Source organism: Vicingus serpentipes (assembly GCF_007993035.1).
GTDB classification, from domain to species: domain Bacteria; phylum Bacteroidota; class Bacteroidia; order Flavobacteriales_E; family Vicingaceae; genus Vicingus; species Vicingus serpentipes.
Genome location: NZ_VOOS01000001.1, coordinates 519,041 through 576,711, shown reverse-complemented (window position 1 = coordinate 576,711; position 57,671 = coordinate 519,041). Strand labels below are relative to the sequence as shown.

The 57,671-nt window shown below is 31.7% G+C and carries 45 protein-coding genes (1 of these 45 cut by a window edge); 19 read left to right on the top strand and 26 right to left on the bottom strand.

The window, feature by feature from the left end:
- Window positions 1–20 precede the first annotated feature (20 nt).
- The 5 genes from FRY74_RS02555 to FRY74_RS02535 all read right to left on the bottom strand — a co-directional run bounded on the left by FRY74_RS02555 (window position 21) and on the right by FRY74_RS02535 (window position 4,808).
- A complete protein-coding gene (locus tag FRY74_RS02555; protein WP_147098304.1) occupies window positions 21–599 on the bottom strand; it encodes a PhnA domain-containing protein in 579 nt (192 codons plus the stop codon).
- A gap of 49 nt (window positions 600–648) precedes the next feature.
- Window positions 649–1,863, bottom strand: a complete 1,215-nt coding sequence (locus FRY74_RS02550) for a class I SAM-dependent rRNA methyltransferase (protein WP_147098303.1) — start codon at window positions 1,861–1,863, stop codon at window positions 649–651.
- 75 nt (window positions 1,864–1,938) lie between these two features.
- Window positions 1,939–2,571 carry a hypothetical protein gene (locus tag FRY74_RS02545; RefSeq protein WP_147098302.1) on the bottom strand — a complete coding sequence of 211 codons (633 nt, stop codon included), beginning with the start codon at window positions 2,569–2,571 and terminating at the stop codon, window positions 1,939–1,941.
- Between the two features lie 68 nt (window positions 2,572–2,639).
- Window positions 2,640–4,313: a PKD domain-containing protein gene (locus tag FRY74_RS02540; protein WP_147098301.1), complete on the bottom strand. Its 1,674-nt coding sequence runs from the start codon at window positions 4,311–4,313 to the stop codon at window positions 2,640–2,642.
- A gap of 51 nt (window positions 4,314–4,364) precedes the next feature.
- Window positions 4,365–4,808, bottom strand: coding sequence for a methionine-R-sulfoxide reductase (locus tag FRY74_RS02535; RefSeq protein ID WP_170227924.1), 444 nt, complete (start codon window positions 4,806–4,808; stop codon window positions 4,365–4,367).
- A gap of 107 nt (window positions 4,809–4,915) precedes the next feature.
- Here FRY74_RS02535 and FRY74_RS02530 point away from each other — a divergent pair, with 107 nt between their 5' ends.
- Window positions 4,916–5,434: a DUF4920 domain-containing protein gene (locus FRY74_RS02530; RefSeq protein WP_147098299.1), complete on the top strand. Its 519-nt coding sequence runs from the start codon at window positions 4,916–4,918 to the stop codon at window positions 5,432–5,434.
- The gene (locus tag FRY74_RS02525) at window positions 5,421–5,888 is read left to right on the top strand and encodes a hypothetical protein (RefSeq protein WP_147098297.1); all 468 of its coding nucleotides are present in this window, start codon (window positions 5,421–5,423) and stop codon (window positions 5,886–5,888) included. The genes FRY74_RS02530 and FRY74_RS02525 overlap by 14 nt, the downstream gene beginning before the upstream one ends.
- A gap of 64 nt (window positions 5,889–5,952) precedes the next feature.
- On the opposite strand, the gene FRY74_RS02520 is transcribed toward FRY74_RS02525, so the two are convergent.
- Window positions 5,953–6,405, bottom strand: coding sequence for a GNAT family N-acetyltransferase (locus tag FRY74_RS02520; protein ID WP_223265801.1), 453 nt, complete (start codon window positions 6,403–6,405; stop codon window positions 5,953–5,955).
- Window positions 6,393–8,297 carry a RecQ family ATP-dependent DNA helicase gene (locus FRY74_RS02515; protein WP_147098295.1) on the bottom strand — a complete coding sequence of 635 codons (1,905 nt, stop codon included), beginning with the start codon at window positions 8,295–8,297 and terminating at the stop codon, window positions 6,393–6,395. Before FRY74_RS02515 ends, FRY74_RS02520 begins: the two co-directional genes overlap by 13 nt.
- A 96-nt stretch (window positions 8,298–8,393) precedes the next feature.
- Here FRY74_RS02515 and FRY74_RS02510 point away from each other — a divergent pair, with 96 nt between their 5' ends.
- From FRY74_RS02510 to FRY74_RS02495, 4 genes are all read left to right on the top strand, one after another.
- Complete coding sequence (locus FRY74_RS02510; protein ID WP_147098293.1) at window positions 8,394–9,407, top strand: geranylgeranylglycerol-phosphate geranylgeranyltransferase; 1,014 nt, start codon at window positions 8,394–8,396, stop codon at window positions 9,405–9,407.
- Entirely contained in the window at window positions 9,407–9,988 is a 582-nt protein-coding gene (locus FRY74_RS02505) for a Maf family nucleotide pyrophosphatase (RefSeq protein ID WP_147098291.1), read from the top strand. Before FRY74_RS02510 ends, FRY74_RS02505 begins: the two co-directional genes overlap by 1 nt.
- 84 nt (window positions 9,989–10,072) lie before the next feature.
- A complete protein-coding gene (locus FRY74_RS02500) occupies window positions 10,073–10,810 on the top strand; it encodes an energy transducer TonB (RefSeq protein WP_147098289.1) in 738 nt (245 codons plus the stop codon).
- 52 nt (window positions 10,811–10,862) lie between these two features.
- Window positions 10,863–11,753: a winged helix-turn-helix domain-containing protein gene (locus FRY74_RS02495; protein ID WP_223265800.1), complete on the top strand. Its 891-nt coding sequence runs from the start codon at window positions 10,863–10,865 to the stop codon at window positions 11,751–11,753.
- A gap of 10 nt (window positions 11,754–11,763) precedes the next feature.
- Here the strand turns inward: FRY74_RS02495 and FRY74_RS02490 are convergent, their stop codons facing one another.
- From FRY74_RS02490 to FRY74_RS02480, 3 genes are read right to left on the bottom strand one after another with little or no spacing between them, the layout of a single operon-like run.
- Window positions 11,764–12,099: a n-acetylglutamate synthase gene (locus tag FRY74_RS02490; protein ID WP_147098286.1), complete on the bottom strand. Its 336-nt coding sequence runs from the start codon at window positions 12,097–12,099 to the stop codon at window positions 11,764–11,766.
- A 42-nt stretch (window positions 12,100–12,141) separates the two neighbouring features.
- A complete protein-coding gene (gene lysA / locus FRY74_RS02485; RefSeq protein WP_147098284.1) occupies window positions 12,142–13,287 on the bottom strand; it encodes a diaminopimelate decarboxylase in 1,146 nt (381 codons plus the stop codon).
- Between the two features lie 2 nt (window positions 13,288–13,289).
- The gene (locus FRY74_RS02480) at window positions 13,290–14,600 is read right to left on the bottom strand and encodes an aspartate kinase (RefSeq protein ID WP_147098282.1); all 1,311 of its coding nucleotides are present in this window, start codon (window positions 14,598–14,600) and stop codon (window positions 13,290–13,292) included.
- A gap of 218 nt (window positions 14,601–14,818) precedes the next feature.
- Here FRY74_RS02480 and gldF point away from each other — a divergent pair, with 218 nt between their 5' ends.
- The 4 genes from gldF to FRY74_RS02460 all read left to right on the top strand — a co-directional run bounded on the left by gldF (window position 14,819) and on the right by FRY74_RS02460 (window position 24,820).
- Window positions 14,819–15,550 carry a gliding motility-associated ABC transporter permease subunit GldF gene (gene gldF / locus FRY74_RS02475; protein WP_147098281.1) on the top strand — a complete coding sequence of 244 codons (732 nt, stop codon included), beginning with the start codon at window positions 14,819–14,821 and terminating at the stop codon, window positions 15,548–15,550.
- Window positions 15,544–17,286 (top strand): gliding motility-associated ABC transporter substrate-binding protein GldG, encoded by a 1,743-nt coding sequence (gene gldG, locus FRY74_RS02470; RefSeq protein ID WP_147098279.1) that lies wholly within the window; start codon window positions 15,544–15,546, stop codon window positions 17,284–17,286. The genes gldF and gldG overlap by 7 nt, the downstream gene beginning before the upstream one ends.
- 7 nt (window positions 17,287–17,293) lie before the next feature.
- Window positions 17,294–18,319 carry a DUF4340 domain-containing protein gene (locus FRY74_RS02465; RefSeq protein ID WP_147098277.1) on the top strand — a complete coding sequence of 342 codons (1,026 nt, stop codon included), beginning with the start codon at window positions 17,294–17,296 and terminating at the stop codon, window positions 18,317–18,319.
- 168 nt (window positions 18,320–18,487) lie between these two features.
- The gene (locus FRY74_RS02460) at window positions 18,488–24,820 is read left to right on the top strand and encodes a PKD domain-containing protein (protein WP_147098275.1); all 6,333 of its coding nucleotides are present in this window, start codon (window positions 18,488–18,490) and stop codon (window positions 24,818–24,820) included.
- Window positions 24,821–24,888: 68 nt separating this feature from the next.
- On the opposite strand, the gene FRY74_RS02455 is transcribed toward FRY74_RS02460, so the two are convergent.
- From FRY74_RS02455 to FRY74_RS02440, 4 genes are all read right to left on the bottom strand, one after another.
- Window positions 24,889–25,527 carry a LolA family protein gene (locus FRY74_RS02455; RefSeq protein WP_147098273.1) on the bottom strand — a complete coding sequence of 213 codons (639 nt, stop codon included), beginning with the start codon at window positions 25,525–25,527 and terminating at the stop codon, window positions 24,889–24,891.
- Between the two features lie 14 nt (window positions 25,528–25,541).
- Entirely contained in the window at window positions 25,542–28,046 is a 2,505-nt protein-coding gene (locus FRY74_RS02450; RefSeq protein WP_147098271.1) for an FtsK/SpoIIIE family DNA translocase, read from the bottom strand.
- A 123-nt stretch (window positions 28,047–28,169) separates the two neighbouring features.
- Entirely contained in the window at window positions 28,170–28,862 is a 693-nt protein-coding gene (locus tag FRY74_RS02445) for a hypothetical protein (RefSeq protein WP_147098269.1), read from the bottom strand.
- A gap of 98 nt (window positions 28,863–28,960) precedes the next feature.
- The gene (locus FRY74_RS02440; protein WP_147098267.1) at window positions 28,961–30,361 is read right to left on the bottom strand and encodes a type III PLP-dependent enzyme domain-containing protein; all 1,401 of its coding nucleotides are present in this window, start codon (window positions 30,359–30,361) and stop codon (window positions 28,961–28,963) included.
- An 81-nt stretch (window positions 30,362–30,442) separates the two neighbouring features.
- Between FRY74_RS02440 and rocF the strand changes: the two genes are divergently transcribed.
- Together rocF and argS are read left to right on the top strand one after the other, a co-directional pair.
- The gene (rocF, locus tag FRY74_RS02435; RefSeq protein ID WP_147098265.1) at window positions 30,443–31,405 is read left to right on the top strand and encodes an arginase; all 963 of its coding nucleotides are present in this window, start codon (window positions 30,443–30,445) and stop codon (window positions 31,403–31,405) included.
- A 3-nt stretch (window positions 31,406–31,408) separates the two neighbouring features.
- Window positions 31,409–33,184 carry an arginine--tRNA ligase gene (gene argS / locus FRY74_RS02430; RefSeq protein ID WP_147098263.1) on the top strand — a complete coding sequence of 592 codons (1,776 nt, stop codon included), beginning with the start codon at window positions 31,409–31,411 and terminating at the stop codon, window positions 33,182–33,184.
- A gap of 227 nt (window positions 33,185–33,411) precedes the next feature.
- Here the strand turns inward: argS and FRY74_RS02425 are convergent, their stop codons facing one another.
- Both FRY74_RS02425 and xerA read right to left on the bottom strand, forming a co-directional pair.
- Window positions 33,412–34,266, bottom strand: a complete 855-nt coding sequence (locus FRY74_RS02425; protein ID WP_147098261.1) for a CPBP family intramembrane glutamic endopeptidase — start codon at window positions 34,264–34,266, stop codon at window positions 33,412–33,414.
- Window positions 34,267–34,374: 108 nt separating this feature from the next.
- Complete coding sequence (gene xerA, locus FRY74_RS02420; RefSeq protein WP_147098259.1) at window positions 34,375–35,523, bottom strand: site-specific tyrosine recombinase/integron integrase; 1,149 nt, start codon at window positions 35,521–35,523, stop codon at window positions 34,375–34,377.
- 85 nt (window positions 35,524–35,608) lie between these two features.
- Between xerA and FRY74_RS02415 the strand changes: the two genes are divergently transcribed.
- Window positions 35,609–35,977, top strand: a complete 369-nt coding sequence (locus FRY74_RS02415) for a hypothetical protein (RefSeq protein ID WP_147098257.1) — start codon at window positions 35,609–35,611, stop codon at window positions 35,975–35,977.
- A gap of 13 nt (window positions 35,978–35,990) precedes the next feature.
- Entirely contained in the window at window positions 35,991–36,830 is an 840-nt protein-coding gene (locus FRY74_RS02410) for an alpha/beta hydrolase family protein (RefSeq protein WP_147098255.1), read from the top strand.
- Window positions 36,831–36,832: 2 nt separating this feature from the next.
- Here the strand turns inward: FRY74_RS02410 and FRY74_RS02405 are convergent, their stop codons facing one another.
- The 4 genes from FRY74_RS02405 to FRY74_RS02390 are packed head-to-tail and all read right to left on the bottom strand — an operon-like array spanning window position 36,833 to window position 40,239.
- Window positions 36,833–38,266: a hypothetical protein gene (locus FRY74_RS02405; protein WP_147098253.1), complete on the bottom strand. Its 1,434-nt coding sequence runs from the start codon at window positions 38,264–38,266 to the stop codon at window positions 36,833–36,835.
- A gap of 14 nt (window positions 38,267–38,280) precedes the next feature.
- Window positions 38,281–38,730 carry an SsrA-binding protein SmpB gene (gene smpB, locus FRY74_RS02400; RefSeq protein WP_147098251.1) on the bottom strand — a complete coding sequence of 150 codons (450 nt, stop codon included), beginning with the start codon at window positions 38,728–38,730 and terminating at the stop codon, window positions 38,281–38,283.
- 20 nt (window positions 38,731–38,750) lie between these two features.
- Window positions 38,751–39,578 carry a ZIP family metal transporter gene (locus tag FRY74_RS02395; RefSeq protein ID WP_147098248.1) on the bottom strand — a complete coding sequence of 276 codons (828 nt, stop codon included), beginning with the start codon at window positions 39,576–39,578 and terminating at the stop codon, window positions 38,751–38,753.
- A 1-nt stretch (window position 39,579) separates the two neighbouring features.
- Window positions 39,580–40,239, bottom strand: coding sequence for a metal-dependent transcriptional regulator (locus FRY74_RS02390; protein WP_147098246.1), 660 nt, complete (start codon window positions 40,237–40,239; stop codon window positions 39,580–39,582).
- Between the two features lie 102 nt (window positions 40,240–40,341).
- On the opposite strand from FRY74_RS02390, the gene FRY74_RS02385 reads away from it, so the two are divergent.
- Window positions 40,342–42,603: a TonB-dependent receptor gene (locus FRY74_RS02385; protein WP_147098244.1), complete on the top strand. Its 2,262-nt coding sequence runs from the start codon at window positions 40,342–40,344 to the stop codon at window positions 42,601–42,603.
- Window positions 42,604–42,678: 75 nt separating this feature from the next.
- Here the strand turns inward: FRY74_RS02385 and FRY74_RS02380 are convergent, their stop codons facing one another.
- The 6 genes from FRY74_RS02380 to lpxK all read right to left on the bottom strand — a co-directional run bounded on the left by FRY74_RS02380 (window position 42,679) and on the right by lpxK (window position 49,494).
- Window positions 42,679–43,065, bottom strand: coding sequence for a DUF7793 family protein (locus FRY74_RS02380; protein ID WP_147098242.1), 387 nt, complete (start codon window positions 43,063–43,065; stop codon window positions 42,679–42,681).
- 116 nt (window positions 43,066–43,181) lie between these two features.
- A complete protein-coding gene (locus tag FRY74_RS02375) occupies window positions 43,182–43,931 on the bottom strand; it encodes a UDP-2,3-diacylglucosamine diphosphatase (RefSeq protein ID WP_147098239.1) in 750 nt (249 codons plus the stop codon).
- Between the two features lie 41 nt (window positions 43,932–43,972).
- Window positions 43,973–47,011 carry a M1 family metallopeptidase gene (locus FRY74_RS02370; protein WP_147098238.1) on the bottom strand — a complete coding sequence of 1,013 codons (3,039 nt, stop codon included), beginning with the start codon at window positions 47,009–47,011 and terminating at the stop codon, window positions 43,973–43,975.
- 7 nt (window positions 47,012–47,018) lie between these two features.
- A complete protein-coding gene (gene udk, locus FRY74_RS02365; RefSeq protein ID WP_147098236.1) occupies window positions 47,019–47,630 on the bottom strand; it encodes a uridine kinase in 612 nt (203 codons plus the stop codon).
- 6 nt (window positions 47,631–47,636) lie between these two features.
- Window positions 47,637–48,473: a purine-nucleoside phosphorylase gene (locus FRY74_RS02360; RefSeq protein WP_147098234.1), complete on the bottom strand. Its 837-nt coding sequence runs from the start codon at window positions 48,471–48,473 to the stop codon at window positions 47,637–47,639.
- Window positions 48,448–49,494 carry a tetraacyldisaccharide 4'-kinase gene (lpxK, locus tag FRY74_RS02355; RefSeq protein ID WP_170227923.1) on the bottom strand — a complete coding sequence of 349 codons (1,047 nt, stop codon included), beginning with the start codon at window positions 49,492–49,494 and terminating at the stop codon, window positions 48,448–48,450. The genes FRY74_RS02360 and lpxK overlap by 26 nt, the downstream gene beginning before the upstream one ends.
- A 93-nt stretch (window positions 49,495–49,587) precedes the next feature.
- Here lpxK and FRY74_RS02350 point away from each other — a divergent pair, with 93 nt between their 5' ends.
- The 4 genes from FRY74_RS02350 to FRY74_RS02335 form a co-directional block, all read left to right on the top strand.
- Window positions 49,588–49,836: a hypothetical protein gene (locus FRY74_RS02350; protein ID WP_147098230.1), complete on the top strand. Its 249-nt coding sequence runs from the start codon at window positions 49,588–49,590 to the stop codon at window positions 49,834–49,836.
- Window positions 49,837–50,045: 209 nt separating this feature from the next.
- Window positions 50,046–53,783, top strand: a complete 3,738-nt coding sequence (locus FRY74_RS02345; RefSeq protein ID WP_147098228.1) for a TonB-dependent receptor — start codon at window positions 50,046–50,048, stop codon at window positions 53,781–53,783.
- A 28-nt stretch (window positions 53,784–53,811) separates the two neighbouring features.
- Window positions 53,812–55,974, top strand: coding sequence for a hypothetical protein (locus FRY74_RS02340; protein WP_147098226.1), 2,163 nt, complete (start codon window positions 53,812–53,814; stop codon window positions 55,972–55,974).
- Window positions 55,887–57,671: the 5' portion of a hypothetical protein gene (locus tag FRY74_RS02335; RefSeq protein WP_147098224.1), read on the top strand. The gene runs 351 nt beyond the window's last position; 1,785 of the gene's 2,136 nt are visible here — the first part of the coding sequence; it begins with the start codon at window positions 55,887–55,889; the stop codon falls past the right edge of the window. The genes FRY74_RS02340 and FRY74_RS02335 overlap by 88 nt, the downstream gene beginning before the upstream one ends.

Sequence of the window (57,671 nt, the reverse complement as noted above, 5' to 3'; positions counted from 1 at the left end):
GTAGTCTTAATTTATTATCATTAAGACTTCTTTACATATTGTGTTAAAATCACTATTTGCTGTCCTTCAACTCTTCCTTCAATGTGTTCTGCATTATCATGTACTAATGAAATGTTTCTAACTGCAGTACCACGTTTTGCAGTAAACCCACCACCTTTTACATTTAAATCTTTTATTAAAACAACAGTGTCGCCAGAGTTCAAAGTTGCTCCATTGCTATCTTTATGCACCACTGCATCACTACCATCATTTCCTTCGCCTGTTTCTCTTGCCCAGGCCAACACATCATCTTCAAGGTACATCATTTCTAACAAATCTACTGGCCAACCTTCACCTTTAAGTCTGTTAAGCATACGCCAAGAAAGTACTTTAACTGCTGGTACTTCGCTCCACATACTATCGTTTAAACAACGCCAGTGGTTAGCATCCATATTATCAGGATTTTCTATTTGGTCTTTGCAAGTAGCACAAATGTTTACGCTTTCATCAGCATTTTTACTTTGTATTATTGCAACATTGTAAACAGTTAAATTATCATTTGAAGCACACAATTCACATTGGTTTCCGCTACGTTCTAGTACTTCTTGTATTAAACTCATGGTGTTTTTTATTTTTTGAAATTCAAACTTAGTACTTTAAAATGAGTTATTATTTAATTTGAATATAGATGCATTTTAAATAAGCCCCTTCTTTAAAACCTATAGGATGATCAATATCGTGCAAGGTTTTTTCTAACACTTTATAGTTTGCATTTTCAGTTTGCAAGGTTGTTTCTACCAATTCAAAAAACTCATCAGCTGAAACTCTTGAGCTACAAGATGCTAAAACTAAAGTACCTCCTTTTTTTACAAGTTTTAATCCTAAAAGAGCTAGTTTTCGATAGCTCTTTATCGCCCCATCTACTTCTAATTTGCTTTTTGCAAACGAAGGTGGGTCAATCACCACAATATCAAATTTTTTATCTTGGTAGGCCAATTCCTCTAATTTGTCAAAGGCATCACCAACTATGGTTAGGTGTTTTCCTGAGTGAGGGTTAAGTTGAGCGTTTTCTTTGGCTATATTTAATGCAGGAGCACTTATATCTAAACTAGTTACTTCTTTTGCTCCTCCAGCTAGAGCATGTACAGAAAATCCTCCAGCATAAGAAAATACATCTAATACGGTTTTATTTTTTGATAATTCTCCAACTTTTTTTCTATTATTTCTGTGGTCTAAAAAATAACCCGTTTTATGCCCATGAATTACATTGGCAGAAAATTTTACGCCATGCTCTGTAAAAATTATCACTTCATTTTCTAATTCTCCGTGAACTACTTGACCATCTTTTAAACTGTATTCATTCCCTTCTTTTTGCACATTTCTACTCATTCGCAAAACCAAGGTTTTAGTATTAGAAATTTCTAGTAGTGTAGGAAAAATATCGTTTAAATAAGGAAACCAAATTTGCGAATAGAGTTTCACTACTAATACATTATCGTAAACATCAGCAATTAAAGAAGGTAATCCGTCATTTTCGCCATATAGTAAACGATAACTATTGGTCTCGGTATCTAATAAGGGTAATCTTTTGTTGTAAGCAGCTTCAATTCTTCCTTTTAGCCATTCCTTGTTAAAAGTAAATGGTTGGTTGGCTTGTAATATTTTTATTCTAATAGGGGAGTTAGGGTCGTACAAACCAGCAGCTAAAAATTTATTTTTTCGGTTGTCAAATACAATTGCTAAATCTCCAGCTTTACCTTCATTGTTTTGTTTTGTAATACTTTCGTCAAAAACCCAAGGGTGCCCTTTTTTAACTAAAACCTCTGCGTTTGGTTTTAGTTTTATGGCAATTTTATGAGTTTCGATTTGAGGTAAATTAATCATTTGGGTTAGCTAGTCTTTTCGTGTAACAAACTTACAAAATGAATCAGTATAAATTTAAGCTTTAAGGGTGTCTAATTACTCTCCTAGTTTTTGACTGATAAACATCATAAGAATAATTACTATCGATAATAAGATGAAAAATATCCGACCTACAACGACAGCAAATGTTGCAGCTCCTTTTTCTATATAGTTTTCAGGGTTTAGTTTTCCAGCTTCCAATGATTTTATACCTTCAAAATAACCAATAATTATAAAGATAAGACCTAAACCTAATAACCAAATTGTAAGGATGCCAAGAATAGACATTCCAAAAGCATTTCTCCCTTTCTTATTTGCATATTCACTATTGGGTTTGTCCTGTTCTTGTTGGTTAAGAATATTTTTTTCTTTAACTATTTTAGATAATTCTGAAATTGTATACTTTCTATTTTTAGTTTCTAAAACTTGAGAATCAATTTTATTCTCTTTTAAAAATAGAGTTCTGTTATCATTTTCATCAATTAATAGTATATTTTGATAATCATTATTTACATTACCTGCTATTAAAATAGGTTGAAAAACTTCAGGAGTTTTTTTCTCAACCACGACTTTTGGGGGCTTGAATTTTCCTAGATATTTTCTTTTGCTAAAAGATAAATTAGTGTTATTGCAGCCAATTAATACTAAACAAAGTAAAACATTTAAAAGTAAAACGACATTGTTTTTCATAGCCTATCTTTTGAGTAAAGCTAGGTTATTAAAAACATAAAAATATGATAATAATCTTGTTTTTAAGATTATTCAATAATCAGTTTTTGGAAAATATTATGGGTTTCATTAAAAACTCTAACGAAATAAATTCCTGATACAAAAGTTGTAACTTCAATCTGGTTATTTTGAGTGTTTAATTTTTGATTCAATATAATTTTGCCTGTTACATCGCTAATTGTAAGGTTAAAAATTTCTTTTTGTGGCGTAGTTATATTTAATATCTCTTTTGCAGGATTTGGGTAAATCTCAATTCCAGAATTAGTAATATTTTCTTCAATGCTAGTTGGATTATCACACATACCTACTGTAAAAGTGGTGTCGTCAGAACATAAATTAATATCAAAGTCACTATTAGTAGAATTTATATCTATAGTTCCTGAAATATTCATGGAATATCCATGCATATCAGCATAAACCACGTAAGCGCCTTCAGGTAGATTATCAAAATAAAAATATCCAGCAGTATCTGTTGTTGTTGCTCCCATAATTGCACCTCCTGGAGATTGCTCTACAGTAATGTCTATATCTCCAATTGGGTCTCCTGGGGCTTTGTTAAAAACTCCACCACCACTTTCAACTAATTGTCCATTTATAGAACCAGAACCGCTTAGTGTAGGAATTTCAATAAGGCTAATATATACAGATTGAGAGTCGTTGCTGCAGTTTGAAGTGATATCCCATTCCATAGCTAAATTCCATTGAATTGTTCCTAACCCACCATCAGAATAAGTGGGGGCAGAATTATAAAGATTAGTATCTCCGTAAGCTTTTATAATGTATAAACCTGCTTCAACATTAGGAAAATTAAAAGTACCACCAGTAGTTATTGTATATGAGTCAATTAAAGTTAAATCAGCAGGTGTAGAACCATCTTTACGAATTAACTCTACACTACCTGAGTTAATTGGGCTTCCTTGGTAATTAATTTCTCCAGCTATAGTACCATTAGGGAGTGGTTCTGAAATTGAAGCATTATCAGTTGATGCACATCCATTTGCATCAGTAGTTGTTAAAGAGTAACTTCCAGGTGTTAAACTGTTTGCATTAGCTGTAGTTTGAAGTAGAGGGTCATCCCATTGATAAATATAAGGTGGTGTTCCTCCTGTAGGTGTTGAGTTAATAGATCCATCATTTGCACCGAAGCAAGAAACATTATTTGGAGTTAAAGAAACAACTATAGGTGAAGGTTCAGAAATAGTTGCGTTGCCATTGTATATGCAGCCATTCATATCAGTTACAGTGTAACTATATGTTCCCGCACATAGATTTATAACATTTTGAGTTGTCATTCCGCCTGGTGTCCAATTGTAAACATAAGGAAGGTTACCACCTGATGGACTTAAGTTAACACTTCCGTCACAAAGTCCACCACAATATACATCAGTTATTTCATGAGAAGCTAAAACTTCATAAATATTTACAGCATTATTAATACTATCACTACCAAAAGTGTTACTAACAACTAAAGTTACAAAGTACGAACCTGCTGCAGTATATACATGACTTGGATTTTGAAGATTACTAGTTGTGCCATCTCCAAAGTCCCATGCCCATGTGGTTGGACTATTAGTAGAGTTATCAGTAAAAGATAATAAGTCTCCTATACAACCATCAGCCCATGTGAAATTAGCTATTGGAGCTTGAGCAAATATTATTGTAGTTAAAGAAAGTAATAAAGTTAAGAGAGTAATTTTTTTCATAAATTAAGCTATTTTGAATTTAATAAGTAAATATAGCTTTTTTTTTAAGAATTAATCTTCTAAAGCCTTAAATTTTAAAGAGATAGAATTTACACAATGACGAGTATTTTTTGAAGTAAAGTGTTCGCCTTCAAAAACATGCCCTAAATGCCCTTTGCATTTTGTGCAAACAATTTCTACTCTTCTTCCATCTGCATCTGGAACACGAGTTACACTTCCTTCAATTTCATCATCAAAACTTGGCCAGCCACAGTGCGATTCAAATTTATCTTTAGAGTTGTATAGTGGTGCATCACATTGTTTGCATAAATAAACTCCTTTCGCCTTATAGTTAGTATATTCTCCTGTAAAAGGGCGTTCAGTACCTTTATTTATAATAACGTATTGTTCCAACTCGTTGAGTTTATTTTTTTTAACTGCGTCTTGTCCCATAATTGTGCTTGTTATTAATAATTCAAAAATAAGGATAGCTAAGATTTTTATAAGGTGTTTCATGTTATATAATTTATAATCATTCTAATTGACGTTCAAAATTGATAAAACTTACATAATCTTTAAATTAAAAATTAAATTTGTGTTTTTAAAACTAAAACAAACTATAAATGAAGAAATATTTAATTATTGCAAGTTCTGTATTGCTTTTTGCATGTGGATCAAAAGAAGAAGCAAAAACAGAAGAAATTATTGAAACAGTAGAAGTGAATATTACTAAGCATGGCGCTGATATTACTGAAGAAGGAGCAATTACTGCTGCTGAATTTTTAGCAAAATTTGATGGTAACCCAATGGAAGTAAAATTAGCTGCTAACATTATGGAAGTCTGTGCTAAAAAAGGTTGTTGGATGATGGTTAACCTTGGTGATGATAAAGAAATGAGAGTAACGTTTAAAGATTACGAATTTTTTGTACCTAAAGATGCTGGTGAAAAACTAGCAATTATTGAAGGTGTTGCAACAATGGATACAACTTCTGTAGAAGAATTGAAACATTACTTGACTGACGCAGAAGCTTCGCAAGAAGAAATTGATGCAGTTACAGAACCAGAATACAATTATGCTTTTGAAGCAACAGGAGTTATAATTAAAGAAGAAAAAATTACTACAAGTAATGAAACTCACTAATTTCATAATCCCGATTTTTATCGGGATTTTTTCTTTCCTTTTTGTTGCTTGCGAAAGTGAGGTAAAACAAAAAGAAGTTATTATAGACGCTAGTCAAGTTGAAGTTTCTGAAACAAATCCAAATGGCGATAGTGAGTTAGCTTTGCTAATGCGAAAAATGTTTGAAGAAGGTGAAGACATTAAAAAATTAATAACCAATAACGAAGGCAATATTACGGAAGAATATATTGCTGAATTGGAAAGAATACATACTGCAACTCCTACAGATGCTGATGTTAAAACACCTGAATTTGAAGCTTACACTAAGTTGATGATTGATGAGGCTAACTTATTGTTTAGCAATGATAGTAATCGAGTACAAGGGTTTAATAATTTAGTAAATCGTTGTATTAATTGTCACCAAAGTTTTTGTCCAGGACCAATTAAGAGAATTAAGAAGTTAACTATAAATTGACGTCATTACGGGCTTGCCCATAGTCTAAAAAAAAGATGGAGGATTAAGTCCGTCATGACGAGTTTTATTCTTTCAGCATTTCAATGTGAGGAATGTTATCTTCTAAATACATCTCACTTACTTGCTTAAAGCCATGTCGACTATAGAAGTTTAATAAGTATTGCTGAGCTGAAATTCTAATTGGTTGTTTGCCAAATTGGGTTTCAACAAAAGCAAAGCAAGTATTCATTAATTCATCTGCAATTCCAGTTCCTCTGTTGTTTTTATCTACAGCAATTCTTCCAATTGAAATTTCTGGATAAGAAATATTTTGAGGTAAAACTCTTGCCACAGCAATTGTTTCATTTTTGCTGTTTGTTCCAAAAACATGGTATGCTACCTTGTCTTTATTGTCAACATCTTGGTAAGGACAGTCTTGTTCAATTACAAAAACTTCTATTCTTAAAAACAATAAATCATGGTACTCAGGAACAGTAAGTTCGTTAAAGTGTTTTACTTGCCAATTTATTTCCGCCATTCCAATAAGTTTTTGTCGTTTGTTATTATTTTATGGTTTTCCATTAGCCATTGAATTACCTTAATAGTTTTATCTTCTTTTACTTTTTTTATACTATTTACTAAGTCGGTAATGCTAAGAGGTTGTTCTTTTAATAGTTTTTTTAGTTGATCAGATACCGAAGAAAACTCGATGTCGCTCAATTCTAATTTATTTCTTTCCAAACACACATCGCAAATTCCACAACGGTAACTTTCTTTCTCACCATAATAACTCAATAAAATTTGGCTTCTACATTTGTGTTTAGAAAAGGCGTAATAAATTACACTCTCCATTTTCTTAACTGCAATTTCTTTTCGGTCGTGGTAATGTTGTTTTGAAATGTAAAGCGATTTACTTTCTAATCGAGGAGTTAAATAGGTAAGCTGAGGTAAATTGGTTTGTTCGATGTAGCTTATTACTTCTAGTTTGGCTAAGTAGTGTAAACCATCCACAACTTTATCTTTGGTTGTTTTTAATCGTTTGGCAATTTCAAACTCATTAATTTTTGTAAAGTTTTCGAATAGCCCAGCATACGAACGTAAAATGGTTTTGATAAATGAGTCGTATTTCGGGTTTTTAACCTGAAACTCATATAGGTCAGCTTTATTTAATTCAAATTTAATTCGAGAAGGATTGTGATTGGCTTCAGATAAATAGAGATAACCTTCTTTTTCGAGAAATTTTAAACAGTGAAAAACTGTAAATGCTTTAAAGTTGTATTGTTGGCTAAAATCAGCAATATCAAAAAAGTAACTTTCGTTTAATGCTGAACCAATTGGTATTTGAAAATAGTTTGCTAAAGCTTGATAGGTATTTTTTATTGTTTCTAAATCAGGAAAACTATTAGTGATGTTTGCTTCTAAATTTAATCGGTCGTTTTCTTCTAGCAATAAAATTCCGTAGGCTTTTTGTTCATCTCTTCCGGCTCTTCCAGCTTCCTGAAAATAAGCTTCTAGCGATGAAGGTAAATCCATGTGAACGACAGTTCTCACATCGGGTTTATCTATTCCCATTCCAAAAGCATTGGTAGAAACAATTACACGAGTGTTATTATTTATCCAGTTGTTTTGTTTAGTGTTTCGCTCTTCGTTTGTTAATCCTGCATGGTAAAAATCGGCAGAAATACCATTTTGATATAAATGGTAGGCTACATCTTTTGTTCTCTTTCTGTTGTTTACATAAACCACAGATGTTCCTTTTATGCTGTTTAATATTTTAACTAATCGTGTTAATTTATCTTCTTCGTGAACCACAACATAGGCGATATTTTTTCGCTCAAAGCTTTTTTGTAAAACGTTGGCTTGTTTAAATTTTAGCTGTTTTTGAATGTCTTCAACTACCTCAGGAGTAGCTGTTGCAGTTAGCGCTAAAAACGGAATATCTGGTTTTAGTTCTCTTAAGTGGCTAATATTTAAATACGAAGGTCTAAAATCGTAACCCCATTGAGAAATACAATGCGATTCATCAATGGCAAACAAATTAACATTCATTTTCTTTAACCGTTCTTTAAAAATCTCGGTTTCAATTCGTTCAGGCGAAACATATAAAAACTTAACATCGCCATAAGCACAATTATCGAGAGTAATATCTATTTCTCGACTTGTCATTCCAGAATAAATGGCAACAGCTTTAATTCCTCGTTTGGTTAAATTTTCAACCTGGTCTTTCATTAAGGCAATTAATGGAGAAATAACTACACAAATCCCTTCTTTTGATAATGCTGGAACTTGAAAACAAATTGATTTCCCACCTCCGGTTGGTAATAACGCTAACGTATCTTTTCCTTCTAAAGCACTATTAATAATATCTTCTTGCAATGGTCTAAAACCATTGTAACCCCAATATTTTAATAAGATTTGATGAATGTCCATTATTAGCTTACACGTTAATACTTTAAAATTACAATTTTACGTTTACTTAATAGTATCGTCTTTCAATTACTCAATTACTTTTTCTATTTTTACGATATGAATCAATTTATAGCTTTTATAAAATTAATTCGTTTACCGAATTTGCTGATAATAGCTTTCACTCAATATGCTATTCGATTTGCTGTAGTTGGTTCTTTCTTGGGTATAAGTGGCTTTGAGTTACAAATGAGTGAGCTCGATTTCTTTTTGCTGTCGCTTTCTACTGTTATGATTGCTGCTGGCGGCTATATTATTAATGATTATTTTGACACAAAGGTTGATCGTGTAAACCGACCAACTAAAATTATTGTTGGTAAATATATAAAGCGTAGAGTTTGTATGGGCGCACATATTATAATTAACGCTATTGCATTTCTGATAGCTTTATATGTAGCCTACAAAATGGGTAACATTAAATTGGCATTAATTCAGTTTTTGTCGATTGGAGCATTATGGTATTATTCGGTATATTTTAAAAAACAAGTATTAATTGGAAATTTGGTTGTTGCAATATTGGCTGCTTTGGTACCTTTTGTTGCAGGTTATTACGAATTGGTATTACAACAAGTTAATGCTCTTGAAACAGTTAATTTAACGATGTTTTACGTAGAGCAAGGAACAGCTTTTGATGATGTGATGTTGTTGTTTCAACAAATTTTAAAAAACATTATGCAATGGGTAATAGGATATTCATTGTTTGCTTTTTTAAGCACCATTATTAGAGAAATAATAAAAGACATTGAAGATTACGAAGGCGACAAAAAATATGGAAGCAATACCCTGCCAGTTGTTTATGGTAAAAAAATGGCAAAATATGTAGCTCAAGTTGTGGCTGTTTTAATGATGATGATTTTAGGCTTTTTGCAATACCAACAAATACAATCAAACGATACTACTTCGTTTATGTACTTCTTGTTTGCCATTCAAATTCCATTGGGATACATTGTTTTTCAGTTGAGTAAAGCACAAGAAAAAAAGGACTATTCTAAATTGAGTAATTATACCAAATTAGTAATGTTATCCGGAATAGTTTATTCGTTTTTGTTTACTTATTCACTTTTTCAAGCTTAATGAATCCACTAAGTCACATCAAAAAAAACATCATTCTTGCATCAAAATCGCCACGAAGACAACACCTTTTAAAAGACTTGGGAGTTGATTTTGAAATTAGAACCAAAGAAGTAGAAGAGGTTTATCCACCAGAATTGGAACGCGAACAAGTTGCGCTGTTTTTAAGTGAATTAAAAGCAACAGCATTTACTCCTGACTTAACCGATAATGATATCTTAATTACATCAGACACCATTGTTTGCTTGGGAGATAGAATAATTGGTAAACCAAAGGATAGGGATGATGCTTTTAATATGTTAAGCGATTTATCGGGTAACAAGCATGAGGTAATCACGGCAGTTACTTTAACATCAAAAAGTAAACAACATTCATTTTTTGTAGAAACAGAAGTTTATTTTAAAACCTTATCCAATTTTGAAATAGATTATTACATCAATAAATACCAACCATTTGATAAAGCTGGTAGTTATGGTATACAAGAATGGATAGGTTATATTGGTATTGAAAAAATTGTTGGTTCTTATTTCAATGTAATGGGCTTCCCAGTTAAAGAAGTTTACGAAGCTTTGGATGAATTTTAACACATATTTACACTACTTTACATTTGTTTTACCGTTTTTAAAATAGGTGGGTCTATTTTTGGATAGAATTTTAAACTTATTCAAATGAAAAAATACATTGCCGCAATTATTCTTGTTTCGTTTTTTTTGAACACTTACGCACAAGATGGCTTGAGCTTGGAAGCAGGTTTAATTATACCACCAGTTGAACGAGAACTATATTATGATGTAAAACCAAATTATATTCGTCCACTTACTAAAGAAAAAATTAAAGATGCTAAACTACTTAGCGATTTAATTGAAGGTTACCCAACTAACTGGATTTCGAGTTATGTAGTTACCGAAATTTTAACAATCTCAGATGGAAATACAGTTACTACAAAAGGTAAAAATGAAGTGTTAACTGCACAACAAAAGAAAACGTTAGCTACTACTGAAATAGGAAGCGAAGTAGCATTTAATGTAAAGTACATTTACAATAATCCTATTACTGATAAAAATGAGGATAAAGAAATACATGTTGAAATGACTTTAGCTCCTGATATTGAAGCAGAATATATTGAAGGCAACGAAAAATTAATCAACTATTTTAAAGAAAACACAAAAGATAAAGTATCTAAATCTTTATTTAAAGGTATGGAAATGGCAAGGTTTGGTTTTACAATAGATGAGAAAGGGAAAGCTATAAATGCAAAAGTTAAAAACTCAACCGGAGATAATATTGCAGATAAAGTAATTATAGATTTAATTAATAAAATGCCCAATTGGAAACCAGCAAAAGATTTAACTGGTAAATCGGTTCAACAAGAATTTGAATTTTCGGTAGGAAAAGGTGGGTGTTAAGATATTTACACAAAAGACCTTAAATTGGTATCGATTAAATTAAATTTGTATGATGAGCGTAAACAGGTTTACATTAATAGCATTTATAGTATTGATAAGCAATACTATTTACGCTCAAAATTCTGTTCAGCAAAAACATATTGAGGTTTCGTTAAGAATGGTTGGGCATCAATTTTTATTGAGTTTGGGAGATAGCACTTCTCGAATTTTACCCATTAAAAAAGAAAATAATCGTTACCAAATTCAGTTTGAAACTACATTTGAATTTAACCCAGAAGATTTAGTTTCTTCAGTTGATGAAGTGTTTAAGAAAACGGAAATTTCTAACGGATATATATTAGAAGTTGAGGCGTGTGATTCAGCAGGGGTTGTTTACAGTTATGAAGTTAGTGAACTAGAAGGCAAAGGTGTTATTCCTTGTAAAGTACGGGCTTTACCAATAGGGTGTTATAGCTTCTTTTTTACTTTAACAGCTCCAAAAGAAACAATTGTTTCAGTTAATGAAACTACAGCTAATATTACTGAAACCCCAAACAAAAACAACAGCCAGCTAACTTATTATATTATTGCTTTTATCCTTATTGTTGTTGGAGGAATTGTGGTTTATTTAAAAAGAAATAAAAACAAGGAGATTGTTAATCCTAATATTATTTTATTGGGTAATTATCAGTTCAATAAAAGAAATGGAGAGTTATTATTTGGAAAAGATAAAATAGAACTTACAAGCAAAGAGGCTGATTTATTGATGTTGCTTTATAATGAAGTAAACACAACTGTTGAGCGTGAAATTATTTTACAAAGAGTTTGGGGGGATGAAGGAGATTATATTGGAAGAACCTTAGATGTATTTATTTCTAAATTGCGTAAAAAACTAGAAGCTGACTCGGCAATAAAACTCGTAAATATTCGTGGTGTTGGGTATAAGTTGGTGATGGATGTTTAGTTTTTAGGTATTAAATTTCTTCAATTATTGATTCTCCTTCTGATTTATCACCAGAAGTCCATTTCCATTTTTCGTGTAATCTAATTTTTCCTGATGGAGATATTTCAGGATTTGAATTACAGATTCCTGTCATTATTTCATTATTCAAATTTACTTGATGGTAGCTCATTTCAATGTTACCATCTTCATCTACTATTCCAATTAAATGGCCATGTTTAATTTTCCCGCCAGAATATTCTGAAGTTAAGATATTTCCTTTTTGTTTGTAATAAAAGATTGTTTCTTGAGGTGTTTCTCCATTTTCAGAATTACTTAACGCTCTGAATTTTTTACCATTATAATCCATTTTGTTGATTTTAAACGAATATAGCTGTTTTAACTTACAAAGTCAACTAAAAACCACCTCATTTAATTCCCTCAAATTATATCGATTTGCCATTACTTCGCCGTAAGCACCAGCAGTTCTAATAGCAATTACATCACCTCTTTTGGTTTCAGGTAAATCTATTGCTTTTCCAAAACAATCTGAGCTTTCGCAAACAGGTCCAACCACATCATATTTTTGAGTTGGGGCAGAAGAACTTAAGTTTTCAATTTTGTGAGTAGCTTGGTAAAGAGCAGGTCGTAATAACTCAGTCATCCCGGCATCTATAATTGAAAAATTGGTGTTTACTCCATTTTTAATGTACAATACTTTGCTAATTAAATTTCCGCACTGAGCAACAATGGCTCTTCCTAATTCAAAATGTAATTGTTGGCTGGGTTGTAGGGTTAAAAACTGATTAAACAAACCAAAATAGTTTTTAAAATCGGGAATTAAATTTTCGTCTGGATTTTCATAATCTACCCCTAAACCACCGCCAACATTAATGTGTTCTACGATAATGTTGCGAGAAATAAACCAATCTTGTATTTCGTTTACACGAATACACAATCCTTTAAAAACACTTAAATCGGTTATTTGCGAACCAATATGAAAATGCAAACCAATTAATTTAATGTTGTTAAAACTTTTTAAAGCTTCTATCACATTTTCTAATTCCCACATATTAATTCCAAACTTGTTTTCTTCTAAGCCTGTGGTAATATAATGGTGCGTTTTAGCATTCACATTTGGGTTAATACGCAAAGCAATATTTGCCACTTTATTTTTGTTAGCAGCCAATTCGTTGATGACTTCAATTTCGGGTAGCGATTCGCAATTAAAACAAAATATATTGTGGTCTAAACCAATGTTTATTTCTTGATCCGATTTTCCAAGTCCTGCAAAAGCAATAGAAGTATTGTTATAACCACATTCAACAGCCTTTAAAATTTCGTTACCGCTTACGCAGTCTGCTCCTAAACCAAATTGTTTTATGGCGTTTAATATGATATTGTTTGAGTTTGCTTTTAAGGCATAATGCACATGATAATCATATTTATTAGCTTCACTTTTTAAAGCCTTAAGTGTTTGCTCTAGCACATTTAAATCGTAATGATAAAAAGGAGTAGGAGTGTTGCTAAATTTTGTAATAATTTCTGGAGTAAACATAATTAAAACAGTTTTTCGTTTAACGAACGTAAGGCTTCAACTTTATCTGAAGTATTAACCAGAACTGATACATTGTGTTTGCTTCCACCATACGAAATCATACGAATAGGAATGTTTTGTAGAGCATCAAAAATTTGTAATGCGTGTCCTTTACTTTCAGCAATAAAATTTCCAACAATACAAATAATAGATAAATCTGTATCAATTTCTACTGTTCCAAATTTTTTCAATTCTTCAGTAATTTCAGCCAAATTTTGTGTTTCATCAATTGTTAACGATACAGCTACTTCAGAAGTCGTAATCATATCAATTGGAGTTTTGTACATTTCAAAAATCTCGAACACTTTTCGCATAAAACCATAAGCCAATAACATTCGTCCTGACTTAATTTTAACTGCCGTAATATTGTCTTTAGCTGCAATAGCTTTTATACCTTCAATTCCTGTTTTACTGCTTACTAATGTTCCTTCGGCTTCGGGCTGCATTGTATTTTTTAAACGAACGGGAATGTTAGCTAATTTTGCAGGTAATATACTTGATGGGTGTAAAATTTTAGCACCAAAGTAAGCCAACTCAGCAGCCTCATCAAATGAGATATGTGAGAGCGGATATGTATTTTCAACAAATCGAGGGTCATTATTGTGCATGCCATCAATGTCAGTCCAAATCTGAATTTCTTCTGCATTAACTCCAACACCTACTAATGAAGCTGTGTAATCGCTTCCGCCTCTTTTTAAATTGTCAATTTCACCATAACTATTTCTACAAATAAAACCTTGAGTAATAAAGATGTCGCAGTTGTTATGTTCTTTTATTTCTCGTTGAATATTTTCTTTGATGTAAAAGCTGTCAGGTTCATTTTCTTTGTCAATTCGCATAAAATTTAATGCAGGAATTAAGCAAGAATTAATTCCTTGCTCTTGTAATAAAAAATGAAATAAAGCCGTAGAAATTAATTCGCCCTGCGCTAAAATTGCTTTTTCCTCATAAATCGTAAACATATCTTGTGTAAACGATTTTATGTAATTAAAATGTGATTGAATTAATTCACGACCTTTGGATTTAAATTCTTTTGAATAGTATAGCTCTTCAATAGTTTTATTGTATTTTTCTTCTAATCCTAAAATTTGCTCAATAGCACCTTCATAATTCTTCTTGTATAAATACCCGGCTATTTCCACCAAAGTGTTTGTTGTACCCGACATTGCAGATAGAACTACAATGTTTTTTTTTCCGTTTGTCACCAATAGGGCAACTTCTTTCATACGTTCAGCAGAACCTACTGAAGTACCTCCAAATTTTAAGACGATCATTTTATTTACAAATTAGTTTGCGAATGTAAGAAGTAATTTTAAATATTTAAAATAATGTTTTAAATTTAACAAAAATACTTTTAACTGATACAATAGTAAGGTTTTAGTAAATATGAAAATAAAATTAAAGCTGTAGAATTATTCCTATTCATTAACAAATTTTATAAAGGACATCCCTTAAAAAATATTACCTTTGAAACTTTTCAATAAAATAGTAGATGTTAACACTTATCAATAAAGAAATAAGAAGCTTTTTAGGTTCCCTGATTGGTTATATTGTTATCGCTGTTTTTTTAACTACCATTAGTTTGTTTTTATGGATATTTCCAGGAGAAACAAATATTTTAGATTCGGGATACGCAACGATTGCACCTTTATTCTATATTGCGCCATGGGTATTTATGTTTTTAATACCAGCAATTACAATGCGTTTGTTTGCTGAAGAAAGCAGAACAGGAACTATTGAACTATTATTAACAAAACCTCTAACCGATTTTCAAATTGTGTTAGCTAAATACATAGCAGGTTTTTCGTTAGTGCTTTTTTCATTGCTACCCACGTTGGTTTATTTTTATTCAGTTTATAATCTAGGTGCACCTATAGGTAATATTGATGTTGGAGGAACAGTAGGCTCTTATTTTGGATTACTATTTCTAGGAAGTGTTTTTGTTGCTATAGGAGTATTTTCAAGTGCAATAACAAACAATCAAATTATATCATTCATAGTTTCTGTATTTCTATGTTTCTTTTGTTTTATAGGCTTTGAATCGATTAGTTCTTTACAATTATTAGGGCCAATTGATGATATTATAATCAAGTTAGGGATAAATGCACATTACATGTCGATGAGTAGAGGAGTTATTGATACACGTGATGTGATTTACTTTTTAGGAATTATCATGTTGTTTTTATTATTCACTAAAACCACAATAGGGAGTAGAAAATGGTAAAGCACAATCATAACAATAGAAATAGAGATTTAATTACTTTAATAGCAGGGGTAATTATTGTTATACTGGTAAATTTTATTGGTTCTTTTGCCTTTCATCGTTTTGATTTAACATCTGAGAAACGTTATACCATTTCAGATAATAGTAAAGATTTAGCTGCTAACTTAGATGATATTGTTTATGTTAAAGTTTATCTAGAAGGTGATTTTCCGGCAGGTTTTAAACGGTTACGAGATGAAACTCGAGAAATGTTGGATGAATTTAGAGCTTATTCAAACGGATTTATAGAATATGAATTTATTAATCCATCAGAAGACCCAGATCAAAAAGTAAGAGAAGATATCTATAAACAACTATACAAGGAAGGACTTCGACCAACAGATTTAAATGTAAAAGAAGAAGACGGTACCTCAAACAAAATTATTTGGCCTGGTGCTTTAGTTTCATATAAAGGGCAAGAATTTCCAGTGCAATTGCTTAAAAGCCAAATGGGTGTTTCGCCTGAAATGATGTTAAATGGATCAATTGAAGCATTGGAATATGAGTTTGCAAATGCAATTCACAATTTAAAAGTGTTTGAAAAGCCTAGAGTTGCTTTAATTGAAGGACACGGAGAATTAGATAAAGTGGAAACTGCTTCGCTTGCAATGAGTTTAGCCGAATCTTATACAGTTGATAGAATTGCTATAAATGAAGAATTAAGTAGTCTAACAGAACGTGTAATTGTTGATAGTACAAGAGAATATGCTGTAATTAATAAATATGATGCTATAATTATAGCAAAACCAACTCAAAAATTCTCTGAAAAAGATAAGTTTGTTATTGATCAATACATAATGTTTGGTGGTAGAGTTGTTTGGTTGATAGACCCTGTTTTTGCAAGTATGGATAGCTTACAAAATGCAGATGTATCTATGGCAATACCACAAGATTTAAATTTAGATGATCAATTGTTTACTTATGGTGTTAGATTGAATCCTACACTTATTCAAGATTTGCAATCTGCTGCAATACCAGTGATTACTGGTAGAGTAGGAAATCAGCCTAAGCAACAATTGTTTCCTTGGTTCTTTTTCCCATTATTAACTTCAGCGAATAATCATCCCATTGTAAACAACTTAAATGCTGTAAAAGGAGAGTTTACAAGTACAATAGATACAATTGCAAAGCCACGTATTCGTAAAACAGGATTGTTAAAATCTAGTAAATATACCAAGGTTAGTAATACACCTACTCGAATAAGTTTAGGAATGTTGAGGTATGAGCCTGATCAATCCCAGTTTAATGCAGGCCATCAAGTTTCAGCTGTATTATTAGAAGGTTATTTTGAATCTGTATTTAAAAATAGAATTGCTCCTGAAATTTTAAATAGTAATGAGGTTAATTTTCAGCAAGAAAGTAAATTCAACAAAATGGTTGTAATAGCTGATGGAGATATTGCTAAAAACTTTGTAAATCCTAAAACGAGTCAGTATTATGAATTAGGTTTTGATCGTTTTACTAATCAGCAATATGGTAATAATGATTTTATGTTGAATGTAGTTAATTATTTATGTGATGATAGCGGATTGATGGGTGTCCGTTCTAAGAAATTAACGATTAGATTATTGGATAAAACTATTTTAAAGAAAGATAAATTCAAATGGCAACTAATCAACTCTATTCTGCCAATAGGGTTAATTATACTTTTTGGATTAGCCCATTATTACGATAGAAAGAAAAAATATACTAAGTAGATATATTATGAAAAAAAACAAAACACTTCTTATAGTTTTAGTAATTCTTTTAGCAGTTGCAGCTTATTTTTTTGCTACTAAAAATTCTAACACTTTAAAGACTAGAGAAGGTGTGTTGTCTGATTTTGCAATTGAAGATACCACAACTATAGATAAAATTTTCATTGGAAATTCTACTGGAGAGAATGTTACGTTAACTAAAGGTAGTGGAAATGACTGGATTGTTGATGGTAAAAATAAAGCTCGACCAGAAAGTATTTCTATTTTAATGAAAACATTTGCTCGAATTGCAGTAAAATCTCCAGTTTCATCAGCTGCATTTAAGAATGTAGTTACTTCAATAGCAACACAATCTGTAAAAGTTGAAATTTATCAAGGAAATGATCAACCTTCCAAAGTTTATTATGTTGGTGAATCAACTCAAAACCATCAAGGAACTTATATGTTGCTTGAAAAAGCAGGAGTAAAATCAACAGAACCATTTGTAATGTATATACCAGGCTTTTATGGTTATTTAACTACTCGTTTCTATTCAAATCCATTAGAATGGAGAGATGCAGCTGTATTTAAGTATTTGGCAGGCGAGATAAAAGAGATTAAAGTAGATTACTTTAAAAAACCAGAAGAATCTTTTACAATTAAACAAAATGGATTATCAACTGAGTTATATAACAATCAAACTTCACAATTAGTTGAAAATTTTGATTCGTTAACGTTAAAAACATATTTAAGCTTTTTTGATAAAGCTTATTATGAAGGAGTTGTTTTGGAGATGGAGCAAACAAAAAAAGATTCTATAATTGCTTCTGAGCCATATTTTAGCATTCGTGTAACTGATATTTTTGGTAAAGAGAATAAAATGGTTGGTTATTTTATACCTAATAGAAATAATCCAGTTAGCGAAGATGGAACTTCTTATCCTTATGATTTAGATAGGATGTATGGTTATTTTAATGATGAACTATTGGTATATATACAATACAATATGTTTGATAAATACTTACTTCCTAAGAGTTATTTCAACAAAAAATAAGCAAGCTTTATTTTACTTAAGATTTAAATAATGATAATTTTTTTAACATTATTTATAAAAGTGTGTGTTTTTTTAACTAGAGGCTTCCTTTTAAGTTGAATCCCGTCTAATATATTATTAGAAATCAGAAAAAAGATGTAGATTTATTATTAGTTAAAAATCCAATCCATGAAAAAAAATAGACTTGTATTATTGGTATTCTTTCTTTGCTTAGGTTATACAACGGTTTTTGCTCAAGACTCACATGAATCTAAAAAAGTTGATATACAAAATTACCTAACTGAGGAAAAATTAAAAACTGAAGTTAAAGAATTTTTTGTTCGTCAAATTCGTAAAACTGATAAAGTAAAAGAAATAGACAATCACGATTTTGTTCATTTTTGTATAGATAAAAATGCAAAAAGTTCAGTAACATTTCTTCAAAATAAATTTGAAGGTAAGGTTACCATTACAAAAGCAGAATTGATGACTGCTGTTGACGAATTACTTACTGATTTAGCTTACGATTTTAAACAATATCAACTAGATAACCCTAAACCTACAAAAAATCAAAATACAACTAACCCAACTCGCCATTATGATTTATTTGATTTAGGGAATCCTTCAAATTTTAAAGGACCAGGAGAAGCATGTAATAACCCAGATTTTGAAACAGGAGATGCAACGGGTTGGGAGCTATCTACAGGTGAAGTTGATGGAACAGTTGAATATAGTTATATTAATGTAACACCTACCACATTAGGAGGTTCTACTCAACATACAATAATGACTGGAGCAGGTGTAGATGCAATTGGAGGATTTCCAGTTGTAAATCCTGATGGGGGAAATTTTTCATTAATGCTTGGAGATGGTACCGGTACAAATTACAGTGGTGCAGATGCATCCCAAACATTTATGGTTGATGCTAATTCAGCGGCATTTAGTTATAGTTATGCTATTGTTTTAAATGATGCTGGACATACAGCTGCAGAGCAACCTTATTTTAAGGTGAATATGTATGATCAAAATGGAGATCCAATTTCTTGTGGTGAATTTTCTGTTGTAGCAGGAGGTTCGGGAGCAGATCCTGATTTTGTTGCTTATGCTGATGGGGTTTATATGCCTTGGAGAACAACTTTTGCACCATTAGATGCTTATATTGGACAAAATGTTACGATAGAATTTGTTGTTGGAGATTGTGGTCAAGGTGGGCATTACGGTTATGCTTATTTAGATGCATCTTGTCAACCAGCAGAAATACTTGGTCCAGATACAATTACATGTGAAGGCCCGCCAACTATTTCAGCTCCTCCTGGAGCAGCTAGTTATTTATGGAATACTGGAGAAACTACAGAGTCAATTGTAGCATCAACTCCTGGCACATATGAAGTTACTGTAACACCAGTTACAGGGGCAGGTTGTGCCATTATATTAGAAAAAGAAGTTTATGAATTTATAGATACAGTTACAGCAGTATTTACTGCCGTACCAACAACAATTTGTGCTGGCCAATCTATAAACTTTACAGATCAATCATTTCTTTCTGGTTTAGGTACTATAACCGGTTGGGATTGGGATTTTGATGGAGATGGAACAGTCGATAATAATACACAAAGTCCATCACATACTTATAATACACCTGGAACTTATGATGTTAATTTAACAGTTCATACACCAGGTTGTCAAGATGATACAGTTGTACAGGTTGTAGTTGAACCTACATCTACAGCAAACTTTACAGCAACTACTGTATGTATTGGTCAAACAACAGATTTTACAGATGCTTCGAGTGCAGGAGTAGATACATGGAATTGGGATTTCGATAATGATGGAACAGTTGATAATACAACTCAAAACCCAATCCATACGTTTCCTGCTGCAGGTACTTATCCTGTTAATCTTGAGGTTTCTGTAGCCGGATCTTGTACACATGATACTACAATAAATGTAATTGTTGGACCAGCTGCAACAGCTAGCTTTACTGCACCAACAGTTTGTTTGGGTGTTGCTACAAACTTTACAGATGCATCAAGTGCAGGAGTAGATACGTGGGGCTGGGATTTTGATAATGATGGAACAGTTGATGACGCTACACAAAATCCAAGTCATACATTCCCAGCAGCGGGTACATATCCTGTCAACTTAGAAGTGTCAATAGGAGGTTCTTGTGCTCACGATACGACGATTGATGTTACGGTTAACCAAAGTTCGATAGCTATTTTTAGTTCTACTACGGTTTGTTTAGGTGTTGCAACTGACTTTACTGATGCTTCATTGGGAGGTGTAGATACATGGGCATGGGATTTTAATAATGATGGAACTCCTGATGATGCTACACAAAACCCAAGCTACACATTCCCTTCTTCAGGAACGTTCCCTGTAAACTTAGAAGTTTCTGTTGGTGGAGTTTGTACTCATGATACTACAATTAATGTTACAGTTAATCAAACATCAGTTGCAAATTTCTCACCTTTAGACGTATGTTTAGGTATGCCATCTAACTTTACAGACCTTTCTGTTGGAGGAGTAGATACATGGGCATGGGATTTTGATAATGATGGAACAGTTGATGATGTAACACAAAATCCGAGTCATACTTTCCCTTCAGCAGGTTCTTTCCCTGTAACCTTAGAGGTTTCTGTGGGTGGAAATTGTGCTCATGATACAACAATAAACGTTAATGTTAATCAATCTTCTACTGCTAACTTTACTCCTCAAGATGTATGTTTAGGTGTAGCTTCTGAATTTACAGATATTTCTATTGGAGGAGTAGATACATGGGCATGGGATTTTGATAATGATGGAACAATTGATGATGTAACAGAAAACCCTACTCATACATTCCCTACTGCAGGTACTTACCCTGTAAGTTTGGAGGTTTCAGTTGGTGGTTCATGTGTTCATGATACAACAATAGATGTTACAGTTAATCCTAACCCTATAGCGGCATTTACGTTTAGTGATGAATGTTTTGGATCTGCTACAGGATTTACAGATCAATCAAATGGTAATGGAGGTACTATAGATACATGGGCATGGGATTTTACTAATAATGGGACAGTTGACAATACAACAGAAAACCCTTCAAATGGATATTCTGCAGCAGGTAATTATGTAGCAGAGCTTTTAATTGTAACTACTGATGGATGTAAAGATTCTACAACTGTAAATGTTGATGTAGATGCTATTCCAGTTGCAAATTTTGGAGCGACTACAGAATGTTTGGGTAATATTACAACCTTTACTGATAGCTCTACTGTAAATAACAGTAATGTAGTTCAATGGAGTTGGGATTTTGGAGATGTGGCAGGAACAAGTGTAGCTCAAAACCCAACTTACACATACACAGGAGTTGGTTCTTACAATGTTTCATTAACAGCTACATCTGATAGCGGTTGTATTAATACTGTTATTATCCCTGTTAATGTTAGCCCTAATCCAATTGCAAACTTTACTACAGATACAGCTTGTTCTACTTATGCTTCAATATTTACTGATGTTACAACCCTTGGCTTAATGGGAATAGAAACATGGGAATGGGATTTTGATAATAATGGAACAGTTGATAATGGAACACAAAATCCAACAAACATATTTGCAGGAGCAGGAACTTATCCTGTTGGGTTAAATGTAATTGATAGTGTTGGGTGTTCTCATGATACTATATTAAATGTTATTGTTTCTGAAAATCCAATTGCAGCCTTTACTTTTAGTGATGAATGTTTTGGAACTAACACAACATTTACAAATCAATCTCTAGATAATGGAGGAGTAACACCAATTGACACTTGGTCATGGGATTTTGATGGTGATGGAGTTGAGGATGATAATGTAAGTGACCCAACATTCTTGTTTACTTCTTCAGGAACTTATTCTACGCAATTAATTGTATCTACTTCTTTAGGATGTAAAGATTCAACAACAGTTGTAGTTGATGTTGATGATGTACCTGTTGCTAATTTTGGCGGAACAAATGAATGTTTAGGAAATTTAACAATATTTACTGATAGTTCTTCAGTAAACATTGGTAATATTAATCAGTGGGATTGGAATTTTGGTGATGGAATAGGAACTAGTGTTTTACAAAATCCAACATATACCTATACAACAGCAGGTATTAAAAATGTAACCTTAACAGTCTATTCAGATAGTGGTTGTACGCATACATTTAATACTAACGTTGAAGTTTACGCTAACCCAATTGCTAATTTTACCCCAGATACTGTATGTAATAGTGCTGAATCAAGTTTTATTGATATTTCCAATTTAGGAAGTGTTGGAATAGAAACATGGGATTGGGATTTTGATAATAATGGTAGTTCGGATGATGTAACTCAAAATCCAACATACACATTCTCAGGAGCTGGTGATTATTTAGTAAATTTAAATGTAGTTGACAGTTTTGGTTGTACTCATGATACTACAAAAACAGTTACAGTGTCTGAGAATCCAATAGCTGATTTCACTTTTAGTAGTGAGTGTTTTGGAACAGGAACTGCTTTTACTGATTTATCTCTTAACAATGGTGGAACTACTACGATCAATTCTTATGAATGGGATTTTGATGGTGATGGTGTAATTGATAATTCTACTCAGAATCCAAATTACGTTTTCACTTCAGCAGGTAGTTTTAATACAGAATTATTTGTTAGCAGTGCTTTAGGATGTAAAGATTCAATAACTATTTCAGTAAATGTAAATCCTATACCTGTGGCTAATTTCGGATTGGAAAATGTATGTTTAAATACAGAAGGTACATTTAACGATAGTTCAACCGTTGTATCAGGTTCAATAGCTAGTTGGGATTGGGATTTTCAAACTGATGGAACTATAGATGATAATAATCAAAGTCCAACTTTTACATACTTAGTAGCAGGAGTTTATAATGTAACACTTACGGTAACAACTGATAGTGCTTGTTCAAATACTATCGTTTTACCTGTTGAGGTTTATCCTAACCCTACTGCTAATTTTGATACTACAGATGTATGTTTAAATGTTGCTGCTCAATTTACTGACCAATCAAATGGAAATGGAGGAACAATAGATACATGGGAATGGGATTTTGATAATGATGGTACAGTTGATAATATAACACAAAATCCAAATTATAATTATTCTTCAGATGGAACTTATAATGTTGAGTTAGTAATATCTACAGTTTCAGGATGTAAGGATACCTTAATGAAAACAGTTTCTATTTACCCTATGCCAACAGCTGACTTTACTTTTGTAAATTCATGCTTTATGGATTCAGTTGAATTTACTGATAACTCAAATGTGACATCAGGTACTGTTGATCAATGGCAATGGAGTTTTGGAAATACTCAAACTTCTAATGTTCAAAGTCCTTCAGAATATTATACTAATGAAGGTTCTTACAATGTTGAGTTAATAGTTACAACTAATAATAATTGTTCAGATACTATAGCTAAATCAAATATTGAAGTTTGGCCTCTACCAGTTGTTGATTTCTCACCTACTGCAGTGTGTTTAAATGAAACCACACAATTTGAAGATTTATCTACAGTGTCTAATACTTATACTGCAAATAACAATGTTCAGTGGGATTGGAATTTTGGTAATGCTTTAGGAATGAGCTCAGATCAGAATCCTACTTATGCATATCCAGTTGACGGAGTTTATAATGCAACGTTAATAGTTACAACTGATAATAACTGTGTAGATTCAATTACAAAACCTGTAACAGTGAATCCATTACCAATTGTTGATTTTGTAGCTGATATAACTTCGGGATGTACACCAGTAGAGGTTAACTTCACTGATTTAACAACTTTAAATGGAGGTGATATGTCTACATCTACTTGGGCTTGGGACTTTAATGGAGATGGTAATATGGATTTACAAAGTCAAAATCCATTATGGCAATTTACAAATCCATCTAATAGTAGTGTGAGAGATTATGATATAACATTAACAGTTACTTCAGAACATGGTTGTGTAGGTATATTAACTAAGTCTGATTATATTAATGCTTATCCAATTCCTTTAGCTAGCTTTAGTTTCGCTCCAAATGAAGTGACGATAGTGGATAAAGAAGTTACATTTACAGACCAGTCAATTATTGCAAGTTCTTGGCAATGGGATTTAGGTGATGGAACCCAAACTACAGTTACACATCCAATTCATGAATATGCTGATACTGGATTCTACTGGGTTACATTAAACATTGCAAATGAATATGGATGTACAGATTCTACAGCTAAATTAATTAGAATCAATCCAATATATGCAATATGGATACCTAATGCCTTTACTCCAAATGGAGATAATACAAATGATTACTTTTATGTTGATGGATATGGAATTAAAGAGTTGCAGGTTCAAATCTATGATAGATGGGGTCTTCAGTTGTATGATGGTATAGGATTGGATCAATCATGGGATGGAACTTATAAAGGTAAGTTAGTTCAGTTGGATGTATATGTGTATAAAGTGAGAGCTAAAGATGTATTTGATGAATGGCACGATTACATTGGTAAAGTTACAGTTGTTGAATAAGAACAAAAACTTAATAACAAAAAAGGCTCGCTATATAGCGAGCCTTTTTTGTTATTAAAAAACGATTATTAATCCCTTAAATCAATAATTTCAACAGAAGGGTACTTTGATTTGTTGAATGTGAAATGAGAGTCAGAAATAGCTGTATTTGGAGTAAACGACTTAATTTTATAATTAGATTGAGTTCCATCTTTACCAAACATAGTTACTTCAGTAATTTGTTGTTTTACTTTGTCTATCATTATACTAATTCTATGATAAGCTTTAGCTTCAGGGTCTTTTGGATATAAGTTTACGGTTTGTATATTGTTTTTTTCTTCTACAAATTTGTATTTAAATCCAGTTTCATAAAGCGTAAAAATTTTATTAGGGCTTATACCTTCATCATCATCTTCAGAAACACTATTAATTTGTACTTCTTCAGATTCTTTAATATGAGTCCATATTGTTTTACCATCAGAAATAATATCTTGACCTTGAATAGTTAAAAAATAACTATTCCCTTTTATTTCTATTTTTCCAGTTTGAGTTTCGTTTAATCCATCAGATTTATTAATCATTGAATATTGAAAATCGGCTTTAATACTGGAGTACGATTTAGTTTTAGCGCTTAATTTATCTAATATTTCTTTTGCTTTTGCATCTTCTTGAGCATTCATGTTAAATGCTAATAAACCAGCAAATAATAGGGTGGTTAATTTTTTCATTGTATCTTTTTTAATTATTGATTCATGTCTTTCAAAAACTGTTCCAAAGTATCTAAATCTGATATTAATACTTGTCTTGCTTTACTTCCTTCAAAAGGGCCTATAATTCCAGCTGCTTCCATTTGGTCAATTAATCTTCCTGCTCTGTTGTAGCCAATTTTCATTTTTCGTTGCAACAATGATGCTGAACCTTGCTGGTGTTGAACTAACATTCTAGCTGCATCATCAAATAAAGCATCTTTATCTTCGTCGTCAAATGTACCAGAACCTCCAGTTGCAGATTCGCCAACATATTCAGGTAATGTAAATATTTCTGGATAACCTCTTTGGTTACCAATAAATTCACAAATACGTTCAACTTCTGGTGTATCTACAAAAGCACATTGTACCCGAATTAAGTCATTTCCTTGAGAGAAAAGCATATCTCCTTTACCAATTAATTGGTCAGCACCACTTGAATCTAATATTGTTCGAGAATCGATACCAGAAGTTACTCTAAAAGCAATTCTACCAGGGAAGTTTGCCTTTATAATACCAGTAATAATATTTGCAGAAGGACGTTGTGTTGCGATTATTAAATGGATACCAATTGCTCTGGCTAATTGAGCTAAACGAGCAATAGGAGTTTCTACTTCTTTACCAGCAGTCATTATTAAATCGGCAAACTCATCAATAACCAAAACAATATATGGTAAAAATTTATGGCCATCATTTGGATTTAATTTACGAGCTATAAATTTGGCGTTATATTCCACAATGTTTCTAACCATTGCATTTTTTAACAATTCATATCGCTGATCCATCTCAATACATAACGAGTTTAATGTATTAATAACTTTTTGGTTGTCAGTTATTATAGCATCTTCAGAGTCTGGAAGTTTCGCTAAAAAGTGACGTTCGATTTTGTTGTAAAGAGTAAGTTCTACTTTTTTAGGATCAACCAAAACAAATTTAAGTTGAGCAGGATGTTTTTTATAAAGCAAAGAAGTAAGTACCGCATTTAAACCAACAGACTTACCTTGTCCAGTCGCTCCAGCCATTAAAAGGTGAGGCATTTTAGCTAAGTCAAAAACAAAAGTTTCATTTGTAATAGTTTTACCCATTACAACAGGTAGCTCCATTTTTGCGTTTTGAAACTTATCAGAAGCAATTACATTTCGCATTGGTACAACTTCTGGATTTTGATTAGGCACTTCAATTCCAATTGTTCCTTTTCCTGGAATAGGAGCTATAATACGAATTCCAAGGGCAGCTAAACTTAAGGCAATATCATCCTCTAAGTTTTTAATTTTCGAAATTCTTACACCAGCCTCTGGAACAATTTCATATAATGTTACAGTTGGGCCTATAGTAGCTTTTATGCTGGCTATCTTAATGTTGTAATTGCCTAATGTTTCAAGAATTCTATTTTTATTTGCTTCTAATTCTTCTGGACTTACTCTTTTTTGAGTGTTTCCAAAATCTTTTAATAAATCAATAGAAGGTAATTGGTATGACGATAAGTCGAGTGTTGGGTCATATTCTCCAAATTCAGCTACTTTTTTGTTTAGCTCAGATTCGGATAAAACTTCATCTTCATTTTCTGTTTCTTCAACCGAAAATTCAATCTCATCACTTGTACTTTCAGTTTTAACAATAGGAGGAGTTGAATCTAAAATAATACTATCTTTTGGTTCGGATTCTTCATTTTTAATATCTAATTCATCTGTAATAGATTCAGTTGTTAGTTCTATAGGTTCTTCTGCTTTAGAAATTAAAGGAGTTTCTGTTTCCTCATCAATACCTTTTTCAAAATTAACTTCTTCATTTTCAACTGGTATGTTGTGAGAATTCTCTTTAAAAGGTTCAATATCTTTCTCTTCAGCTATTTCCTTTTTAGGAAGAATATCGAAGGAAATGTTAAAGTTGAAAACTAAAAAAATGAGTAAGCTTAAAAACAAAACTAGCCCAACACCAATATTACCAATGATGCTTCCAATCCAAATATTTGTTTGATATCCAAAAGCTCCTCCAAGTATTGCCGTTTTTGAAAATACATAACCAAAAGCAATAGATAGCCATACCATAGAAAATACGGTGTATCTAAATGATTTAGATAAAGGTAATAAATTTGATTTGAAAAGAATTCTAAAACCGATTAAAAAAGTAAGAAAAGGCAACAAGAAAGCAGAGATTCCAAAGCCAGCATAAATTAATTGATGAGAAACCAATGCACCTAATTTACCAAGCCAGTTTTCAACTTGAATTTCAGAGTTAAATAAAATCTCATTCCAAGTATGATTTAGTTTGTCTTGATCAATTTTCCATGTAAATAGATAAGCAGAAAGAGCTAATAAAAGAAAAACAGAAAAAACAAGAAAAACCAATCCAGTTATTTTAGTTACTTTTTCGTTGTTTAAAATGCCAGTAATGGTTGGTTTTATTTTTGAAATAAAACCAAGCTTAAAAGCTGTTTTTTTGTCTTTTGTCTCTTTGTCTTTAGTCGGTTCGGTTGATTTTTTTAGTTGATTTCTAGCCATTAATAATATGCATATACAATTCAATCAAATGTATTGAATTGATTGGGGGTAAAGTAAAAGATTGTTTTATATTAAGTAACAATAAATTGTGAATAATTATTGTCTTAAAAGAAGGCTAAATTGCTAATTGAAACTTTCAAAAATTTCTTTCATTTCTTTATCCATTTCTGGTTCAGAAATTAATTTATAATCTTTAGAAATTTCAAATTCAGCATCATCAATTTCTTTAAATTCAATTTTAGAGGCGGTAAAACGCATACATACGTCGTATTTTTCGTATTGGTATTCTAACATAACACCATCAATGTCAGCAAATTCATTACACCAGTTTGGAGTCTTTAATCCAATTTTATCTGTGTAGTAAACAGTAAATGCATCTTGCTTTTCATTGTTTACGGTTACAATAGCTTTTTTGCAATTATAGCCTAATATGTTTTTTATTTCAGTGGTGTGTTCAACAGTAAATGAAGGGTTTTTACTAATCGATTTTTTAATTCCATCTCCATCAAGTTGAAGTGCATATTTTTTATTGATAAGTTTTACTTGTTGAATAAACTGGTTGTTGTTTTGATCGCAAATAAAACTTGATCTAAACATACCCATTCCAGCAGAAAGATTAGTAGAGTATACATCCTCTTTAAACTTCATAACCATTTTTCTAGGCATAAAATCTAACATAAAATTCTTTTTATCCATTTTGGGATAACTAATTTTATATTCAATCTCGCCTTCTTCTTGAGTGGTAGTGTCTCCTCCACAACTATTAAATAGAAGTGAAAAACTAAAAAAGATTATAAAGTAAATTATTTTTTTCAATGCCAAAAGTTTAGGCGTAATTCACAAATATATTATAATCTTTTTAGAAGTTTCGATTAATTGTAATTATTTATAGTTTAATAGGTTAAGGTTAGGGTTTAATAGCCTAATATTTTTAACATTGATTTAGCACTTTGCTCTTTGCTAAATAGTTTTGTTGTGTAATCCCCATCTTCATCAAGATCTACCACAACATGTTTAGGTGATGGAATTAAACAATGTTTTATTCCTCCGTAACCACTTAAAGCTTCTTGATAAGCACCAGTATTAAAAAATGCAATATAAAGAGGTTCTTCAGTTGTGTTTTTAATTTTAGGTAAAAATATTTGGTTAACATGTGCTTCAGAATTGTAATAATCTAGACTGTCGCATGTCATTCCACCTACGTTAGCACGTTGAAATTCTTCATCCCAATGATTTATTGCTAATAAAATATATCGCTGATTAATTGCCCAAGAATCAGGAAGAGTGGTTATAAAAGAGTTGTCTACCATGTACCACATTTCTGTATCATTTTGCTCTTTCACATCAATTACTGAGTAAATATTTACTCCACTTTCAGCAACCGTGTAACCGCCAAATTCTGTAAATATGTTAGGTTCTTTAACTCCTTTACTGTTGCAATAGCTCTTTATTTGAGCTACAATTTCTTCAATCATGTATTCATATTCAAACTCAAATCCAAGAGAGTTTTTAAAAGGTAGTCCACCACCAATGTTAAGGCCGTCTAATTCAGGGCATATTTTCTTTAATTCACAATAAATATTTAATGCTTTTAATAATTCTGTCCAATAATAGGTGGTGTCTTTTATGCCTGTATTAATGAAAAAGTGCAACATTTTAAGGTTTACATTTTCAAGTGGTTTTATTTTTGTTTTGTAAAACTCTTGAATGTCTTTGTGGCGAATTCCTAATCTTGAAGTGTAAAACTCAAAAGAAGGTTCTTCTTCAGAAGCAATACGAATTCCAATATTTATTTCAGTTTTTTTGTTAGAATTACTAATGTAGTAATCTAATTCTCTTTTATTATCAAGGATTGGAACTATATTAAATCCATCATGAATTAAGTCAAGTACTCCACTAAGGTATGGTTCTCTTTTAAAGCCATTGCTAATGATGAAGTTACTTTTAGTAATTTTTTTGTTAGCATGTAATTCTTTTATTATTTCAATATCATATGCTGAAGAAGTTTCGATATGAGCATCGTTTTTTAGTACTTCTTCTAAAATAAATGAAAAATGAGAACTTTTTGTGCAATAACAATAGGTATATTTGGCATCATAATTTACCTTTGCCATAGCAACATTAAACATTGTTTTTGCATTGTTTATTTGTTGAGCAATTTTAGGTAAGTAAGTTAATTTTAAAGGCGTACCATATTGCTTAATTATATCCATTAATGGGATGTTGTGAAAGTATAATTCGCTGTCAATTACTTTGAAACCATCTTTTGGAAAGTCAAAGGTTTGCTCGATTAAGTCTTGGTATTTGTTTTTCATAATAAATATTTAACTTACTTAGTTTGGTGTAAAAATACAAAAGTAAATGAGTTGGATTGTTAATTTTAGATATATTTAACTATGAAGAAGATAAACATAATAAAAAACCGGTCGGACATAGGTGCAGGAACTAGAGGTTCTGATTTAGGTGTTGATGCTATTGAAATAGCAGCAATAAATGCAAATAGCGATTTTTTTAATTGCTATGAGTATTCTGATTTAGAAACAGCTAATGAGGCAGTTTATGAAAAACAAGAGACCTTATATGCTTTAAGAGTAGGTAAGGTACTTGAGGTGTGTGAGCGACTAAGTATTGCAGTTAAGTTGTGTTTAAAAGAAGAGAAATTTCCTTTGGTATTGTCAGGTGATCATTCATCCGCATTAGGTTCTATTAGTGGAGTGAAGTGTGCTAACCCAGATAAAAGGGTTGGAGTTGTGTGGATTGATGCACATGCAGATATTCATTCTCCACATACCACTCCATCTGGTAATATTCATGGTATGCCATTAGCAGCAGCTTTAGCTGATGATAATATGGATAGAAAAGTAAATGAAGTATCTGAAACTACCCATAAAAATTGGGAGGCTATGAAGAGTATTGGTGGAATTTCACCAAAAATTAAACATGAAGATTTAGTTTATTTTGGAGTAAGAGATACTGAAGAACCTGAAGATTATACCATTGCAAAAAATGGCATTAAAAATTATAAAGTTGAAGAGGTTCGGTATAGAGGAATGGAAGTCTGTTTAGCTGAAACGTTAGATAGGTTAAAGCATTGTGATTTAATTTACATCTCGTTTGACGTAGATAGTATGGATTGTGATTTAATTTCGAAAGGAACGGGAACACCAGTTTCAAAAGGATTTGATCAGCATGAAATAAAACAAATAATAAACGGTGTTATTAAAAGTGGAAAAGTTGCTTGTGTAGAAATAGTTGAAGTTAATCCATGTTTAGATAACAAAGGAAATGTAATGGCAGAAACAGCTTTTGAGGTGTTGGAAAACATTACTAAAACAATTGAAGAAGTAAATATTAAATAAAAAATGGAAAATTTAATAGCACAAAAGGTAGTCGAAGGAATTCATCATCTTTATGGTGAAAGTTTACAAGAAAATCAGGCGCAACCACAAAAAACAAAACCTGATTTTAAAGGAGATTTAACAGTTGTGGTATTTCCATTTTTGAGAGCATCTAAAAAATCGCCAGAACAAACTGCTGATGATTTAGGGGTATATTTAAAAGAAAATATATCTGCCATTACTGATTATAATGTGGTGAAAGGATTCTTAAATCTTTCTATATCTGCTAGCTTTTGGTTAGAAGAATTTAAAACCATTTCTACTACTGAAAACTTTGGTTTTGCTCAAAATTCGGGTAAAACTTATATGGTAGAATATTCTTCGCCAAACACAAATAAACCTTTACACCTGGGGCATTTACGTAATGTATTTTTAGGTTTTTCGGTTGCAAATATTTTAAAAGCTAACGGACATCAAGTTTTTAAAACTCAAATTATAAACGACCGAGGAATTCATATTTGCAAGAGTATGATTGCTTGGCAAAAGTATGGAGAAGGAGAAACTCCTGAAAGTTCAGGAATGAAGGGAGATCATTTGGTGGGAAAATATTATGTGGAGTTTGATAAAGCTTACAAAAGTGAAATTAATGAATTAGTAAATTCAGGAATTGAAAAAGAAGAGGCTGAAAAGCAAGCTCCAATATTTAAAGAAGCCCAAGAAATGCTATTGAAATGGGAGCAAGGAGATGAAAAAGTTGTGGCTTTATGGAAAGAAATGAATAGTTGGGTGTATGGAGGTTTTGATGTAACCTACAAAACAATGGGAGTTGATTTTGATGAGTTATATTACGAATCTGATACTTATTTGTTGGGAAAAGATTTAGTAGAAAGTGGTCTAGCAAAAGGAATTTTTTATAAGAAAGAAGATGGTTCGGTTTGGTGTGATTTAAGTAGCGATAAATTAGATGATAAACTTGTTCTTCGTGCTGATGGAACTTCAGTTTATATGACACAAGATATTGGTACAGCTATTGAACGTTATAAAAATCACAATGATTTAAATGGGTTAATTTATACTGTAGGTAATGAACAAGAACATCATTTTAAGGTATTGTTTGCAATTCTTAAAAAATTAGGATACAAATGGGCTGAGGAATGTTATCATTTGTCTTATGGGATGATAAGTTTGCCAGAAGGTAAAATGAAATCTCGTGAAGGAACTGTTGTAGATGCAGATGATTTAATGGAATCGATAGTTGCAGATGCTAAAGAAATGACACAAGAACGAGGTCATATAGAAGGAATGAATGAGGCGGAAAAAGAAAGTTTATATGCATCGATTGGCTTAGGTGGGTTAAAATACTTTTTGTTAAAAGTTGACCCTAAAAAAGGAATGATTTTCGACCCTAAAGAATCGATTGACTTGAATGGAAACACAGGACCTTTTATCCAGTATGCTCATGCTCGAATTCAGTCGTTATTGGCAAAAGCTAATGATTTAGGATATAGTAAAGCGTTTACTGATGTTGAGATAAACGAAAAAGAGCAAGGGTTAATTAAAACTTTAAAAGATTATCCCGTAATTATTGCTGAAGCTGGTAAAAATTATAGCCCGGCTTTGTTGTGTAATTATATTTTCGATTTAGTGAAAGAGTTTAATAATTTTTACCAAACGGTAGATATATTAAGAGAAGAGGATAAAAGCAAATTGGCTTTCCGTTTACAATTAGCCGAAACAGTTGGGAAAGTTGTAAAATCTGGAATGAACTTATTAGGAATTACTGTTCCTGATAAGATGTAAATCTTGAAAAAACACGTTGAAGAATGAAATGTGTTTTTGAAAAGCTAAGCCATCTGAATTCGCTTAAAGCGAAGAAAATGTATTGCCTACGGTTTGTATATGGTTTGTTGCGTGTTTAAGCACCTAATTTAGTTAATAAAAACTGAATAGAAAATCCGAGAGGGTTTTCGTAAGTAAGCTAGAACTAGCAATAAATTATATACTTTGTTAGGCGCTGTGTTTTTTATTTACAATTTTTCTTTAATTGCTTTTCTCCAAAAGTAAATTCCAAAAACACAAGTCACAATTGCAAACATAATTCCGTTTTCGCCAAGCCAATGTTCCATTCCCTCATTTTTAATTGTTAATTCAGGTAATATTTTTTGAATATACACATTGCTTACTGCGTGAAAAATTACTGCTGGCCATAGACTTTTAGATTTAAAAGTGTAGTAAGTCATAATAAATGACATTGATACAATAACAACATAAAATGTCGTCAATTCCAAGATTACATTTTCGCCATAATATACAATTAATGGCCAATGCCAGGATGCCCAAATTATTCCACTAAAAACCGAAACACCAGTAAAAGAAAGAACCTTTTTTAATTCATAGATAAAGAAACCTCTCCACCCAATTTCTTCTCCTAAAGTCGTTGCTGCTGCTCTTATCACTTCAACAGTTCCTAATAATATTATAGCTATAATTATTGAGGATGTTGTATTTAAAGTTCCTATTCCAACCAATCCAAGTTCTTTAGCCCAATCAGAAATTACTCCCTTATTAGCTAAACCTCCAAATCCGAAAATCCAGATTAATATATAAGTTATTAAGCTATATACGGCTGGAATGAAATAAGATAATCGAATATATTTCCAATTTCCCCAATTCCAATTTAGGGAAGAAATAGATCGTCCTTTTATTCTTAATGTAATTATTGTAGCTATTGCTGGACACCACATTAAACCTCCAATATATATTCGTGAAGGATATAAATTAACTATGGCATAATAGAATAGAGAACTTATAACTGTAACAATTGCTAGGAAAATAAAGATTGTGTTCCAAGTTTTTTTTCGTTCCGTTAAACTTTCTTGCATTTGAGTTTTCTGATTGGTTTGTTAATGGAAGACGAAAAGTTAGTAGTTTTGTTACATTGCGCCTAACAACCGAATAAACGTACCGGTACGTTTATTCGCACTATGTGTTTAACTCAAATTTAGTAATTCAATCGGACTTTTTATTGCTTTTATATTATTTATCGCAACTTGAGTGTAAACTTCTGTAGTTCTTGTACTGTTATGTCCCAGTAATACTTGTATGTAACGTAAATCTGTTCCGTTTTCTAATAAATGGGTGGCAAAACTATGTCGGAGCATATGTGGTGTAATGTTTTTTCTTATTCCTGCTTTTTTAGCGGCAGTTTTAATTATTTTAAGAACGCTTTCAGGACTATATTTCCCTCCATTTGGACTCTCAAATAAAAACAATTTTGGTTTCCATTCTATATAGTAGCTTCTTAAATCTGCTAAAACTGTTTCGCTCAATATGGTTTGTCGGTCTTTATTTCCTTTTCCATTTTTAATAGTAATTACCATGCGTTTACTATCTATATCTTCTAGCTTTAAATTTAGCAATTCATTTCTACGAAGCCCTGCCGAATATAATAAACTAACAATGCATCTATGCTTAATATTATTGGTGTTGTTTATAATATTTTGAACCTCTTCAAGGCTAATTACTTTTGGTAAACTTTCTTTTTTTATTGGTCGTTCTACGCTATAAAATCGGTTTGGCATTTCCAGTACTACTTCATAATAAAATTTAATGCTATTAATCATTTGGTTGATGTAAGAGTGCGATTTTTCTTGTTGCACTAACAACTGTAAATAAGTTCTTATATCGTTTTCATTTACATGTGTTAATTCTTTGTTTTTATAATGATTAATAAACCGCTCAAACATATTAATGTATGTTTTTGCAGTACTTAAAGCATATTGTTTAAGTTCTAGTTTTTGTAAATATTCCTCTGGGCATTTTCTGTAATCATACGGTAATTCTCTGTTTCTAAAGTCGTTAACTTTTACTGGACTATTGTTGGTTTTTATTTTATTATTAGGGAAAAAGCTAGCACAGTTAATCCAAGCCAAGCCTTTAAAATCATTAAAAATGAGGTTTAAATTGTTAGGGTTATTTTTAATATACGCCATCCCAAATTCATTACTCCATTTTACATTAGGTAAGCCTTTTATAACTGTTTGCAATAGTTTGTCAGGGTAAAATTTAATTCCAATTTGTTTCTCATTATTAATAAGTAAGTGTTTTAAGGTTATATTTTTATTAAAATTAGCGTTCATTTTATTTTTAAATATAGTTGATGGTTAAATCATAATAAAATTTAACCATATATTTATACGTCTATTAAACGTTTAAAATACGATTATGAAGAAATGCCCAAATTGTGGAGAAAAAGTAAAAGGGAGGTCAGATAAAATATTTTGCACTCCTTACTGCAAATCATCTTATCATTATCAAAAAGATATTGAAAAAGAAGATAATTTGTTTAGAAAAATTGACAAGCAACTAAAGTTGAATAGGCGATTACTAAAAAATTACAATAAATCTGGAAAATCTGTAGTACGTAAAGCAGCTTTATTAAAAGATGGCTTCGACCCTAAATATTTTTCTAATTATTGGAAAAACCAAAAAGGAGATGTGTATTTATTTTGTTACGAGTATGGATTTTTAGAAAAAAAAGAAGGCGATAAAGTAAAATATGTTTTGGTACAGTGGCAAGAATACATGAATTAATAAAAAAGATAATATGAGAATATCATTAAACAATATAATACAAAGTAAATACAACAAACCAATTTTATTGGATTATGGTTTTAAAAATAATGGTTTAAAAAAGCCTGTTATATTGTTTGCTCATGGATTTAAAGGGTTTAAAGATTGGGGTCATTTTAATAAAGTGATGGAGCATTTTATTGAGAACGATTTTGTGTTTGTAAAGTTTAATTTTTCTCACAATGGCGGAACGGTTGAGCAGCCAATCGATTTCCCCGATTTAGAAGCTTTTGGTAATAACAATTACACCAAAGAATTAGATGATTTACGAACGGTTACCGATTGGATTGAGGATAATGAGCATATACCTGCAGAAGAAATTAATACAGAAGAAATTTATTTGATTGGGCACAGTAGAGGTGGAGGAATAAGTGTGATTTCAGCATCGGAAGATAAGAGAATTAAAAAATTGGTAACCTGGGCTGCTGTAGCTGATTTAATTAATCGTATACCAGAATCGCAATTAGAATTTTGGAAAGAGCAAGGTGTAATTTATGTTGAAAATGCAAGAACCAAACAACAAATGCCAATGTATTATCAGTTTGTAGAAGATACATTAAATAATAAAGAACGCTTAACGATTGAAAATGCAGCACGAAAAATCGATTTTCCTCATTTAATTATACATGGAACAAACGATAAGGCAGTTGATGTAACTGAAGCACATAATTTAGCGAAGTGGAATTCGAATGCCGAATTGTTCATTATTGAAGATGCTGATCATGTTTTTGGAGCATCTCATCCTTTTATTGAAAGTGGGTTTCCAGCAGATGTGAAATTGGTATTAGAAAAAACAATTCAGTTTTTTAAATAATACTAAAACACAATGTGTTTTTGAGGTCGTGGCCCTTTACCGTATCGGTATTTGTTTGGTTTAGTATAAAGGTGTCTTCCTTTGTTACTTCCTTTAATCGTAATAGAACCTTTACCTTTTGGTTGGGCTGGTTTGCTTTTTTCAGTGATAGCTTGTTTTACAATTTCTTGTTTTATTTCTTCGTTCTTTTCTGATATAATTACCTGATTTTCGGCTCTTTCTTTTTCGGCTTTCTCTGCTAATTTTGCTGCTTTTTCTTTTGCTAATCGTTCTTCTTTTTCTCGTTTTTCTGCAATTTCTTTTTCTTTTAAAGCTTCTTTTTCTTGTTCTGCTCTTTTTTCAGCTTCCTCTTTAGCTAGTGTTTTTGCTTTTTCGTTTTCTTTAGCTTTATTTAAAGCATCTTTTTCTTCTTCTTTTGCTTTTTCTTCTGCCAATTTATTCGCTTCAGCTTCTTCTTTTAATTTAGCTTTTTCTAATGCTTCTTCTTTTGCTTTTGCTTCAGCAATTTTTTGTTCTTTAGCTAATTTTTCTTCTTCAGCTTTTTTGGCTGCTAAAGCAGCTTTTTCTAATTCTTTTTTTTCAGCTTCAGCTTTCGCTAAAGCTTCTTTTTCCGCTTTTTCCTTAGCTAGCTTTTCTTCTTCGGCTTTCTTTTCAGCAGCTTCTTTTTCTGCTTTTGCAATAGCTTCAGCTTCAGCTCTAGCTTTTTCTTCAGCTCTAGCTTTTTCAGCTTCCGCTTTTTTGTTAAGTTCTGTATTTATTAAGTTAATTTTTTCTTTAGGTTCTGGTTTTTCTGGAAATATAGTTAAGGCATTTTCGTAGGCTTTTTTAGCTTCTTCCCAGTTCTCTTTTGAGAATAGTTTGTTTGCTTCTTTTATGGCTTCGTTATAAGCAGATTCTTGTTCTGCTATTTTTTCAGCACACTCATCTAACATCTCGTTTACGGCAGAAAGTTTAGGTCTAGAATAAACCATATCCCACTCAATAACATTTTTTTCGGCAAAATAATTTGCTTTACCAATGGGCTTGTCTAGCATAGGAGTTTTAATGCAATCGTTGGGTTTAAAAAGTGTTATTTCTGCACTAATATCGGGTACTCGTTGGCGTTTAATATCTGGAACACCAGCAGTATTAATAATGATAATTTTACTAATTAAACCAGGTTTAGAGTAGGTGATGGTATATTCTTTATCATATTCCAATACCATTTTATATTCGCCTTTACCATCAGATGTTCCGGTTGCAAAACTTTTTCCGTTAACTGTGGCAGTAATTTTAACTCCAGAAATGTTATCTCCTGTATAATAATCAGAAATAACTCCATCTAAAAAAATGTTGTCTTCGTTAATTACATCTGTTCGGTTAGTCCCAGAAAGTTGGGCGTATGAAATGCTATAAAGTAAACATGATATTAAAAATAGTAGGGATTTTAGTTGCATTAAAGTTGGGTTAATTAATGTTTTAAAGCCCTATCCATAGCTCTTTTATCGTCTTTTGCTTTTAAATCTTGGCGTTTATCATGTAGCTTTTTACCTTTTGCTAAAGCGATGTTTAGTTTTGCATAACCATTTTTATTAATAAATATTTTGAGAGGTATAATGGTTAAACCAACATCTTTTTTCTTTTTGGTTAGCTTGTCAAGCTCACTTCTGTTTAACAAAAGCTTTCTGTCTCTTTTGGGATCGTGGTTGTTGTAAGTTCCTTGCAAATATTCGGCGATGTACATGTTTTTAATAAACAATTCACCATTTTTTATAAAACAATATCCCTCAATAATACTGGCTTTACCAGCTCTAATACTTTTAATTTCAGTACCAGTTAATTGAATACCAGCAGTAAACGTTTCAATAAATTCATATTCGAAACTTGCACGTTTGTTTTTTATGTTGATATCGTTACTCACAACTCAAAATTAGTACTTTTTTAGCCAAGAGCAACATCTAATACCATCATAACGATAAACCCGCCAATAAATCCAAGTGTAGCTACATCTGTGTATCTGTCTCGTTGTGTTTCCGGAATAACTTCCTCTACAACTACATAAATCATTGCTCCTGCTGCAAAAGCTAAAGCGTATGGAAGTATTGGTTGAAATGTCATGACCGCCCAAGCTCCAAACGCAGCAGCAACTGGCTCTACAATTGCAGAAAGTTGACCGTAATTAAAACTTTTCCAACGAGATAAACCTTGTCTTCTTAAAGGCATAGAAACAGCCATCCCTTCAGGGAAATTTTGAATACCAATACCTATTGCTAGAGCTACAGCACCACCAAGGGTAGCGCCATCAAATCCAGCCGCGACACCTCCAAACAACACCCCAACAGCTAGCCCTTCTGGTATGTTGTGTAAAGTTATTGCTAATACTAGTAGAGTAGAACGATGCCAATCTGTTTTTACACCTTCAGCTTCTTCTTTTTTAAAGTTGATGTGTAGGTGAGGCATCACTTTGTCTAAACCAAATAAGAATAAAGCTCCTCCTGCAAAGCCTAAAGCAGCTGGTACCCATGGTATTCCTCCAGCATTTTCTGAAAGCTCAATAGCTGGTGCCAATAAAGACCAGTAACTTGCAGCAACCATTACACCACCAGTAAAACCAAGCATTCCATCAAAAATTGCCCGATTCATGGTTTTAAAGAAAAACACAAACGAAGCACCTAAGGCAGTAAGTCCCCAAGTAAAAAGGGTTGCGTAAACGGCTTGGGTTACAGGACTATCTACCGATTCGAAAAACGATAAAATTTGATCTAACATTTTAGTTTATTTTTTTAATGTATAAATTTTTACTGGCTTGATTCGATACTGTTGAAGTAGACTTTTTATTTATTTTTAACGACATTGAATTATCAAATTCTATTTTATCAGTTACAGCTATTTCAGTTCCTAAAACCAAGTTTAGTTGGTCTAAATAGTTTAAAAAGCTTTTAGAATGTTCTTTAACACCTACAATAACCCCTTTTTCACCGATATTAAGGTCAGCTAAGGTTAGTTCTTTATGTCTAGCTATATTTCCATCTTTATCAGGTATTGGATCGCCATGTGGGTCGTATTTTGGGTTTTCTAAAAAATGGTCTAATCGCTCTACTAATTCGTTGCTTTGAATATGTTCTAATTGCTCAGCAATGTCATGAACTTCATCCCACTTAAAATTTAGTTTGTCCACTAAAAAAACTTCCCATAATCGGTGTTTTCTAACAATAGAAATGGCAATCTGTTTTCCGGTTTCAGTTAAGTTAACTCCTTTGTAGGGTGCATAATTAACTAGCTTTTTATCGGCTAATTTTTTTAGCATATCCGTGACAGAAGATGCTTTTGTATCCATTTCTGCTGCTACAGCATTGGTAGAAACTTCCGTTTTTCCTTTGCTTAGTTTAAAAATAGCCTTTAAATAATTTTCTTCTGTAAAAGAATTCATTGCTTATTTTTTTACAAAGGTAATTATTTATTCAATATTAATGTAAATATATTTTTAGAGTTGTCTAAAAATTATATTAGATTTGCCTTTTATTAATTGTTAATGAAGATTTTAATTTCACTTTTACTAAGTTCTAGTTTTTTGTTTGCTCAAAATGCCAGTATATCAGGTGTTTTAACATCAAAAGATAAAATTATTGAATTTGCTAATGTTGGGTTGGCTGGAACAGTTTATGGGACTTCGACTAACGAAAAAGGTTTTTTTGAGTTGAAAGATATTAAGCCTGGAATGTATAATCTACAAATTAGTGCAATAGGTTTTAAGCGTTATCAGCAAAATATAACTGTTAAAAATGGCGATAATTTAAAATTGAATGTAAATGTAGAATCTTCTACATCTCAATTAAATGAAGTGGTAATTACGGGAACTTTAAAAGAAGTTTCTATTATGGAATCGGCAGTTCCAATAGAAGTTTATACGCCTGCTTATTTTAAGAAAAACCCAACTCCAGCTTTATTTGAATCGTTACAAATTGTAAATGGAGTTCGACCACAAATTAACTGCAGTGTTTGTAATACAGGCGATATTCATATTAATGGGATGGAAGGACCATATACTATGGTTACTATTGATGGAATGCCTATAGTTGGAGGTTTGGCTTCTGTTTACGGCTTAAATGGAATTCCAAATAGTATGATAGAACAAATGGAAGTGGTAAAAGGGCCAGCTTCAACTTTATATGGTTCAGAAGCAGTAGGAGGATTGATTAATGTAATTACGAAGTCTCCCGATCGTGCACCTGATTTTTCAATTGATGTTTTTGGGACAACATGGGGAGAAATCAATACAGATGTGTCGGTTAAGTTTAAATTGAATGAAAAAGTTTCGTCAATGCTAGGTTTAAATTATTTTAATTATTCAATTCCGAAAGATAACAATGGCGATAATTTTACGGATGTTACTTTACAAGACAGAATATCGTTATTTAACAAATGGAGTTTTAAGCGAAAAAATGATAGACAAGCATCTATTGGATTACGCTATATTTATGAAGATAGATGGGGTGGAGAAATGGATTGGACACCAGAATTTAGAGGTGGAGATAGCTTGTATGGCGAATCAATTTATACAAGTAGATTTGAGTTAATTGGTAAATACCATATGCCAGTTAAAGAAACTATTATTTCCTCTTTTTCATTGTCTAATCATAATCAAGATTCTAGGTATGGCAACACAAGTTATATTGCTCAGCAAAATATTGCGTTTGGTCAGTTGTTTTGGGACAAGACCATAATGGATGTACATAATTTTGTTTTAGGAACTGCTTTACGTTACAATTATTACGATGATAATACTTCTGCAACTTTTTCATCGGACACGATAAATCGAACAAATAAGCCAGAAAACTATTTATTACCAGGAGTGTTTTTACAAGATGAAATCAGTTTAAATGAGAAAAACAAATTGTTGTTGGGATTACGATATGATTATGATTCAAGACATGGAAGTATTTTAACACCAAGAGCAAATTATAAATGGAGTGTAAACGATAATAATATAATTAGATTAAGTTTTGGAACGGGCTATCGTGTTGTTAATTTATTTACTGAAGACCATGCTGCAACAACAGGGGCTAGAGAAGTAGTTGTTTTTGGTGCGTTGAAGCCAGAGCAAAGTTATAATGTAAACTTAGCTTATCAAAAATTTATTAATACTGGTTTTGGTTTTATCAATTTTGATGGAGCTTTATTTTACACTTATTTTACCAACAAAATTGCTCCTGATTATGAAACAAACCCTCAACAAATTATTTATGAAAACTTAAATGGAAATGCGGTTTCACGTGGAGGTAGTTTTAATTTAGGGATTAACTTTTCTATTCCATTAAATATAAAAGTAGGAGGTACATTTTTAGATGTTTACCAAATGGAAGAAAACCTAGAAGGAAAGTTAGAGCGACAGGAACAATTGTTAACCGAAAAAGTATCAGGAACCTATTCTGTGGCTTATCATTTACAAAAGGCAAACATAAAAATAGATTATAATGGCAATGTTTACGGTCCAATGAAATTACCTTTGGTTGAAAACGATTTTAGACCAGCATATTCGGATTGGTACAGCATACAAAATATACAAGTAACTAAAACCTTTAAAAAAGGCTGGGAAGTTTATGGTGGAGTTAAAAATATCTTAAACTTTACACCTCCGGCTTATTCTATTTTACGACCAGAAGACCCTTTTGATAAAAATGTAAACGACCCAATCAATAACCCAAATGGATATACTTTTGACCCCACTTACGTTTATGCTTCAAATCAAGGAATAAGAGGGTTTTTTGGAATTAGATATACTTTTTTGAAATAGTATTGTGTTTAAGTTGTCCTTTTAAAACTGTTAGGGTTTTGTTAGAAAGGAAGTCGCTTGTTATTATTGTATTTATTAAGTTCTAAGCCAAGCATGAGCATCAGCTTCATTTTTAAAAATTTTGATTGGAGTTTTTGGTCTGTTTACATTCATGAAAAAACTTAGAATAATTACGTGTGAAAGATTATTTGATATGAGTGCGACTTTTCTTCTTTTAGGAGAAGAGTATTCATTTGCAGCAATTTCACGTGCTTTTTTAGACATTGAAGAAAAAGGATTAGCGTAAACAGCCACTACATAATCATTTTCACCAACTAAGAGCTTATACCCAGCATATATTTCATGAATATCCTCAGCTTCAATAGTTTCACCTTCATTAATAACAAGAGATATAAAATTATTGTCAATTAAATCTATGGAAAATTTATTATGTTCAATTAAAGGCATTTCGACGAAAAACACTATTTAACAGATAAAGTTAATTAATGTGTCGTTAATTGGTGTATAAATATTAGCTTTTTTTACAATTTTTAATAAAATCAAAAAATTACTTTGGTGTAATTATTCAAACTATAAATTTATTTATAAGTTTTTATCTCTAACTTTTCCCCATCAAATACGGCGAAAGAGTTATAATTAATCCATTCGCCTAAATTAAAATAGGTCGAGTTTTCGTTTAGTTTTATTTCTAATGGTAAGTGGCGGTGTCCAAACACAAAATAATCAATGTGTTCTTTTTGTAAATATTCACGGCAATAAATGGCTAACCATTCATTTTCTTCTCCCAAAAATATTTCATCACTACCAGCATTTACTTTTCTACTTTTACTGCTCCAATAGTTGCCTATTCCTAGCCCAAAGTTAGGGTGGATGCGTTCAAAAGCCCATTGGCATAATTTATTAGCAAAAACCTTTTTTATAAATTTATATCCGTGATCACCTGGTCCTAAACCATCGCCATGTCCAATTAAAAACTTTTTTCCGTTAAATTCTCTTGTTATGTTGCCTCGGTGCAATGTAACACCTAATTCTTTTGGAAGATAATCGAACATCCACATGTCGTGGTTACCAGTAAACAGTGTAATGGGTATTCCGCTATCGGTTAACTCAGCAATTTTACCTTGTAAACGAACAAAACCTTTAGGGATAGTATGCTTGTATTCAAACCAAAAATCAAATAAATCGCCTACTAAAAATATTTCTTTAGCATTATGTTTTATTTCATCTAGCCACGTAACAATAAGCTTTTCTCGCTCTAGGCTCTTTTCGTAATTAGGAGCGCCTAAATGAAAATCGGAAGCAAAGTATATTTTAGTTTTTTCTGGCATAAAATTTAGTACTGCGAATGTAATAAAATTCAAAATTCTGACTAAAGATCTAAATTTCTAACCATTTCAAACGGTTTAATGGTATATAAATTGAGTGAGAATCTAATTTTTTCGCTGTATTTTAATTGGTTTAATTCGCTCGACATTTTAATAGGAAAGTAAATCTCAAAGATATTTGGAACAACAATTAAAGTTGCACCAAAATTGTAAGCAACGTTAGAAACTTCGTCAACTTCATTTCCTTTAAAATCTCTTGCAGTATAGCCAGATAATCCAGCATCAGCATATAATCCGATAAAACGAAGAGGTAATGTACTTTTAATATTTATGGCATTTAGCCATTTATTAGCAGAAGGGATAGTGGTATAGTTTTTAAAGCCACCATCAGTTATCATTGCTTGTTGATTTAAATAGCCATCTGTTGTATTACGAGCCAATAAAATGTGATCATACATATAATCAGAATTACCACTTAAATTATAATTAAACCTAATAGAAGCATTGTTGTTATATAAAAATCGACCCACAAATAATCGGATGTCTAATCCGGTTTTTGGCTTACGGTAAGCGAAACGGTAATTGGCTTCTAAATTTAATTTTACAAAATTAGTAGATTGTTGGGTATTTACAGTTACTAAAAATGGATTTATTGGATGTTTACTCTTTAAAATAAACGATAAATTATTTACGTAATAATCTTCAAAATCTAATGTGTAAAAGGCATTTCCATCAGCATCTCTGTCATAATTCGCTACTTCTTCAATAATATTCACAAACTGATAATTAATATTAAAAGAATTAAATTGACGAGGGTTACGTTTCTTGAATTCAAAATTAATTTGTGGAGCTATTTTGTAATACTCTAAAGCTTGTATTTCATCATTATTAGGTTTGTTAAAATTTAAATAACTAAACGAAGATGATTTTATTCCAATGGCAACATCCTGAAATAAGCTGTTTGGCATAATATGGTAAAACGCATTTGCATATCCGTTTAGGTTTTTTGAACCAAAAGCATATAATGGTGCGATTACATATTCAAACTTTTTACTCGGAATTGTTGAGTTGTAAAAAGCTGTCCCTAACATAAAATTGTCGTTGGTATTCCATCCTGCAATAGGAGTAAAAAACAATTGGGTTTTATTAGGGTTTTCAGTACTCCCCATAAGTTGCAAACGAAAAGGTTCCATAGTTTTAAAGAGCCCTTTGGTTTTTAACGTATTATTTTTACGGTTAATTTCAGGGATGTCAAGATTAGCATCAATTTTAAAATGACTATAATCGCCTTTTTTAAAAGTGAGGAGCTTTTTGTTGCCAATAGGCTCATACCATTGGGTGTGAACAATTTCATTATTCTTAATTCCGGAAACTGAAAAAGGTCCATTTATTTTGCCATTGTTTTTTACTTTTAAGAGTATATTTTCAGCATTTGAAGTGTCCTTTTTTGTCGTAGTGATTTTATAATCTATTTTTTTAGTTGTTTTAATAATATCGTCAAAAAACCAAGATAAATCTTTGCCAGTTTCTTCTTCAAAAATTGCTCTTAAATCTTGTGGTTGAGGATGTTTAAATTTCCATTCGTCAAAATAATGATGCATACATTTGTCAAAAATCTCTTCGCCTAAATAGGCTAATAAGTAATCGAAAACAATTGCTGTTTTAGAATAAACAATACCACCATAATTCATGGAAGTATAGTTGGCACTTTTTTCTTCAATTGCTTGGTCTTTATTTAATCGAGCATTTGTTGTGTAAAGCAATTCATAACTAGCTTTATGTTTATAATCTGCTAAATCAAAAAACCGAAGTAGGGGAGTAATACCTGAATCAACTGGTAATAATTTAGCATTTGGATATTTAGTTTCAATATATCTGTTTTCGTTTAGTGAATTTAAGCCTTCATCCATCCAAGGGTGATCACGTTCGTTTGAACCTAAAATACCGTAAAACCAGTTGTGTCCAACTTCATGCATAATTACAGTTTCTAAACCAAAATCATTTCCTGACTCTCCAATTACAGTTACGTTTGGATATTCCATTCCTCCCCCAGCACTTAATGCGCCATCAACTGCAGTTACTTGCTTGTAAGGGTAATCTCCATTCCATAAAGAATAATAATAAATAGCGTCATTCAAGTATTCAATACTTTTCTTCCAGAGGTAAGCTTCGTTGTTTGTAAACATTGCCCAAGTAGTCACTTTTTCTTTGCTGTGAGGCAATTCAACTTCTCCTTTTAAAACATGGTAACGCTTATCTGCAAACCATGCAAAATCATGAACATTTTCTTGATGGTAATTTAGTGTTTTTAATGTGTCGTTTGATAAAGGGAAAGCTAAATCGGTATCATCAAAAGTTTCAATTTTAGTTGCTGTTTCTATGGCTTTTAGTGAGAGCCATTCTAATTCCTTTTCTCCATTTATTAAATCTCCAGTTGCTCCAACAATATAATTTTTAGGTAAAGTAATTTTCACATCAAAGGTTCCATATTCTGAATAAAACTCACCTTGGTCTAAATAAGGCATTTGGTGCCAACCATCTTTATCATAAACAGCAGGTTTTGGATACCATTGAGTAATCTGATATGATTCTCCCATATGTCCTAATCTTGAAAAAATGCCTTTAGGCAATTTAACACTAAAAGGAGTTGAAATTTCAACCGTTTCTCCAGGTAAAAGTGTTTCAGCTAAAAAAACGCGACAAATATCTTCGTTTTTAAAATCATATTCCCATTCTAAAACTTTTCCTTTTGAGGTAAAATTTAAACCGTCAATAAATCCTAGCTCTTCATCTTTAGCGTGATAAAAGCGTGTTTCACCATTTTCGAGTTTTTGTTTACCTAGCGCTGTATTGTATTTTTTATAAGCATTTGGCCAAATATGAAAATAGATATACTCTAATTTGTCAGGTGAGTTATTAGTGTATTCAATTGTTTCAGATGCATTTAATTGATGAAGTTTATCGTTTAATTCAACATCAATAGCATAGTTAACTGTTTGCTGGAAGTATGGTTTTTTAGTTTGTTGTGAAAAAATAGTAATTGGACATAATAAAAGAAGTGTTATGAAATTTATTGTTTTCACACTTAAATTATTTACTAATTTTTTCTTTAATCATAGATGCTAAAATATCAATAGCTACTTTGTTTTCACCACCAACAGGAATAATTAAATCAGCATATTTCATTGTAGGTTCGATAAATTGATTATGCATTGGTTTAAGTGTTTTTTCATACCTATTTAAAACTTCTTCAACATCTCTTCCTCTTTCGGTAATATCTCTTCTTATTCTTCTAATTAATCTTAAGTCAGAATCGGTATGAACAAATATTTTAATATCACATAATTTACGAAGCTCTTCATTAGTATAAATTAAAATACCTTCAACAATCAAAATGTCTTTTGGATGAATAACAGCGTAATCTTCTGTTCTTGAATGAGTAGTGTAAGAATATATAGGTTGGTTAATAGTTTCTTTATTTTTTAAAGCCTTAATATGACTTAACATTAATTCGAAATCAATTGAATTAGGATGGTCGTAGTTTATTTTGGTTCGCTCTTCATAACTTAAATTGTGATTATCATTATAATAAGAGTCTTGCATTAAAATAGCTACGTTCTCTTCAGGAATAAAACCAGCTATTTTATTTACAACTGTTGTTTTTCCGGAACCTGTACCTCCAGCTATACCTATTACTATCATTTTGTTTTAATTAGTAGTTGAACTTAACGAATATATTGAGCTTAACAATTCTTTTATAATTAACGTCATTTTTGGTTCTGCAGCTCCAGCAATTTCTTGAACTTCTTCGTGACTTATTTCAACAATTTTACCTTGAACGCCCAAATCTGTAATTATTGATAAAGCAACACATGGAAGTGACATATGATTAGCAACTATCACTTCAGGAACTGTGCTCATTCCAACAGCATCTCCCCCCAAAATTTTAACATATTTATATTCTGCTGGAGTTTCGTAGGTAGGGCCGGATAAACCAACGTAAACACCTTGTTGAAGTTTAATGTTGTTTTCGGCTGCAATATCAATTATTTTATTGTTTAATTCTTTCGAGTATGGTTCACTCATGTCAGGAAAACGAGGACCTAATTCATCAATATTTTTTCCTCTTAAAGGATTGTCAGGAAATAAATTAATATGATCGGTGATTAACATGATATCACCTATTTCAAAATTTTCGTTTACGCCACCACTAGCATTACTTAAAACTAAATGAGTTATTCCTAAGGCTTTCATAACTCTTAAGGGAAAGGTTGTTTCTTTGGTCGAATAACCTTCATAATAATGAAAACGACCTTGCATAGCTACAACTGGAATGTTATTTATTTTACCAAATATTAATTTTCCAGAATGACCTTCAACAGTAGAAGTAGGGAAGTTTGGAATTTCATTGTATCCAAATTGGTGCTCAACTTCAATCTCTGAGGCTAAGTTGCCAAGCCCACTACCTAAAACAATCCCTACTTTTGGAATTGTTGTAATTTTTTCAGTTAAAAAAAGTTTAGTTTCTTGAATTTGCTGTAACATACTTTAATATTTTGTTGTCAAACTCTTCTTTATCGTTTCCGTGAAAGCAAATTTCAATTGGAATATAAAAAATAGGAAGTTCTTTTAATTCGTTATAAATTTCGGGCAAAGATAATCGCATTATATCTTTTTCTGTTGTAATTATTACTTTATTATTACCATATAAATTTTTATAACTAGTCTTTATAGTTTCAATATCTTCTTTTTGAAATAGATAATGGTCTCCAAAAGCTAAATGTTCTATATTTTGATAATTATCTTTTATATAATAATAAAAAGCGTCTGGTTTTGCTATCCCAGTAATTAATAAGACTGAATTAATATCAGCAGGAGGGAAGGTTAAATTTTTACAAGTATCTTTAAAAGAAGATAGTTTTCCATATTTTGTGTAAGAGAAAAATATTTCTTGATAAGGTTTTGGGTTTAAGTCAGTCTTTATTCTTCTAATATCAATAGGAGATAAAACGGATGGAGATTTAGAAACAATTATAATATCTGCTCTATTACTTCCAATTGACCATTCTCTTAATCTACCAGAAGGTAAAACAGTATCATTAATATATAGTTTACTATAATCTGTAATTAAAATATTAATTCCTGGTTTAACTGCTCTATGCTGGTAAGCATCATCTAGTAATATAATTTGGGTTTCAGGAACTAAACTTTTAATTTGTTCAATTCCATTAACTCTTTTTTCATCAACTGTTACTGTAATATCAGGAAACTTATTTTGAATCTGTTTTGGTTCATCGCCAATTGTTGATGCATCAGAATTATTGTTGGCTAAAATAAAACCAGAAGTTTTTCTTTTGTAGCCTCTACTTAAAGTAGCAAGTTTATAATTGTTAAGTAACCTTATTAAGTATTCAATGTGTGGTGTTTTACCTACACCTCCTACATTTAAATTTCCTACAACAATTACAGGTAAATCAAATTCAGTTGATTTAAATATACTCCAATCATAAAATTTATTTCTAAGAAAAGTAATTATACCATATATAATAGATATGGGGTAAAGCAATATGTTAAGAATACGAATCAAAGTAGAAGTAAAATTAAAATTTTATTATAATAAAAATAATGAATATAAATTATTTCGTATATTTGTTTGTAAATGAAATTACTTTCAAACATATCATTAAGATTATTAACACCAATTTTTATTGTGTTATTTTCTTTATCATCTTGTACTAAAGGTGGTGAACCTGTCCCTTCTTCTAGTTTAGGGAGTGATGATATTAATGCTATCGTAATTGATAATTCTTTAAATTCTCAAACTGCAAGAACTACAAAAACAGTTGTTGGTGGTGATGATAATGAAGATGACGACGATAGTAGAGATGAATTTGGTGGACATCGTTAAAATTCCTTTTTTTTTCTTTTTCCTTTAAATGTTTTATTTTCTATGCGAAATACCTAATATTTCGACCGTTAGTTAATTTATGTTAATAAATCTTAAAATTTCTTAATAAGTTTACATTAAAGAAATTTGGTTAACAAGATTTTTATTACATATCTTTACGCCTCTTATTTGCACGAGACAAAATTTTTTTAAAGATTAAACTATTGAATATGTTGAAAAGACTAGCTTTTTTAATGTTTACTGTTGTACTTAGCTTAGCTGCAAGTGCGCAATCAGGTGGGACAATTAAAGGTAAAATGATTGATAAGGTGACTAATGAGCCTCTTCCTTTTGCTAATGTTGTTGTTTTTAAAGGTGGAGCACAAGTTGCCGGAACCATGACTGATTTTGATGGGAATTATTCTATTTCTGCTCTTACGCCAGGTTCTTATACAATTCAAGCTTCTTACGTAGGTTACCAACCAATAAAACTAGCTGGTGTTATTGTTAATGATGGTAAAATAACATTTGCTGATGTTAAAGCTGGTCAGGGTATTGATATGGATGTATTTGAAGTTGTTGAATATGAAGTTCCTTTGATTTCCAAGGATCAAACTTCGAGTGGAGGAACTGTTACTCGTGAATCAATCGATAAAATGCCGGGTCGTTCTGCTTCTGATATAGCAGCTACTGTTGGTGGTGTACAAGTAAATGAAGATGGTTCTTATAATATTAGAGGTTCTAGAAGTAATAGTACAGATACATATATAGATGGTATTAGAGTTAGAGGTAATGCAAATTTACCTAAAGCAGCAATTGAGCAAGTTAATGTTATTGTTGGTGGTTTACCTGCAGAATATGGAGATGCAACTGGTGGTGTTGTAAGTATTACTACAAGAGGAGCTTCGAAAGATTGGTTTGGAGGATTAGAATATTTAACTTCTGGATTTAAAAATGGTGATGATGTCGTTGGATTAGATAAGTTTGGATTTAATCTTTTAGGATTTAATTTGGCTGGACCTATTTTAACTAGAAAAAATGATAAAGGTGAAAAGACTGATGCAATAGCAGGTTTCTTTATTTCGGGTGAGTTTAAACATCAAGTTGATCCAAATCCTTCTGCAATTGATAATTATAAAGTTAATAATGATGTTATGGATGAGTTAAATGCTAACCCATATACAAGATCATTTGATGATGGTGGAGGTATTATTAATAATGCATCGTATGTAAAAGCAAATGATTTAGAAGCTATTAAATTTCGTCAAAATGTTGCAGCTAGAGGAATGAATTTAGCTGGTAAGATAGATATTTCACCTACTAAAAATACAACCGTTACGTTTGGTGGTACTTTTGATTATAATGACAGAAATGCTTATATTAGAAGCTACGCTTTATTCAATTCTCAAAACAATCCTCAAGTTATTGATCGTAACTGGAGAGCTTATGCTAGAGTTACTCAACGTTTTGAAAATAATGATTCAGAAGAGAGTTCTTCTTTAATTAAAAATGCATTCATTTCTTTACAAGCCGATTATTCAAATGTTCATCAGGTAGTTCAAGATGAAGGGCATCAAGATCGTTTATCTGATTATGGTTATGTAGGTAGGTTTACTTCTACTAGACAAGATCAATACAATCAAGAAGCTTTTACTCCTCAAGATGCTAATGGTAATAATTTATTGGCTGGAGATGGTTCTGACTCTACAGCATTTGGTTCTCTTTCTACTGCTACAACTACATTGTATGAATTTCAAGCTGGTGATATTAACCCAATCTTAGCTAACTATACTCAAAGTTACTATGATGCTTATGCTAACGATCCTTTTGGAAACTGGGAAAGACCAATTCAAGTAGAAGGTGGTGGTGGATTACTTAATGGTAATACTGGTGCTGCTTCAGTTTATAATTTATGGTCATCAATGGGTGGACAGTACAATAATTATTCTGTTACATCATCGGATCAGTTGAGAATTACTACTGCTGGTAGTGCTGAAATAAAAGGTCATGCTATTAAATTAGGTTTTCAATATGAACAAAGAGTTGTTGGTCAATATTCTATTGCACCAGGTGCTTTATGGAATACTGGTAGAGGTTTAGTAAATACTCATATTGATAATAGAGATTTTAGAGAAGGTAATTATACAGTTGGAGAAACTTATGTTCCTAATGGCTTTGGTCTTGATACAATTGCTCAATATACTTTTGAATCTTATTATGGTGAAGGTCAAACACAATTTGATAAAAATATTAGAGAGAAATTAGGTTTGGCTCAAACTGGAACTGACTATATAGATTTTGATTCTTATGGAAGTGATGTATGGTCTATTGAAGATTTTACTCCAGATGATTTATTTAATAACTATAGCCAAAATGGTATTAACTATTACGGATATGATTATACAGGTAAAAAATTATCTGGCAATCCTACTTTAGATGATTTCTTTACTAAGAAAGAAAATGGAAATTATACAAGAGAGGCTGGAGCATTTAAACCTATTTATATGGCTGGTTATATTCAAGATAAGTTTGCTTTTGAAGACCTAATCTTTAATGTAGGTGTCCGTATTGATAGATATGATGCAAATCAACCAGTATTAAAGGATAAGTATTCATTATTCCCTGTAAAAACAGTTGCAGAGGTTGGTAATATTTCTGATTTACCTTCTAATATTGGAGAAGACTTTGTAGTTTATGTAACAGATGCGGGTAACCCTACAACTAATGATATTGTTGGATATAGAGATGGTGATGTTTGGTATAACAAAGAAGGTAAAGAAATTACAGATCCTTCTGTTTTAAGTTCAACTGGAACTCCTGCTCCTTGGTTGGTTGATCCAAATGATGATTTAGCGTTTACAGATTTAGATGGAGAGTCTTTTGTAGATTATGAGCCAGAAATAAACATTTCTCCTCGTATTGCATTTTCATTCCCTATCTCTGATGAAGCTTTGTTTTTCGCTCATTATGATGTGTTAACGCAAAGACCTTCATCTAATAGTAGTTTACAATTAATTGATTATTTATTAATTCAACAAACAAGTAATTCTATTAACAATCCTGATTTAAAAGCTGAAAAAACTGTTGATTTTGAACTTGGATTTCAACAAAAAATTGATAATTATTCAGCAATTAAAATTGCAGGTTTTTACCGTGATTTAAAAGACATGGTTCAAATAACTCAAGTTATTGGTGCTTATCCAAAAAGTTATTTATCATATGGTAATAAAGATTTTGGTACAGTTAAAGGGATGACTTTTAGTTATGACCTAAGAAGAAAAGGAAATATTTCGTTAAGAGCTGCTTATACATTACAGTTTGCTGATGGAACTGGTTCTAGTACAACATCATCATTAAACTTAGTATCATCAGGTAATGGTAACTTAAGAACGTTGTTGCCATTAAGCTTTGATCAAAGACATGTAATTGTTCTTTCTGCTGATTACAGATATGGAGCTGGTAAAAATTACAATGGACCAGTTGTATTTGGAAAAGACTTATTTTCAAATACAGGTTTAAATGTTGTGTTTAGAACTAATTCAGGTACACCTTATACTAAAACTTCAAGAATTGTAAATAGCGCAGTAATAACTGGAGCTGTTAATTCTCCAATAGAAAGTTCATTAAACGGTAATAGATTACCATGGACTCAAACAGTAGATATTAAATTGGATAAAAACATTGATTTAAAATGGGGTAAAGGAGAAGGCGAAGAAAGAACTAAAGCTTATTTAAATGTGTACCTACAAATCTTAAATGTTCTTAACACTAAAAATATTTTAGGAGTATATTCTGCTACTGGTAATGCTGATGATGATGGTTATTTAGCAGCGGCTGAATGGCAACAATTAATAGCAACAAATGTAGATGAAGAAGCTTTTAGAGATTTATATAAAGTAAAAGTTGAAGATCCTAGTAATTTCTCTCTTCCAAGAAGATTTAGATTAGGTTTACAATTAAATTTTTAAGATAGAAAATAATTTTTTATAGATAGATATGCAAAACGGACGTAAAATATCAACTAAACTAATTATTGCATTTTTGGCAGTATTATGTGTTAGCAAGGTAAATGCAAGAACAGCAGTTACTAATACTAATGGAAATAAAGGCGGAGGAGATATTCCTACACCAACTGCTGGTTGTGCTCCTGCTGCTGCTGTAGCAATATTAGAGTTTAATAATATTAGAGCTAGATTAGAAGGTACTGGAGGAACATTTTTTCAAAACCGTGCGGTATCTCCTGCAATTGCGGCTTATCAAGTACCAAAACAGAATACAGAAGATGATCCTTATTATGCAGCAATTTATTCTGCTGGTTTATGGATAGGTGGAGAAGATCCATCTGGAAATGTAAAAGTTGCTGCTGCTTTATTTAGACAAGGTAATGACTTTTGGCCTGGACCTTTAGATGATAATACAGCAGATATTGATGCTGAAACATGTCAGATTTTTGATCAATATTTTTCTATATCTAGAGCTGAAGTTAATGCTTTTGTAGCATGGTATGCAGATCCTTCTGCTTTTCCTGGTTATTCAATTCCAAACTCTATTTTAAATTACCCAGCAAGAGGTAACACTGTTAGAAAACAGGCAGGACAACAGTATTATGTATCTCAAAATTTAGCTCCTTTCTTTGATAATGATGGAGATGGTTTTTATGATCCAAATGCAGGTGATTACCCTAAATATGATTTATTAGGTAATGTTGATTGTAGAGCAACTCGTGATGTTAGACTATTTGGTGATACAACTATTTGGTTTGTATTTAACGATAAAGGGAATACGCATACTGAATCTGGTAGTATAGCTCCTATTGGTATGGAAATTCATGGGCAGGCATTTGCTTTTGCTACGAATGATGAAATTAATGACATGACTTTTTATAACTATGAGTTAATTAATAAATCATCTTTTACGTTTGGAAACACATATTTTGGACAATGGGTTGATGCTGATTTAGGAAATTCAAACGATGATTTTGTTGGTTGTGATGCTTCTAGAGGTTTAGGGTATGCTTATAATGGTGATAATGATGATGAAGATGCTAATGGTGTTACTGGTTATGGCCAAACACCTCCGGCAATTGGAGTTGACTTCTTTGAAGGACCTTATGCTGATGCTGATTTAAAAGATAATCCGTTAACTACTGATATTCCTACAGCTATAGCTGAAGGCGGAATTCCTTATGAGGGGTTAGGAATTGGCTATGGTGATGGTATTGTTGATAATGAGCGTTATGGAATGAAAAAATTTGTTTACTATAACATTGGAGGTGATCCAGTAAATGGGGATCCAGGTTCTGCTTTAGATTACTATAACTATCTTCAAGGACAATGGAGAGCAGGTTCTGGTGGTTCTCAAATGTCTTGGGGGGGTGATGGAACAGGTATTGCTGATGGTCAAGCTGGTGCAATACCATGTGATTTAATTTTTCCTGGAGAGTCAGATCCTTTACATTGGAGTACACAAGGTGTTACACCTACTCCTACAGTTTGGTCTGAAGGTACTGAGAACAATACTGCTGGAGATAGAAGATTCTTACAATCAGCTGGTCCTTTTACATTAGAACCAGGTGCTATTAATGATTTAACTGTTGGTATTGTTTATGCAAGAGCTTTAAATGGAGATAATACTTCATCTATAACTTATTTACAAGTAGCTGATGATAAAGCTCAAGCATTATTTGATAACTGTTTTAAAGTATTAGAAGGTCCAAATGCTCCAGATGTTACGATTCAAGAATTAGAAAATGAGTTAATAATATATTTATCTAATAATAATCCTATTTCTAATAACTTTAATGAATCTGCTAATCTTAAAGATGCAACGATTTCTATTCCTGATACATTAAATGGTGTATACCAAGGTCCAGAATCGGATAGAGATACTTTAAAGTATTATAAATTCCAAGGATATCAAATTTATCAGGTTAAAACTGGAAATGTTTCAGTTACTCAGTTAAGCGACCCTGCAGTTGCAAGATTAATTGCCCAAGTTGATAAAGAAGATGAAATTGGTCAATTAGTAAATTATGAATTTGATAAGAGTATAATTCCAATGTTCCTTCCGAAATGGTTAACGGTGAGAATAAAGGAATTAGACATTCATTTAGAATTACTAATGATGCATTTGCTACAGGAACTGACAAGAGACTTGTAAATCATAAAACGTATCATTTTATTGCAATGGCTTATGCTCATAATAGCTGGCAAGAAATTGACCCACAAAATTTTTCTTTAGGAGGTCAGTTTAAGCCATATTTAGCAAGTAGAACTAATTCTACAGGTAGTGGTATTACAGCATATTCTGCTATACCTCATGATCCAACTGTTGAAGATGGTGGTACAGTTGTTAACTCTAATTATGGAGATCAACCTGAAATTACAAGAATTGAAGGTCAAGGTAACGGTGGTATTGAATTGAAGTTAACAGCAAGTTCTGAAGATCAAATTGTAGCTAATAACTTTAATAATTACCCAACTTATCAAGCTGGATATGGACCAATTACAGTTAAAGTTATTGACCCATTAAATGTTGCAGCTGGTACTTATAAATTACAAGTATTAGATTCAACTTTGTCTTCACCAGCAGGTAATACATTAGATGATGCTTATTGGAGATTATTGGTTCCTAATGCTGCAGGTGGTATTGATACTGTAATTTCAGATGTTTCAATTGCATCAAGATATGAGCAAATGTTTTTAGATCAAGGTTTATCTGTTACCTTAAAACAAGTTGTAGAGCCAGGTGTTAACTTTGAAACTAATAGTGGTTTATTAGGTGCTAGTTTATCTTATTCTCAACAAGGAGTTGATTGGTTAGGTGGTGCTTTTGATATTGATGGTGAGAACGAATTAAACTGGATTAGAAGTGGTAATCAAACTTACGATGTTCCAGGTGCTACTCCTCCAGTATTAAGTGGATATAATGATTATATTGTTGCTGGAACGCATATCGATCCGAATCAAAATTATGAGAACTTATTAAGTGGTACATGGGCTCCATACGCACTTACAGCATCTATTATTGCTGGTAATGGAGATAACTTCGCTTTATCTGGTTCTAAAGTAAATAACGCTCCAGGTATAATTGTTGGTGTTCCTTTTAATGGAGTACCTAAATATTATGCATCTATTACTAATAACACTAAACTTAACTTAGCTAATTTACAATCAGTAGATATCGTATTTACTTCAGATAAGAATAAATGGACTAAAAGTGTTGTTTTCGAAACAGGAGTTGATACAGGTAAAACTGAAAATAACGCTTGGCCTTTTGATAAAAGAAGAGTGCCATCTGTTGATAAAAACTTTAATGCTGTAGATACTTCTGTTGTAAGAGACGCGCATGGAAATCCAAGCATGGGAATGAGTTGGTTCCCAGGTTATGCAGTTAATGTTGAAACAGGAGAAAGATTAAACATTGCATTTGGAGAAGATAGCGGTTTACCAAACGATAATGGTAGAGATATGCAATTAAATCCGTCAGCACGAAGATTTGATTTTGATACTGCTGCTTTCCAATTGGATACTGTTTTAGGTGGTAGACACTATGTTTATATTTTAAACACTAGATATGATGAATCTAAAGAATTCGATTCATTAATATCTATACCTAGAACTTTCCCTACAGGTATTAGTGTAACAAAATCTATTAGAGATGCAGTTGCTAATCAAGTAATTTGGACAGGAATTCCAATGACAAACCAAGGTGAGTCATGGTTATCTTCTGATGCTACTGTTCAATTAAGAGTTGAAAAACCATATGAAATGTTTACAACGGCTAATTCTTCTAATACAGAACCAATAGGTAATGCTACTAGACCAATGTATCAATTTAATATGGATGGATTTGCT

What these genes read in the sequence shown, in the direction of transcription:
- FRY74_RS02555 (WP_147098304.1), bottom strand. Translation starts at nt 599, where the DNA reads ATGAGTTTAATACAAGAAGTACTAGAACGTAGCGGAAACCAATGTGAA.
- FRY74_RS02550 (WP_147098303.1), bottom strand. Translation starts at nt 1,863, where the DNA reads ATGATTAATTTACCTCAAATCGAAACTCATAAAATTGCCATAAAACTA.
- FRY74_RS02545 (WP_147098302.1), bottom strand. Translation starts at nt 2,571, where the DNA reads ATGAAAAACAATGTCGTTTTACTTTTAAATGTTTTACTTTGTTTAGTA.
- FRY74_RS02540 (WP_147098301.1), bottom strand. Translation starts at nt 4,313, where the DNA reads ATGAAAAAAATTACTCTCTTAACTTTATTACTTTCTTTAACTACAATA.
- FRY74_RS02535 (WP_170227924.1), bottom strand. Translation starts at nt 4,808, where the DNA reads ATGAAACACCTTATAAAAATCTTAGCTATCCTTATTTTTGAATTATTA.
- FRY74_RS02530 (WP_147098299.1), top strand. Translation starts at nt 4,916, where the DNA reads ATGAAGAAATATTTAATTATTGCAAGTTCTGTATTGCTTTTTGCATGT.
- FRY74_RS02525 (WP_147098297.1), top strand. Translation starts at nt 5,421, where the DNA reads ATGAAACTCACTAATTTCATAATCCCGATTTTTATCGGGATTTTTTCT.
- FRY74_RS02520 (WP_223265801.1), bottom strand. Translation starts at nt 6,405, where the DNA reads ATGGCGGAAATAAATTGGCAAGTAAAACACTTTAACGAACTTACTGTT.
- FRY74_RS02515 (WP_147098295.1), bottom strand. Translation starts at nt 8,297, where the DNA reads ATGGACATTCATCAAATCTTATTAAAATATTGGGGTTACAATGGTTTT.
- FRY74_RS02510 (WP_147098293.1), top strand. Translation starts at nt 8,394, where the DNA reads ATGAATCAATTTATAGCTTTTATAAAATTAATTCGTTTACCGAATTTG.
- FRY74_RS02505 (WP_147098291.1), top strand. Translation starts at nt 9,407, where the DNA reads ATGAATCCACTAAGTCACATCAAAAAAAACATCATTCTTGCATCAAAA.
- FRY74_RS02500 (WP_147098289.1), top strand. Translation starts at nt 10,073, where the DNA reads ATGAAAAAATACATTGCCGCAATTATTCTTGTTTCGTTTTTTTTGAAC.
- FRY74_RS02495 (WP_223265800.1), top strand. Translation starts at nt 10,863, where the DNA reads ATGAGCGTAAACAGGTTTACATTAATAGCATTTATAGTATTGATAAGC.
- FRY74_RS02490 (WP_147098286.1), bottom strand. Translation starts at nt 12,099, where the DNA reads ATGGATTATAATGGTAAAAAATTCAGAGCGTTAAGTAATTCTGAAAAT.
- lysA (WP_147098284.1), bottom strand. Translation starts at nt 13,287, where the DNA reads ATGTTTACTCCAGAAATTATTACAAAATTTAGCAACACTCCTACTCCT.
- FRY74_RS02480 (WP_147098282.1), bottom strand. Translation starts at nt 14,600, where the DNA reads ATGATCGTCTTAAAATTTGGAGGTACTTCAGTAGGTTCTGCTGAACGT.
- gldF (WP_147098281.1), top strand. Translation starts at nt 14,819, where the DNA reads ATGTTAACACTTATCAATAAAGAAATAAGAAGCTTTTTAGGTTCCCTG.
- gldG (WP_147098279.1), top strand. Translation starts at nt 15,544, where the DNA reads ATGGTAAAGCACAATCATAACAATAGAAATAGAGATTTAATTACTTTA.
- FRY74_RS02465 (WP_147098277.1), top strand. Translation starts at nt 17,294, where the DNA reads ATGAAAAAAAACAAAACACTTCTTATAGTTTTAGTAATTCTTTTAGCA.
- FRY74_RS02460 (WP_147098275.1), top strand. Translation starts at nt 18,488, where the DNA reads ATGAAAAAAAATAGACTTGTATTATTGGTATTCTTTCTTTGCTTAGGT.
- FRY74_RS02455 (WP_147098273.1), bottom strand. Translation starts at nt 25,527, where the DNA reads ATGAAAAAATTAACCACCCTATTATTTGCTGGTTTATTAGCATTTAAC.
- FRY74_RS02450 (WP_147098271.1), bottom strand. Translation starts at nt 28,046, where the DNA reads ATGGCTAGAAATCAACTAAAAAAATCAACCGAACCGACTAAAGACAAA.
- FRY74_RS02440 (WP_147098267.1), bottom strand. Translation starts at nt 30,361, where the DNA reads ATGAAAAACAAATACCAAGACTTAATCGAGCAAACCTTTGACTTTCCA.
- rocF (WP_147098265.1), top strand. Translation starts at nt 30,443, where the DNA reads ATGAAGAAGATAAACATAATAAAAAACCGGTCGGACATAGGTGCAGGA.
- argS (WP_147098263.1), top strand. Translation starts at nt 31,409, where the DNA reads ATGGAAAATTTAATAGCACAAAAGGTAGTCGAAGGAATTCATCATCTT.
- FRY74_RS02425 (WP_147098261.1), bottom strand. Translation starts at nt 34,266, where the DNA reads ATGCAAGAAAGTTTAACGGAACGAAAAAAAACTTGGAACACAATCTTT.
- xerA (WP_147098259.1), bottom strand. Translation starts at nt 35,523, where the DNA reads ATGAACGCTAATTTTAATAAAAATATAACCTTAAAACACTTACTTATT.
- FRY74_RS02415 (WP_147098257.1), top strand. Translation starts at nt 35,609, where the DNA reads ATGAAGAAATGCCCAAATTGTGGAGAAAAAGTAAAAGGGAGGTCAGAT.
- FRY74_RS02410 (WP_147098255.1), top strand. Translation starts at nt 35,991, where the DNA reads ATGAGAATATCATTAAACAATATAATACAAAGTAAATACAACAAACCA.
- FRY74_RS02405 (WP_147098253.1), bottom strand. Translation starts at nt 38,266, where the DNA reads ATGCAACTAAAATCCCTACTATTTTTAATATCATGTTTACTTTATAGC.
- FRY74_RS02395 (WP_147098248.1), bottom strand. Translation starts at nt 39,578, where the DNA reads ATGTTAGATCAAATTTTATCGTTTTTCGAATCGGTAGATAGTCCTGTA.
- FRY74_RS02390 (WP_147098246.1), bottom strand. Translation starts at nt 40,239, where the DNA reads ATGAATTCTTTTACAGAAGAAAATTATTTAAAGGCTATTTTTAAACTA.
- FRY74_RS02385 (WP_147098244.1), top strand. Translation starts at nt 40,342, where the DNA reads ATGAAGATTTTAATTTCACTTTTACTAAGTTCTAGTTTTTTGTTTGCT.
- FRY74_RS02375 (WP_147098239.1), bottom strand. Translation starts at nt 43,931, where the DNA reads ATGCCAGAAAAAACTAAAATATACTTTGCTTCCGATTTTCATTTAGGC.
- udk (WP_147098236.1), bottom strand. Translation starts at nt 47,630, where the DNA reads ATGATAGTAATAGGTATAGCTGGAGGTACAGGTTCCGGAAAAACAACA.
- FRY74_RS02360 (WP_147098234.1), bottom strand. Translation starts at nt 48,473, where the DNA reads ATGTTACAGCAAATTCAAGAAACTAAACTTTTTTTAACTGAAAAAATT.
- FRY74_RS02350 (WP_147098230.1), top strand. Translation starts at nt 49,588, where the DNA reads ATGAAATTACTTTCAAACATATCATTAAGATTATTAACACCAATTTTT.
- FRY74_RS02345 (WP_147098228.1), top strand. Translation starts at nt 50,046, where the DNA reads ATGTTGAAAAGACTAGCTTTTTTAATGTTTACTGTTGTACTTAGCTTA.
- FRY74_RS02340 (WP_147098226.1), top strand. Translation starts at nt 53,812, where the DNA reads ATGCAAAACGGACGTAAAATATCAACTAAACTAATTATTGCATTTTTG.